Raw genomic sequence first — 57,671 nt, forward strand, 5'->3', positions numbered from 1 at the left:
ATCGACATGCGTCATCGATTGATAAATATGCTTCGAGCAATTGGCTAAAAATTCCGGCTCCCAACTTGGAGGGGCTACTTCATTAAAAGGATCTGCCCCATAAATATGGTCTGTTCCGAACAACTTAGTTTGTTCTTCCAGAAACTCTTTCTGTATGGTTGCAAACAATGGGTCAAGCGGATCCAGAAAGTGGCTTCTGTATTTATCCTCGAAACCTCCCCAAGAGCTCATCCGGCTAATCTTAGCTTCCGGATAGATTCTTTTAAGTTCCGACGGTACATGTCCGGCAAATGCAGGAAGTATGGGGCGCATATTAAATTGACGTTCACGGGCTACGATTTGTTTCTGCAATGCTTCTTGTGTATCCAGCCATTCTTTAGGCAGAGGCCCCTGCCAATAATCCAAGTTAGACATACGATGCCAAGGCAAGTGAGCAGGCCCTGTGAAATAGTTCCGTATTTCCTCATCCGTCAATCCTAATTTCGTCCATACGCGATACCAGACAGATTCTTGTCCGGTGATTGCCAAAGGCATATTGATTCCATTTAAAGCCATCCAGTCTATCAACCGTTCCCAATCCTTCCATGTCCACCATGGCATTGTATAACCGAAGGTACAGTAATTAAGAAAGAATCGGTTCTTGCAACGGGCAGTCGAAATTATTTTTGCCGGTGGCATGGGTAATACTTCCGGCATCTCCACCGTATCGTTCACATACCAGGAAACAGAGGTAAGGCAGTAATGATTCAGATAATAGTTCAGCCCTACAGCCATCGAATTTGCGTTATTTCCCCGTATTCGTACTGTTCCTCCTTGCGCTTCTATTTCATACCAATCTTTATCAATCTTTTCTGATTGTTCAAAACTAAATTGGGAAGCATACTCCGGAAATAAACGTTCCACCATCTGTTGCATCGCTTTTTCATCTTCTGTACTTTCTTTGCAGGAAGAACACAATACGATCAACATCAGTAGAAATAAACATTTAATCTTACACATACTATTTATATTTTCATTTATATATTTCTTTTAAAAAACGAATGTATCCGATGTTACCCACTAGACACATTCGCTTGTCAAAGGGAGTAGTGTGATTACCGACCTAGTTGGTAATCGTCAGATGTGTAAGTCCCGCATCATCAAAATTCTTTTTAGTAAGCGGCACATCCGGTCCTATAATAACTGTGTTAAGTTTCTTCAGTTTCTTCAGAACTGTCAGGTCAACTTTCGGATTAATCGTTTTATCCACTGAGAAACCTTTACCCTTTATGATAGAAAGTGTTTCCAGATTAACAAAAGGTAAAATATCAACCAATGTTTGTATTTCTCCCTGAATCGTCAGTGATTTAAAGTTCTCTATATCCTGGCAAGCAGGCATACGGTCGGCAAATCCTATCAACCATGTATCCCACCAATCGAAATATTCAAAACGTAAATCGGTAGTGGACCAGTCTTCGCCGATTGTAGGACCATATATCAATGCCCATTCACCTGATAATGATTTTTTAAATTCCGAATCATTGTAGAAAGGAACATTTTCCGGACGAGTGTTTGAGGCAGGTACATATTTATCCGTCAAAGATTTAGTCTGTACTTCAATCGTTTGTTCCGGACCGGCAACTCCTTTCGCCAGAAGTTGTACTTTGATTGTACTCTTTTGATTATGAGGTAAATTGGCAACGTATGAATAATCCGTAGGTTTAAATTTATCCATCACCTCTTCACCATCCCGATCCGTATAAGAAACCTTTATCTCGTCAACAACGGGAGGAAATGCCCACTGCAAAACAGCAGAAGTGGCACTACTTACTCCGACAGCGGCTTCAATCGGTAAGGAAGACAAATCAATATCTGTCGTATTAATCACAGTCTGTTCTGAATAATTCCAGTAATCTCCTGCTGATTCCGTACGTCCCAAAGCTCTTAAATAATATGTGCTGTTAGGGTTTAAGAACAGAGTCTCCGTAAATTCTCCCGACAATTCTGTCAAATTCTTCTTTATTCGCTTGTAAGTATGTGAACCGCTTTCGCTTTCATTCATAGCCGTACGTTGTCCGGGATATTGCTCTTTGCCATATACCAATCCTATTTCCTGATTCTTGGAGCGTTCGTCATTTACCTGATAAGTAAAAGTGACGTTCGCTGTAATGCCGTACAACACTTCCACCTTCTTAATTTTCAATGTTACGTTGGGGGTAACAATCAAGTCCATTTTCTTAAAACTACGAATATCACCATAAATGGTATCCAACTCAAAGAACGGTCCGTTCGCCCATACTTTATAGCGGGAAGGATATACTTTGGTATTGCGATATGTTCCTTCAGGAAGTGTGTTATACTCCAAGGGAACCGCTACATTTCCATACTCCAGATCAAGTAACTTTAATTTAGCTCCATAATATTCGGTAGCCACCTTTTCACCGGTCAGCCTGTCAATAAAAGCGCCTTCGTAGCCACCGGTCAAGTCATCCACACGTTCGTCAAGTTCACACCCTGACAGATTCAGTGTTAACACTGCTAAAAGTAACAGTTTGATATTTATATATAATCTAGCTCTATTCATATTCTTTTCTTTTAGGGTTATCAATTCCAACCGTCATTCTGCACGATACCCGGGCTTTTGCTTAAAGGAAGCGGACAATAATAGTCTCTTTCCTCGAACCATTTCACTCTCGTAGCCAAATCCGGTGCTTCTACTTTCTCCAACGTATAATAAACGGAGGCAGGAGAAGTTGTTTCATCGATATGAAGAATGGGATAGAGAGCCTTCAACGTTTTATTGTGCATCTTTTCTTCCCCAATGCGCCAACGCTTCAAGTCCCAATAACGGAATCCTTCATACATCAAGTCTATCCGGCGTTCATGCCGTACAACCTCCAAGTCCATCGTTTTGGCAGGCAATCCTCCATGTATACTACGCAATAGGTCAAAAGCGACTTGGGCAACCGCTAAATAGTCATTCACTCCATAGGTTGAAAGCTCAACGGCAGCTTCAGCCAAATTTAAAATAACCTCGCCATACCGAATAACGACAGCATCCTGATCGTTTTCTTGTATAAGATAATCATCCAACCTCTTCACTCCATACAGTGTTTTTTTCAGAAAAAATCCCCAGTTAGTAGTTCCTGCGGCGGAAAGGTTCAAGAAGATACCATCTGCTCCACTTTTCATGTATTTTTCGTGACCGGGCACTTTCCCCGCTCCCATCCAATCTTCAGATTTTTCATAAGAATATTCTTCAGTAGTTCCATCTGTCCTTTTTACGAGTGTTTTCCGGTAAATAGAGAAACGTTCTCCCAAGAACTCTCCTCCCGGATAAATAACAGTGGCATCCAGACGTTTATCACGATTTGCAAAAAAATCTTCGGGATTATTCTTTGAAGCGGCATAATCCAATGGCTGAATCTTACCGTCTAATGTTTCAAATTGTTCGACAACATCTAAAGGAGGAACCATAAAGGCACAATAACTAGACCGTTTGATACGATAAGATTGGTACCAGTAATCTTCATATACAGCTACTCCTGTCTTGGCAACGTTAGCAAAACGGAAAATTATCTCATTATTATTTTCATCTTTTCCATTAAACAAATCGCCAAATTCAGTAGAGAGCGCATACTTACCATCATCAACGATTTCCTTTGCTGCTTTTGCCGCTTCCAATAAATATGTTTTCGCCATTTCTTTGCGGATTCCCTGGAAACTATTATTTGAAACTTTTCCATACTTAGCAATAGTCCCCGCATACAACATAGCCCTCGACTTCAACGCCAAAGCTGTATACCGATTGGCACGGTCACGATCTTCTGATGCAATACGCTGTACTTTCGGAAGCAATACAAGAGCCGAGTCCAAGTTATCTTTTATATAATCCCAGGATTTTTCCTCTGTAGAACGATTGTTGATGGAGCTTACATCATCCAACGGACTTGAATACAAAGGCACGCCCCCATATCGTTTCACCATCTCAAAATACAGATAAGCACGAATAAAATAAGCCTCACCGACTGTACTCAACACCCCTTCATTATCCGAATTCTTATAAGTGGCGATAAACTTATTAACAATATTGATTGTCTTATAATTCCATACCGCCTCAAATATTTCACCTTTGCTTTGAGAAAAGACTCCTCCAAAAACAGTACCCGGAGTGTTATTTCTCATGACCCCATTCTCGTAGGTAATATTGCTCGCTCCATCATCGGTAAAAGCATCCAGATGATGTTGCCTATACGACATTGCTCCGTCACCGATACAATGAATTGATTTACGTAATTCCGCATAATTGGATAAGAACTGTGCTTCTGCCAGTTCGGGATATTTGGCAATGTCCTCTTCACTAAGAATGGTTTTCGAATCGACAGTAAGCCAATCGCTACATCCACAGCACAAGCTCAATGCCAATACCATATATATGATAGATTTTACTTTCATAACCTGTTAGAATTTAAGATTTATACCTACATTAAATGACATGATTTGCGGATAGCTGGCAAACGAATACTGACTTTCAAGCTGTTCCGGATCAAAGAATTTCTGTGAGGAGAAGGTCAGGCAGTTATAAAGATTCGCATAAATCCTCAACTGTTTGATATTAGCCTTCTGGGTAATTCGTTGTGGCAAAGTATATCCCAATTCCACATTTTTCAGACGGATGTAATTTCCATTCCACATCCAAAAATTAGAACTTAGACGATTGATCGTTACTGATGTAAAATCCCGGACCGCAGGAAAATACCCGGGTATCCATTCAGAATTCGGATCAGTATAATCGGCACGATGCCAACGATCGCCAAAATATTCCCAAGTGTTCAAGTTAGTAGCTCCTTCCTGGAAAGCATCCATATCGAAAGCACCGATCTGGAAGTCCGACAATGCCCCTCCCTGCCAGAACATGGAGAAATCAACTCCCTTCCAGGAAAGTCCCAGATTAATACCATATACCAACTCCGGATAAGCATTTCTTCCGATAGGACGTTGATCATAATTGTCAATATAGCCATCGCCATTCCAGTCTTCATACTTTAAGTCACCCGGCAATATGGCACTGTTATTATTCGAATTATTATGCATGGGTGCATTGGCTATTTCTCCATACGACTGATAACGTCCAATACAGTTATATCCCCAACGTACGTTATTCCAATGTCCTTCAGTGTTCCATTTCCATTCGTCATAACCGCTTGTAAATCTTCCGTGCTCAATGTTCCCTTTCCGGGTTCTGGACCACGACATGTTTCCTCCGACAAAATAGTTGACTTCTCCTATTTTATATTGATGATTCAATGAGAACTCAAAACCGCGGGTGTTGTCATGGTCTAAGTTATACCAAGTAGCCAATGCTCCTGCATTATCATTGGCCTTTTGTGCCGGAAGTCCCTTACGCTGACGATAGAACACATCTGCCGATCCGCTAAGCAAGCCATTCCACAACTTAAAATCAACACCCGCATTTATCATTGACGAGGTAGCCCATGTAAAATCCGGATTAGGATTCAAGGTGGGATTTAATCCATAAATGGTGCGGTCACCAAAATTCATCGGAGTACCCGGATATTGATAGCCGCTTTGAAAATAGTATTGCTCATTATTAGCATAATATTGACTGGCAGCCGACAAGTCACCCAATTCTCCCCAGGAGGCACGAATTTTAAACTCATTCAAGACTTTCTTCAACGGGTTCATAAACTCTTCGTTTGTCAGCATCCATCCTACAGAGGCAGAGGGAAAGAAACCCCACTTATCGGCAAAATACTGGGCACCATCATATCGAAAGTTGAAATCGACAAAATACTTGGAACGGTAATCATAAGAGAAACGACCGATGAAAGAAGCCGTCCTGTATTTACGGAAAACTTCACTATTTGTCACTTGTTTATTGGCAATTCCACCCGCCATCATATCCAACACAGTAGAAGGAAATTCTCCACGAGACGTAACAGTAGAACGGTTTTCCGCATCCGAAAATTCAAAGACCAGTCCGCTGTTTATATTATGATTCCCGAACGAACGGATATAATTGATAAAACCTTGTCCGGTTATATTATAGGAAAAACCATCTTCCAAACTCAAACTTGCTTTATTGGCATTAGAGGCGGAAGCACTCTCATAATATTCCTGCGCATCCTCCCGATAGCCCATATAAACGATATTCATATTCCAGTTCTTATTCCACGAATCAGATTGCGTATATCCCATCGTAGCCTTCAAAGAAAGCCCCTCTACAAAGGGAACCTTATACTCTAAAGAAAAATCCACATTCAGATTCTTGGCTATTTTCTTGGAATATCCGGATGCCTCTTTATCCGCCAATGCCATCGGATTCACCGTACCTTCCCCACCAAAAGCATAATAGTCGTCATGCCCCGGCCACTTTACCGGAATATTCGGAGCCATATCTTTCATTTTGCGGGCTATCTCATACGAAGCGGATCTCGGATAATTCAGACTGTTAATGACAGCTCCCACTCCGACAGATAACTTCAAGTTTTTCAGTATATCCGCATCCAAATTACTACGGAAATTGAAACGATTCTTATCAGTAGAATTTGTTGACCAAATACCTCCCTGATATAAATAGCCGGCTGAAATAAAATAACTGATTTTATCTGTGCCTCCCGAAATATTGATATTGGACTGGGTGATGGGAGCGTTCTTTATCATTTCCTCATACCAATTGGTATTATAAGCATAGTCACGTGTAGCCATATCAGCGGGAGTAATTACCGCGTTCTTATCATTAATCAATTTCATATTAGCATAATATTCACCAACTAATGTCTGCCACAGCGGGGTTGATGCAGGCTGTGGATAGTTATGAGGCATTTGCAATCCGAAGCGCGTATTGATATCCAATGTCGTCGGTTTGTTTTTTCCTCCTCTTTTAGTCGTTACAAGAATAACTCCATTTGCTCCCTGCATCCCATAAACAGCGGCAGCCGATGCATCTTTCAATACGGAAACGGACTCAATTTCGGAAGGATCGATATCACTGTAATTTCTTCCCGGAATACCATCTACTACCACCAAAGCAGAACCAAAACCGCGAATTTTCAAATCGGCACCATCTGAACCCGGTTCAGCACTAGTCTGACGGGAAAAGACTCCGGACACACGCCCTGTCAACGCATTCTCCAGATTGGGGACTGTAGACTTAACTAGTTCCTGATTGTTTATAGTCGAGACGGAACTGATTAATTTCTCACGTGTACGGGTCGTATATCCTACCACAACCACTTCATCAATTGTTTTTGTATCTTCAACCAACACCACTTCTGACAGCTTATTCATTTCTTTTGCCGAATAAGTCACAGGAGCGAAACCTATATAGGAGAAAATAATCTTCGAATCATCCGAAGGCACATGAATGGAATAAGCTCCATTAAGATCACTGACGGTCCCGATATTAGTACCTTGCACTACAATACTAACTCCGGGCAACGGTTCACGAGACTGGTCGAATACCACTCCTTTTACAATAGAGCTTTGACCTTCTTTCTTCGTTTTTTCCTGCAATACTTTCTTTTTAATAGTTATCTGTTTTTTATTAATGCTATAGGCAAGCTCCATGTTAGCAAAAACTTTATCCAGAATTTGCTCTACTGTCATGTTTTTGAAACGTGCAGGAACCTTCACATCCTTATCTATCAATACGTCATAGTAGAAAAAGACATAATCACTCTTTTCTTCTATCTTCTTAAAAAGTTCCATTAGTCCCAACTCTTTATAGTCCAAAGTAATTGTTTTCTTCTGGGCATACAATTCAGTAGGAAAAGCGGATAGCAGAAACACACCCAATGCTAGAAAAAAGCATATAAAGGGCCTTCTCACACTTAGGCAAGTGTGATTCTTTTTTTGATGTTTTTCATTCATCTGTTTAAGAATTAAAATTATACTTCAATATTTTAAGGCTATTCTATTACGAATAAAACTGGCTGGTATCCTTTCTCTCTCAAAAGGATAAATTAGAGTATGGTTTTTCACATATTAATCATAGGCTATTTTTTCTTTATTGTTACTTTATAAACATTGTTTTCCTTACTTATTATCACAGGAGCCGTTTCTGTGATAGTATTCAATATCTGTTCGATCGTATCGTCCAAATTCAGTTTTCCGCTACAAGTGATTTGTTGTTGTTTATCATAATCAATCCTTACGTTATAGTATCTGGACAGTTGTTTGAGTATTCCGCCAAGCTCTGTGTTTTTAAACGATAATCGTCCCTCCTTCCACGACACATAATCCTCCACATTCACTTTATCTACCACATATTTATCAGTGGATTGCCTGAACCGGTCATTGGGTAAAATACGTACAGATTCTCCATTAGATGCTGTTACCTCCACTTTACCTGTAACCAGCACAACACTTTTCTCTACATCTTCCCGATAAGCCGAAACATTGAAAGAAGTTCCCAACACTTTTACTCCCATATCCGACGTCTTAATAATAAAAGGTTTCTCCGGATTAGGAGTCACGTCAATATATATTTCTCCATCTACATATATTTCACGCTTCTTATCCTCAAAATGTGTTGGATATAGAAGCACCGTTCCTGCATTCGCCCATATTTTCGTACCATCGCAAAGAGTGACACGGGCACATTTGCCATACGAAACAACTAATTTATTAAATTCCCCTTCACCAGCATCTGTCGCCATTTGATCGTAAGCCAAATCCGGATTACCTTCAAAAGTTTCTTTCAACTGATCGTCAACAAAAAGCTGCGTTTTACCACTCATAAACACAGAGTCATTCACTTGCAACAAAGCTAGATAATCAATTGCCGGAGCACTTTTCCAAATAACCTCTACCGAAACAAACAGGATAAGAATAGCTGCCGCAACTGAAGCGCTCCACCATCTCATCTTATACAATCGATGTTTACGTTGAGACATTTTCCGATTTTGAATGGCTTGTTCCAGTTTCAAACAAGCATTATCCACTTCTTTTGGGGGTAAAACCGGCTTTTCCCACTTTAACGCCGCCAGTCTCTCCATCGCTTCTTTTAAATACGGCTCACGATCGGGACAATCGGCAATGATTTTTCGATAATAATCTCCTTCTCCGGAATAATACCAGAAAAGAAATAAATCATCGTTCAAAAAATCAGCTGTAGTATATGATGAATATTCTTTCATGATTTATTTCAATTAAAGACCTGTTTACTATATATACGAGATTCGTATGCCTTTCATCTCCTTTTTTCCTCAAAAAAATAAATAAAAAAGCAGAGAGGTATAGGTTTACGCTCCCCGCCTTCCGTATACAATACTCTTTTTCAATTATTTAAAGACAGAAACGCCATGCAGGTATAAGATAAGAAAAAACAGAAAATAATCTTTTGAATCCAGTTTTCTTAATTTCTCCATCGCTTTAAAGACTTGTCCGCGCACCGTTTGAATTTTCATATCCAGCATTACCGCAATCTCTTCATAAGGCATTTCCTCTATAAAATGTAAATAGACTATTTCCCGCTGATGATCTGTCAGCAAATCAAGAATTCTATTCACCCTTTTTTTCAGTAATAAGTCTTCTTCATCAGAAATAAAGCTTTCTTCAACGGATACGGATAATTTAAAACTCCTTTCCTCTTCTTCTATAGAAGATGTATCTTTCTTTGTACGCTCCCAATCAATCAGCTGATTCCTAACCGAACGCAACAAATAAAATTTTATTTTCTTCTCATCAATACACAGGCGCTCATTGAAATACAATTTTAGATATACTTCTTGAATTGCATCTTTCACATCTTCGGTATTGAACCCCAAACTCACTCCATAAGCATACAAATCTTGATAGTAGAATTTGTAAAGTGCAATAAATTGCATATCCCCTTCCTGAACAGATTGATGATTTGATTCCCAGAACTTCATTTTGATATTTTCGATATTTTCAGCAGTTCATTAAACTTTCAATTAACAGATTGGCACAAAGATAATAAGCTTTCGGACTTTATTCGTTCATTATTTAAAAAACTTGCCAGGTTCCCTGCCACTTTAATTGGTATCTTCTTTTTCCATACAAAAATGAATCAAGCATACGGTTGAAAGGTATTGCCAAAAATTCTCCATCAAGATACTATCGTTATTTCTTTCTCTGCCTAATATTATTAATCTCATTGCTTATTATTACTTCGTTCTACTATAGTTACTCTTGCGTTCCACTATAGTTATCCGTAAGGGACACTATAGTTATTCTTGCGGAACACTATAGTGGAACGAAGTAACAGTAACTAACGAAGTAACTCCGAATAGGCAAGCAATTATAAAAAAATAGCTGAATGAATCATTTGCCATAATAGTACATTCTTACGCAGCTACATTCTGTATATAACCATGCAAAAAACAGCTTCTTCCACCCAAACTTTTTATCATACCTATATATTATCGGGAACTTCGACCTTTAACTAAAATTATTACGGAAAAATTTCTTTAATCAGGATTATCGTTGTAATTTTGTCGCGCTAAAAGATAAAACAAATTATCAACTTTTTAAATATATAGTATTATGTCAAAAGTAACCGTAGTAGGCGCAGGTAACGTAGGTGCTACATGTGCAAATGTACTTGCTTTTAATGAAGTAGCAGACGAAGTAGTAATGCTGGACGTTAAAGAAGGCGTTTCAGAAGGTAAAGCAATGGATATGATGCAGACAGCTCAATTGTTGGGTTTCGACACTACATTGGTAGGCTGCACGAACGACTATGCTCAAACTGCTAACTCTGACGTTGTTGTGATTACTTCAGGTATTCCTCGTAAACCGGGTATGACTCGTGAAGAACTGATCGGTGTGAACGCTGGTATCGTTAAATCGGTAGCAGAAAACCTGTTGAAATATTCTCCTAACGCTATCATCGTTGTTATCTCCAACCCAATGGATACAATGACTTATTTGGCATTGAAAGCTCTGGGCTTGCCGAAAAACCGTGTGATCGGTATGGGTGGTGCTCTGGATAGCTCTCGTTTCAAATATTTCTTGTCTCAAGCTATCGGTTGCAACGCTAACGAAGTAGAAGGTATGGTTATCGGTGGTCACGGTGATACTACGATGATTCCTTTGACTCGTTTCGCTACTTACAAAGGTATGCCTGTAGCTAATTTCATCTCTGCAGAGAAATTGGAAGAAGTTGCTGCTGCTACTATGGTAGGTGGTGCTACGCTGACTAAATTGCTAGGTACTTCTGCATGGTATGCACCGGGTGCAGCAGGAGCATTCGTAGTTGAATCTATCCTTCACGACCAAAAGAAGATGGTTCCTTGTTCTGTATTATTGGAAGGTGAATACGGCGAATCAGATCTTTGCATCGGTGTTCCTGTAATCCTTGGCAAGAACGGTATCGAAAAGATCGTTGAACTGAACCTGAACGAAGACGAAAAAGCTAAGTTCGCAGCTAGCGCAAAAGCTGTTCACGGAACTAACGCTGCTTTGAAAGAAGTAGGTGCTCTGTAATTAAAATCCCCTTACTTTATATATCAAGAAAGGCTGTTCCTCGCCATGAGGAATAGCCTTCTTTCTTTTCAACAGAATCCATCCCCACTATATTTCTAAAAAAAGCTAATTCGTTTTGAGTTCTCACAGAAAGCACATACATTTGCATCGTTGTTTATGCAATTATTGTTTAAGTAAACAAGTACAAAAAAACAGACTACTTTAATAAACAAATTGCATAAGAACAGGGTTATTTAAAATAGAAGTACCACCTTATTAATATGCAAGATGCGATGAAAAAAGTTTTTCTTCTGACATTTCTGTTAAGTTTCACTTTTACAGTAAAAGCGCAGAGCTTTCTAAGTCTGGATAGTTGCCGCGCACTAGCTCTTGCCAACAACAAAGATTTGTTGATAAGCAATGAAAAAATAAGTGCGGCTCATTATCAACGGAAAGCTGCATTTACAAATTATTTGCCTAATTTCTCGGCAACGGGAGCTTACATGAAGAACCAGAAAGAGTTTTCATTATTAAACAATGACCAGAAAGCCGCGCTTTCAGGGTTAGGAACGAATCTGGCTGGCCCCATCCAACAAGCTGCAACCGAGATTGCAACAGCACATCCTGACTTGGCACCACTTATTTCTTCCTTAAGTGGAAAATTAGGAGCGGTGCTGCCCGCCCTCGATCAAGCGGGAAACTCTTTAGTGGATGCACTCCGTACAGACACCCGAAATATCTATGCAGGTGCCATTACATTGACACAGCCTTTATACATGGGCGGGAAAATCCGGGCGTACAACAAAATAACAAAGTATGCCGAAGAGTTGGCTCAAGAACAACATCACGGCGGTATGCAGGAAGTAATCATGAGTACGGACCAAGCCTATTGGCAAGTCATTTCACTGGTTAATAAGAAGAAGTTGGCGGAAGGTTATCTAAAGCTTCTGCAACAGCTGGACAGCGATGTAGAGAAAATGATTAATGAAGGAGTAGCCACCAAAGCGGATGGTTTGTCTGTACGCGTCAAGGTAAATGAAGCCGAAATGACACTGACTAAAGTGGAAGACGGATTGAGTCTTGCGCGAATGTTGCTGTGTCAACTATGTGGCATTGATCTTAGTTCTCCCATCACACTGGCAGACGAAAATATGGAAGACATTCCATTACTGACAACGGACCCTCATTTCGATCTATCCACCGCTTATGAGAATCGTCCGGAGATACGTAGCCTCGAATTGGCAACGCAGATTTATAAACAGAAAGTAAATGTAACCCGTGCGGAGCATCTTCCATCCATCGCATTGATGGGGAATTATATGGTAACCAATCCCTCTGTTTTCAACAGCTTTGAAAACAAGTTCAAAGGTATGTGGAATGTGGGAGTTATGGTACAGATACCTATATGGCACTGGGGAGAAGGTATTTATAAAACCAGAGCGGCAAAAGCCGAAGCTCGTATTGCACAGTACCAACTTCAGGATGCTCGTGAAAAAATAGAGTTGCAGGTCAATCAGGCTGCATTCAAGGTAAAAGAAGCTGGTAAGAAACTGGTAATGTCTTCTAAAAACATGGAAAAAGCGGAAGAAAATCTACGCTATGCAACACTTGGTTTTAAAGAAGGAGTGATTGCCACCAGCAATGTTCTTGAAGCACAAACAGCATGGTTGTCTGCTCATTCAGAAAAGATTGACGCGCAAATAGATGTGAAGCTGACGGAAATCTATCTGAAGAAGTCTTTGGGAACGCTGAAATAAATAAGATTCGGAAAAATAAAGTTAAGAACCCAATCAGAAACAACCCAATCTCTAACCAACTCACAATCTATAAATCATAATTCATAAATCATATGGCACCTATAAAATCACAAAACAGCAATATGCTTCTTGCATTCCTTACTCTGTTGGGAGTTATTGCAATCGTTGCAGTCGTCGGTTTCTTCATGCTCCGCAAGGGTCCTGAAATTATACAGGGACAGGCTGAAGTTACCGAATATCGCGTTTCAAGTAAAGTTCCGGGACGTATACTGGAATTTCGCGTGAAAGAAGGCCAAAGTGTCAATGCCGGAGATACGCTGGCCATTTTGGAAGCTCCTGACGTGGTAGCAAAAATGGAACAGGCACGTGCTGCTGAAGCTGCCGCACAGGCACAAAACGCAAAAGCAATCAAAGGCGCGCGTGAGGAACAAATCCAGGCGGCTTATGAAATGTGGCAAAAAGCCCAGGCAGGCGTTACCATTGCCGAGAAATCATATCAACGCATCAAGAATCTCTACGAACAGGGAGTGATGCCTGCACAGAAACTGGATGAAGTGACTGCGCAACGGGACGCAAGTATTGCAACAGAGAAAGCTGCCAAAGCACAATATACCATGGCGAAGAATGGAGCGGAACGTGAAGATAAGATGGCTGCGGAAGCTTTGGTAAACCGGGCGAAAGGAGCTGTTGCCGAAGTTGAATCGTATATTAAGGAGACTTATCTCATTGCTCCGGCTGCCGGGGAAGTTTCTGAAATATTCCCGAAGGTAGGCGAATTGGTTGGTACCGGTGCTCCTATCATGAATATCGCTGAACTCAACGATATGTGGGTAACATTCAATGTACGCGAAGATTTGCTCAAGAACCTGACGATGGGGTCGGAGTTCGAAGCTATCATTCCTGCTCTGGATAATAAAAAGATCCAGCTCAAAGTATATTATCTGAAAGACTTAGGCACTTATGCTGCCTGGAAAGCAACCAAAACGACCGGACAATTTGATCTGAAAACATTCGAGGTGAAAGCTTCTCCGGTAGAGAAAGTGGAAAATCTCCGTCCGGGTATGTCTGTTATCATTGACAAGTAACCATGAAAGAGAGAGAAAAGAAATATATAGCTTTGTGGCAGGTTATGCAAAGAGAGTGCCGGCGATTGGTATCACGCCCGCTCTATCTCTTCTGTATGGTCATTGCCCCGCTGTTTTGTTATATATTCTTCACCACTTTAATGGATTCGGGGCTTCCCAAGGATCTTCCTGCGGGAGTGGTGGACATGGATGATTCGTCTACTTCCCGTAATATTGTCCGCAATCTGGATGCTTTTTCGCAGACAGGGGTTGTAGCTCATTACAGCAATGTAACAGATGCGCGTATTGCCATGCAGGAGGGAAAAATCTACGGGTTCTTCTATCTCCCCAAGGGTTTATCGGCAGAGGCACAAAGCCAACGGCAGCCAACGATCTCTTTCTATACCAATTACTCATACCTGATTGCAGGCTCTCTATTGTTCAGGGATATGAAAATGATGGGAGAACTCACCTCCGGAGCTGCAGCCCGAACGATGCTGTATGCCAAAGGTGCGACAGAGGATCAGGCTATGGCTTATCTGCAACCGATCGTAATTGATACACACCCACTAAATAATCCGTGGCTGAACTATTCGGTATACTTATGTAATACACTGATACCGGGAGTACTCATGCTATTAATATTTATGGTTACCGTTTATTCAATCGGTGTGGAAATCAAGGATCGCACTGCCCGCGAATGGCTACGAATGAGTAACAACTCCATTTACATTGCATTGGCAGGAAAACTGCTTCCCCACACAATAGTCTTTTTCATTATGGGTATATTTTATAATGTATACCTGTATGGATTTCTGCATTTTCCTTGCAATAGCGGCATATTCCCGATGATATTCGCCACACTGTGTCTCGTACTAGCATCTCAATGTTGTGGTATTGTTATGATAGGAACTCTGCCGACTCTACGACTCGGATTAAGTTTTGCTTCCCTGTGGGGAGTCATATCGTTCTCCATTTCCGGTTTTTCATTCCCGGTCATGGCTATGCATCCTGTTCTACAGGCTTTGAGTAATCTATTCCCGTTGCGGCATTATTTCCTGATTTACGTCGATCAAGCACTCAACGGATATAGTATGGCTTACTCATGGACCAACTATATGGCACTATTAATATTTATGATGCTCCCCTTCTTTGTGGTTCATCGCCTGAAGGAAGCATTGGTTTACTATAAATATATACCCTAAATGAAAGATATAAAATTAAAAGACAAGATAGCCCAAGGCATCAATGACCTGTTTTATATCTGGAAGCGGGAGTTTCAGACAACTTTCCGCGACCAGGGGGTGCTGATATTTTTCATACTCGTCCCATTAGGTTATCCGTTGTTGTATAGTTTCATTTATGACAACGAAGTAGTGCGTGAAGTTCCTGCCGTTGTTGTAGACGATTCACATTCATCTCTTAGTCGTGAATATCTCCGTAAGGTAGATGCCACACCCGATATTCAAATCGTCTCTTACTGTGCTGATATGGAAGAAGCCAAACAAATGCTAAAGAAGCGGCGTGCGTATGGTATCATTTATATCCCTTCGGATTTCAGCGACAATATTGCCAAAGGAAAACAGACACAAGTCAGTATCTATTGCGACATGAGCGGATTGTTATACTATAAATCGATGCTTCTTGCCAACACTGCCGCTTCTCTGGATATGAACAGGGATATCAAAATTGCACGTAGCGGAAACACGACCGACCGTCAGGATGAAATCACTGCTTATCCGATAGAATATGAAGAAATCTCCATCTTCAACCCCACTGCCGGGTTCGCCGCTTTCCTGATTCCTGCTGTATTGGTATTGATTATCCAACAGACATTATTGCTCGGCATCGGTCTCGCTGCAGGAACTGCTCGTGAGAACAACAGATTTAAGGATCTTGTACCTATTAATCGTCACTATAACGGGACGTTACGAATTGTATTAGGAAAAGGATTGAGTTATTTCCTAGTTTATATATTGGTAGCTTTCTACGTACTTTATGTCGTTCCAAGATTGTTTAGCCTCAACCAAATTGGGCAACCCAGTTCATTAATATTATTCGTTGTCCCCTATCTTGCGGCTTGTATCTTCTTTGCGATGACAGCTTCTATTGCCATTCGCAATCGGGAAACGTGTATGCTGATTTTTGTATTCACATCAGTCCCCCTGTTATTTATTTCAGGAATTTCCTGGCCGGGAGCAGCTATTCCTCCGTTTTGGAAGTATGTATCCTACATCTTCCCCTCAACGTTTGGAATTAACGGCTTTGTAAAAATCAACAATATGGGAGCCACTCTTAGTGAAGTAGCTTTTGAATATAAGGCTTTGTGGTTGCAAGCCGGCATTTATTTCCTGACCACCTGTTGGGTATACCGCTGGCAAATACTGATGAGTCGCAAACATGCAATAGAGAGATACAAAGAATTAAAAGAGAAAGCAAACTTATCCAAGCAGATAAGTGATTAATGAGTAAGAATTACAAGAGAGAGAATTAACGGTGTATCCTTTCAATGGGATATGCCGTTTTTTTCAAATAAGAACATGAAAATCCCCCGTTCCAAGAGAGTATAGAACGAGGGATTTTAGAGATATTATAAAGAGAGTATAATAAGTTTAGAACTTGTAACCTACACCGATAGAGAAGTTCATGTTCTTCGGTGCACCGTCACCATCAGCCAATTTAGCCAAACCAAATTCTCCTGATAAGTCAATAAAGAATTTATTAATTTCATAAGCAACGCCTACACCGAGACCTGCATCAAATCTTTTTGCTCCAAATTGATCATCACCGTCACCAAAGAAATCAATTTTTTCATCACCAATTTTACACTTACCAGCAATACCAAATGCAAAATAAGGACCAGCTTTCACTACAATATTCTGGTTATCAGCAATTGCAAATCTTGCAGCAGCCAATACCGGAATCTCCAAATACATTGGATTCATTTTCACTTCATCCTGTTTAGCACCTTTTTGAGTGAACATCAACGAAGGTTGAATAGACCACATATCAGAGAACTGATATTCCATGCCAACGCCTACATTGAATCCAATCCTCATGTCAGTATCCATATCCCCAGTAAAGTTACTCATGTTCATACCAACTTTGGCATTCCAAGAAATCTGAGAATAAGAAACGATAGAAACAAGTGCAAATAGCACAAAAATCAAACCTTTTTTCATATCATTCATTTTTTAGTTTGCCTTCCTCTTCCCTTTGGTTGGCATTGTTAGTTAATAGTTCTGTTTGAAGTGTGGGGAATTATTCGCAACCGGTTAAAGTATTGAAACGCACTCTTCCGTATTTAACGTATGTTTTGTAGCCGCAAATATATTTCATTTATTTTATATAAAAAAATCCGACACACTCTATTTTTTGCATAAATGTTATTAAAGTGTGACTATTTAGATAAAAATAATGCTCATCCTGTCTTTTTTTATGCTTAAATATTTTCCACGCAATAAGACTATTAAAATATTCTTGCAAGATTTATACATTTACAATTATTAACCGACTAGCTATTGCTTGCTTACGAAATATTCGTAGATTTGCGAAGTATTCGTAATTAAACAACATCTCCATGGAAAAGTTAACTATACAAGAAGAAGAAGTAATGATCTACATTTGGGAGTTACAATGCTGTTTCGTAAAAGACATTGTTGCAAAGTATACGCAACCGGCACCTCCTTATACCACAGTAGCATCTATCGTAAAAAACCTCGAGCGGAAAGGATATGTCACACCGAAACGTGTGGGTAATACCTACCAATATACTCCTGCCATTCGCGAAAATGAATATAAACGCCATTTTATGAGTGGCGTAGTTCGTAACTACTTTGAGAACTCTTACAAAGAAATGGTTTCTTTCTTTGCCAAAGACCAGAAAATTTCGACCGATGATCTCAAAGATATTATCGAACTCATTGAAAAAGGAAAAGAAAATTAATAGAAAACATTCATCACCATGACTCCGGAACTAGCTTATTTTCTAAAGATAAATGTAGCGATAGCTCTGTTCTATGCATTCTATCGGTTGTTTTTCCATAAAGACACCTTCTTCCATTGGCGTAGGATGGCTTTGCTATGTTTCTTTGCCATCTCCATGCTTTATCCTTTACTGAATATTCAGGGATGGATAAAAGCTCACGAACCAATGGTGGCAATGGCAGATCTTTATGCAACCATCATCCTTCCGGAGCAAGTAGTTACTCCTTTACAAGAGCCTGTAATGAACTGGCAAGAGTTTATCATGCAGCTCGCGAAAGTTATCTATTGGAGCGGAATGTTATTACTAGCCACACGTTTCTTTGTACAACTGGGCAGCATCATCCGGTTACACTTCCAATGCTCAAAAAGCAAGATACAAGGAGTACGCGTACATCTATTAAAGAAAAAAACCGGCCCTTTTTCTTTCTTCCACTGGATATTCATACACCCACAATCACATACGGAATCTGAAATCAGTGAAATTATTACTCATGAAGAGACCCACGCCCGTCAATACCATTCGGTAGACGTACTTATCAGCGAGATAATGTGTATCTTTTGCTGGTTCAATCCATTTATCTGGCTGATGAAACGGGAAGTCAGAGGAAACCTCGAATACATGGCAGATCACCGTGTATTAGAGACGGGGCATGATAGTAAATCATACCAGTACCATTTGTTGGGACTGGCACATCACAAGGCTGCAGCAAATTTATCAAATAGTTTCAATGTTTTACCACTCAAAAATCGTATTAAAATGATGAATAAACGAAGAACGAAAGAAATAGGAAGGACAAAATATCTGATGTTTCTTCCCTTGGCTGCTATCTTAATGATTGTCAGTAACATCGAAATGGTAGCACGTACCACTGAAAAATTTGCCAAAGAAATGATGGGACAAGCAACAGAAGAAGTTGCCATGCAAGCTGAAACTACGGATATTCCGGAACTTCCTACAGAAGATATTCAAGGAACTACACTTCCACGGGATAAGCAAGAAAAGGAAATGGCGGAAACTCAAATCAAAAGTGTACCAGATTCCGTTGTCTTCCAGGTTGTAGAAGAAATGCCGGATTTTCCGGGAGGAGTACAGGCACTGATGGACTACTTATCGAAGAACGTCAGATATCCGGCTGAAGCACATGCAATCGGTGCACAAGGACGTGTGATTGTAAGCTTTACTGTCAAAAAGGACGGAAGCATAGCCGATACGAAAGTGGAGCGAAGTGTCAATCCGTATCTCGACAAGGAAGCCATGCGTGTAATTGCCGCCATGCCCAAATGGAAACCCGGCAAACAAAGGGGGGAAGCAGTGAACGTGAAATTTACAGTTCCTGTTGCTTTCCGGCTATCCGGTCCTGAACTTCCCAAAGCAGAAGAAGTAAAGCAGTCCGACATGGATGAAGTAGTGGTGGTGGGCTATGCTGCAAAAGATGATCCAACTCCAGAGGGAGGCAGTGTAAAAGGAGAAAATGAAGACGAAGTATTCACCATGGTAGAAGTAATGCCTAAATTTCCGGGAGGACAAGCCGGTCTGTTCCAATATCTGGCTAGAAGTATCAAATATCCCGTCATCGCTCAAAAAAGTAAGGAGCAAGGCAGAGTCATCATACAGATGGTTATTAGTAAAGACGGAAGTTTGTCGAATATCAAAGTCTTACGCAGTGTATCTCCGTCACTGGATGCAGAAGCCGTACGCGTAGTGGGTAATATGCCTAAATGGGAACCAGGAATGCAAAAAGGACAACCTGTTTCTGTCAAGTATACCATTCCTATCGTATTCAGGTTACAGTAATTTCTCTCTCCGGTGCCGCCCCCTTTCCTCATCGGTGAGGAACGGGGCGTTCATCGGTGGGAAACACCTTTCTCCCCGGAGCCGGATATATCCTTCTCCAGTACAAAAAAATCATTTCTTTTTTAGTTTTTTACAAGGATAGTTATAAAAAGATCCTTATATTTGTTCGTGTAATAAAACATTATTCACATGAAAAGATTCGTATGGATTATCGGTTTGATATTCTGCATAACCTGCACCATACAAGCCAAAGACAGAGTGATCGAGCGTCCTCCTTTTCTTGCATGGAGTTCCAATAGTATTGAGGTCGATAAAATTGTCATGAGTGATACAGTGACAACAGTGTATATAAAGGCTTTCTATCATCCTAAATATTGGATAAAAATAGCTACGGGCAGTTTCCTGAAAGACAACAATGGAATGCTTTATCCCATTCGAAGAGGAGTTGGAATCACATTAGATAAAGAGTTCTGGATGCCGGAATCAGGAGAAGCGGAATTCCAATTACAATTTCCTCCCATACCCGAAAATGTAACCAGTCTGGACTTCTCGGAAGGAGATTTTGACGGAGCATATAAGATATGGGGCATACAACTGGATAAGGACGCATTCTATAAACAGAAACTTCCCAAAGAAGCAGTCGTGCACAAAATAAATAAGAAAGCGATATTGCCGACTCCTAAGTTAGTCTATGGAACTGCCACCCTTAAAGGAAAAATACTAGACTATCAAAAAGAGATGATAAAGCAAGTGAAGATGCACATAGAAAGTCCTGCACTGAATATCCACAACGAACAGAATATCATAAAAATCAAGGAGGACGGCACTTTCCTGGCGGAAGTAAAGGTTGCATCTGTCACAAGCGTAGCATTGGAATTTCCTTTTGGTTGGATTGAATGTCTGATAGCTCCCAATGAAGAGACATCACTCATTATAAATACAAAGGAACTTTGCCGCAGACAAGCACATCTACAAAGAAAAGATAAAACGTATGGAGAGCCTGTATACTTCAATGGTTATCTGGCTAGCCTACAACAAGAATTAGCTTCAGTAGATATAGATATTGTATTAAAAAGCGTTTATTACATGGATATGTACAATGACATTGTCGGGAAAAGTGCAGATGAATATAAAGCTTATGTACTTGAGCGCCTTCCATCCGTTCGAAAAGAAATTGCGCAATCCCCATACAGCAATGCGTGCAAAGAGCTATTAAATATCCTGGTAGACCTGGATGCGACCGGCAAAATCGCCATGACGGAGAGAGAACTAAAATCAGCACATATTGCTGTTAACAAACTGAATAGAGAGCAGACTGATGATTATTTTTATAATACCCGCATCGATACTCCTAAAGGCTACTATGACATACTGAAGGAATTCAGTTCTATCAACACTCTTAAAGCTTTATACGGCAAATATTACGCGTCAACGATATATTTAATAAACTTTCTGCCGAATTCTTTAGATGTACTTAAAGAGACACTAAGAACGGGACAGGGACCTCTATTCGATAACATTAAATTTAATAAGCTATATCAATCCATTAAGGATTTTACCCCGTTAACAGCAGAACAGAATGTTGAATTAAAGACTTTTTCTTCCCCGGTATATGCAGAGATGCTTACTCAAGTTAACAAAGAGATAATAAAAAAGATAGAATTAAACAAAAGAAAGACAGGCTTCACTGTTAACGAGACTGGACAAGTCTCCAATGAAGATTTATTCCCATCCATTATCTCTAAATTCCGGGGACACACACTGTTAGTTGATTTTTGGGCAACATGGTGTGGCCCTTGTCGCACAGCTAATAAAGCCATCACTCCAATGAAAGAGGAATTAAAAGACAAGGATATTATCTACCTCTACATCACAGGCGAAACTTCCCCCAAAGGTACCTGGGAAAACATGATTACCGATATTCATGGTGAGCATTTCCGTGTGACAAATGAGCAATGGAGCTTTCTAATGTCCAACTTCAATATCCGAGGAGTTCCCACTTATTTTGTTGTTGATCCGGAGGGTAATATCACCTTCAAACAAACTGGATTTCCCGGAGTAGACACCATGAAAAAAGAACTCATGAAAGCTTTGAATAAATAATTCAAACGTAAAAAATAGATCAAGCAGAAATCGTTGTTGATATACGCCATAAATAAATGCAAGACCCCTGATTGATATAGAAAAAATAGTGACGGTATATGCTTAGGATAGTGACGGTATATGCTTAGGATAGTGACGGTATCGTTGTCATATACCGTCACTATTTATATTGGATAGCGTCACTATTTTGTAGAAGAGAATCCGCCAACAACGGATTCTATATGATCCTAATAAATAAACGAGCCTCCATAGTCTTTGAAAAGACTACAGAGGCTCGCTCTATATCCTATGGATAACTTACTGCAAAGCTATCCAACTCCAGATTCCATTTATTTATGCATTTCCACGATTTGAGTCGGAGCCATCTCTACATTCCGGCGATCTACCTGACGAACAACACTGGCAGCCAGGGATAAGAAAGCGCGTCCGGTCACGGAGTCTTCATCCAATGCAACGGGAGTACCATTATCTCCTCCTTCACAGATGCTTTGCACGATAGGAATCTGCCCCAACAAAGGAACATTCATTTCTTCAGCCAGTTTCTTGGCACCTTCTTTACCAAAGATATAGTATTTATTCTCGGGTAGTTCAGCGGGAGTAAACCAAGCCATATTCTCAACCAAACCGAGAATAGGTACATTTACCTTATCGTTGGTGAACATATTGATTCCCTTACGGGCATCTGCCAAAGCAACCGCTTGCGGAGTGCTGACAACAATCGCTCCTGTCATGGCTAATGTTTGAACAACCGTCAAATGAATGTCACTGGTTCCGGGAGGAAGGTCTATCAGGAAATAATCCAAATCTCCCCAGGCTGCATCAGCTATCAACTGTTTCAACGCATTACTTGCCATTCCGCCACGCCACAAAGTTGCCTGATCCGGATCGACAAAGAAACCGATAGACAATAATTTCACGCCATACTTCTCTACCGGAATAATCATGTCACGACCATCTATACGTTCAGCATAGGGGCGTGCATCCTCCACCTGAAACATCTTAGGCATGGAAGGACCGAAAATATCAGCATCGAGCAAGCCAACCTTATAGCCTAATTTAGCCAAAGCAACTGCCAAGTTCGCAGACACCGTAGACTTACCTACTCCACCTTTACCGGAAGATATACCGACTATATTCTTCACTTGTGGAAGGAGCTTGCCAACTTCCGGACGAGCGGCTTGCTTACTCTCTGCTGTGATTGTTACCTGCACATCAGGAGAGACATACGTATGAATAGCTGTTTCCGCAGCTTTCAACATTGATTTCATAAACGGATCAGTCGGTTTCTCAAAGATCAATGAAAAGCTGACAGTCATACCATCAATACGGAGATTATCGGCAACCATCTCCGCTTCCACCAAATTCTTTCCCGTACCGGGATAACGCACCGTTGCCAATGCATCCAATATCAATTTAGGATAGAGAGTCATTTTATTTACTATTTGACGATTTACAAATTACTATTTAAAGTCACTATTCAGATGGCTGCCGGTTCACTTTAGGGTGATTGTCCCGGCAAGCTATTTGCTTGTGCTTAGACCGCTACGCTTGCTGCGGTTGTAGCTACGATAGGGATCAAGCTCTATTTCTACATCCGGCTCTTGCAGTTTACCTTCCTGCGGAAGCCGGAATTTGATATACTTTATATCTAAACCACGATCCAGCCACTGTTGTTCATAATAGGTTTTAATACCGAGAATATTATCTACCAGATCAGAATGATATAAATCTTCAGTCATAAACTCAACCGGAAGTTTGTTCGCCTCAATCATGTATTTTGTATAGGTAAACATAAAGTTGCTGTCCGTTTTCAGGTGGATAATACCATTCGGTTGCAAAAATTTGCGATACCTTTCCATAAAATAGGTAGAAGTCAGTCGCTTGGTTGCTTTCTTCATTTGCGGGTCAGAGAAGGTAAGCCATATTTCACTCACTTCGCCTTCAGCAAAAAAACGCTCGATGATTTCAATATTGGTACGCAGGAAAGCGACATTCTTCATTCCGGCCTGTAATGACTCCGTTGCTCCCGTCCACATACGGGCGCCTTTTATATCCACTGCTATAAAGTTCTTTTCGGGAAACATCTTACCCAGGCCAACAGTATACTCACCACGTCCGCAACCCAACTCGAGCACAATCGGATGATCGTTTTTAAAAAACTCCTTGTGCCATTTCCCTTTCATGTCAAAAGGCATGTTATCTACCGCCGAATAAGGATATTCGAACACGTGCGGATAACTCGCCATATCGGCAAACTTTTCTAATTTATTCTTTCCCATATCAATCCTGATTAGGTTGCAAAGGTACTGATTTTGAAGCAACCGACAAAAAGAAATGGAGCACAGATTTCTCTATGCTCCATTCTTCTATAGTACTGAATGAGTCTTATCAAATCTCAACATTCACTTCAACGTTTACCTCTACACTTCCGCCTTGTTGTGCTTTCAAATCTTCATAGAAAGCAGCACGCGAAATAGCAACATACGGTTGCAGGAAAAGAAGTCCAATACCCAAAGTGAAAATACAAAGGATAGCCCAGCCAATGAAACTTAAATCAAGCATGAACAGCTTCATCTTGTTCCCTTCCATCATAGCCATACTTTTCTCAATAGCTGCATTGTTTTTCATTTCCGGTTCATCTTTCAAGATAAAAGATGTCATTGCATAAGAATAAGACTTAATGATACCCGGTATAACCAGCAACAGTGACCACAAAATTGTATAGACAGCCTGAAGCAACATAGTTACAAAAATACGTCCATAATCCTGAAAGCCTTCGAACAAAACACCAAAATCAATGTCTTTGCCTCTACATACGCCAAGCATTACAATAGTAAAGCCGTATGCAACCGGAAGTCCAACAAACAATGAACATAATCCGCCAATCACAGGAATAGCAGATAATCCACCGGCAATTGCTGAATAAATAAGTGCAGCAACGGCTGCCATAGGCCACTTTCCTCGAAGTGCCTCACGCGCCTGCGCACGTAGTTCTGAGTTTAGTTTTAACATAGTGAATAATATTAATTGATAAATGTGTTATTTCATAATATACAATTACTCTACAATCGTCACCCAACCATGTGTATCCGGTTCGTCGCCATACTGGATTCCACGCAACTTATTGTACAATTTCGTACAGATAGGTCCCGGCTTGCCGTCTTTAGAAATCACATAAGATTTTCCATTTTCCAAATCATCGATACGCTGAATCGGGCTGATTACTGCGGCAGTACCACAAGCACCAGCTTCTTCAAATGTTTCCAGTTCTTCTTCCGGTATCGGACGGCGTTCCACTTTGATACCCATGTCTTCTGCCAACTGCATCAAGCTCTTATTGGTAATAGAAGGTAAGATAGAAGATGATTTCGGAGTGATATAAGTATTATCCTTAATACCGAAGAAGTTGGCAGCACCACATTCATCAATATATTTCTTTTCTTTTGCATCAAGGTAGAACTCGCAGGAATAGCCCAGATCATGTGCCTTCTTGTTAGCACGAAGACTGGCTGCATAGTTGCCACCCACTTTATAAATACCTGTTCCATGAGGAGCGGCACGGTCAAACTCACGAATGATAACGTACGGATTGGTAGAGAAACCACCTTTGAAGTACGGTCCTACCGGAGTTACGAATACTACAAACATATACTCTTCTGCAGGATGCACGCCTACCTGGGCACTTGTTCCGATCAACAGCGGACGAATGTAAAGAGAAGCACCGGTTTCATAAGGAGGGATAAAACGTTCATTCAACTTCACCACTTTCAGGATTGCTTCTTTGAACCGTTCTGTCGGAAGTTCTGCCATCAGAATTCCCTGGCAAGTAGATTGCAAACGGGCAGCATTTTCTTCCAAACGGAAAATACGAACTTTGCCATCTTTTCCACGGAATGCTTTCAGTCCTTCAAAAGCTTCCTGACCATAGTGTAAACAGGTTGCCGCCATGTGCAAATTGAGGTGTTCATCACTACTGACCTCTAATTCTCCCCATGCACCATTATGGAAGTTGATTCTCACATTGTAATCTGTCTTCATGTATCCGAACGACAGATTCGCCCAGTCTATTTCTTTCATATTGTTATGTATTAGTTTATTTTCCATTGCATTGAAACGCAAAAATAACTTTTATTCTTCAGATTGCCTCTTTTCTTGCAATAATTTTTCGACTTCCCGATCGGCTTTTGTTAGTTTATCCTTGCAAAAGGCTATAATTTCATTGGCTTCTTTTATTTTCTCACTCAAAATGTCGATATCCAGTTCGTTATTATCTATCTGGCGAACGATCTTTTCAAGACGTTCCATTGCTTGGGAATATGTTTCTTTTTTTACTGCCACGATGATTGATATTTAATGGTTAATAATGAATGTTTTTACAAATACACGTTTGACGGATAGCTACTTTTCTACTACCGATCGAACTTCTCCTTTCGATAGCCGGGTTATCAAATGCTCTCCCGGTTTCAGTAAAGAAGCATCCGTCACCGCTTTCCCATCCTTTATTGTAATACTATATCCCCGACTCAAAAGTTTATCCGGAGAAGCGTCCGCTATTCGTTGTTGCAAAAGTTCCAACCGGTGAGATTGACGGGCCACCAATGCTTTCGTCACCTGTGACAAATCTTTCTTTGCTGCCAGCAAAGAAAAACGGGCGTCCGCAAGTTTGCGATGAACAAGATTGGGAATACGGGTTTGGAGAGTTTCCAACCTTCGTCGTTCCAGATCAAGAAGCATATAAGCTCCCTGTTGAATCCGCATAGATAATTCTTCCAGATGCTCCGCGACTTCCGCTACCTGGTGAATCAGGAGTTCGGCAGCAGCCGTAGGAGTTTTCACCCGGGTATGAGCCACGGAATCAAGCACTGTATCATCGCGTTCATGCCCAATACCGGTAATAATAGGTAATGGAAATTGCGCACATGCAGCTGCCAATAGATAAGTATCAAAGCCGGACAAATCGGAAGTAGCTCCACCGCCACGAATGATGACTACTACGTCAAATTCATTGATGCGGGCATTAATACGATCCAAAGCAGCCAACACGGATTCCTCCACCTGATTTCCCTGCATTAAAGCCGGAAAAAGCTCCGTATAGAAAAAGAACCCGCCCGAATTGTGCTGCAACTGATGACAGAAATCTCCATATCCGGCCGCAGTAGCCGAAGAAATGACAGCAATACGCTGGGGAAGAATCGGTATCTCAAGCTCTTTATTCAGCGTCAACACTCCCTCCTCTTCCAACTGCAATAATATTTCCCGACGGCGACGAGCCATATCTCCCAATGTATAAGCAGGATCAATATCAAGTACCGTCAGACTATAACCGTATAGCTCATGAAACTGAACTGTTACTTTCACCAACACCTTAATGCCGGAAGTAAATAGCTGCCCTGTGGTTTCCTCAAAATAAGGTTTCAACAAGCGGTAGATATTATTCCAAATCATACCGCGTGCCTTGGCTACGAGATTGTTGCTGCGAGGATCTTTCTGCACGAATTCCAGATAACAATGCCCTGTCGTATTGGAACGGACATCGCTCAACTCTGCCTGTATCCAATATTCATCGGGCAGGCATTGCTCCAGACTACGGCGCACGAGTGCATTCAGTTCTAAAAGAGAAAGCCTCTCCCCACCCTCTTCCAAAGAGGGAGATTCTGATTGCTTGGACTTATACATATTATTGAGCATCATTCGTTTATATAATAAATCAGGAACAGGTCACACACTTTTTTTAAATAAGAGTAACTTGAAAGCAACTACAAATTCCGTGTTTTACAATAGATAATTAGTTAGCAAGGACACTTATTTCCTTTCTGTGGAAGAAGACTGGAGGTAAGCCTTCCACAAATCAGGAATACCATATCCATATATATTATCCGGGAAATCAGCTCTGTCACCTGACTGACGCACCAAATCAATAATCTGCTTTGCTGTCAGCTTCGGACAAGCCTGCCACAAGCAAGCTACCATACCGCACATAATCGGAGAAGCAAAAGAGGTTCCATTGGCGCGACGAAGATTTCCATCCGTTCCCATCACATCTGAATTTAAACCGACAGCCACTACGTCGGGCTTCACACGTCCGTCAGCCGTATTTCCTACAGAAGAAAACGGCGCCAGTTCTCCTCTTTTTGTTACAGCTCCTACAGTTATGATATTCTCCGCATCTCCCGGAGGAGTAATCTTCTTCCACGAACCCGCGCCCGAATTTCCGGCACTGCAAACAACTACCATTCCTTTATCGGCAGCCTTCGCAGCTTCACGGGACATCAGCGCATAATGACCATTCAAGTCACGGTATCTATAATTCTTCGCAGGATCGTCAAATGAGTAGTAACCAAGCGATGTATTCACTAAATCCACTCCTACACTATCGGCAAACTCGATAGCTGCCGCCCAATAATCCTGCTCTACCAAATTTTCCGAATATTCGTCTTCACTACGCAGCAACCAATAAGAAGCTTCAGGAGCAGTGCCAATCATCACATGCGGCTGGTTCATTGCCATACAGGACAATACAGACATTCCATGACTGCTTTCTGCATAAATATCTGCCTCCGGATTCACAAAGTCACGCACACCGAGGATACGGATATTTTTCATGGCATCAATCTTATCCACATTATGGAAGCCGGCATCAATCACGGCAATGGTCATTCCCTCTCCCTTAAAACCTGCATCATGCAGGAGATCGACGCGGCTCATAGCCGCTTGCGTGATTGCAGGACCGTAAAGGCTATCGGTGCGCAACGGTTTATTTATCAATGAGTCTCTTTGAAATGCTCTTTGCGTGATACCTTTCCACACTCTTTCTGTAGAACGTACAAAAGGCAGTTGAGCTATTTCGCTGATTAACATACTGTCATTACAAGAAACAGTGACGAAATTATCCCATTTTCCGGTCACAAGTACATGAACACCTGTTTTCCGTATGGCATCTACATATTTCCTGCAAACCGGTAAATCGGTAGAATCAATAGGCAATCCCTGTTTTTTTCTCCGCTCGATAGATTTCTTAGACAAATACTTTTCCGGTTTTTGCAAGGAATAGTCCGTAGCCGCTTTGTCTTTCAGACTAATTCGATATTTTAAGGTATCTCCCGGAGTAAACTGGGCAAACACACCCAAATACATATTTAAAGCGAGAATCAATACTATAAACTTCTTCATAAGTTATCTTTCTATTTTAATCAATCATAATTCTTCATTTTCCATAATCACCAGCCCGATTCCTCTTTGGGAAGCAATGAAAGCTCCTCCCAGCACCCGTTTTCCATCATAAAACACAGCTGATTGTCCGGGAGCAATGGCCGAAGCTATTTCAAGGAAATGTATCAACAAACGTCCGTCTTCCAATCTTTTCACCCGGCAAGGAATCGGACGACTGCGATAACGAATCCGTACCGTCAGATTCTCACATCCGAACAATTCCCGTTCATCCACCATTTTATCCTGCTCCGCCAACATGTATTCAGTTTCCAGCTGGTCGGCATTTCCAAGCATCACCGTATTTTTCTGCGGATTGATTTTCAACACATAGGCAGGCTTTCCTAAAGCGATCTCCAATCCTTTTCGTTGGCCAATCGTATAATAAGGTGCTCCTTTATGCTTCCCAAGCTTCACTCCTTCAGAGTTAACAAACCATCCCGGTCCAATTTCACTATCCAGTTCGGGGCACTGCTCACGAAGAAAATCACGGTAATCCCCCTTGATAAAGCAGACTTCCATACTTTCTCCTTCTTTCGACTTTGCTTCATATCCTTTCTCTGCAAGATACTCACGAACCTTCACCTTCGTATAATCTCCCAATGGGAAAATACAACGTTTCAGCACATCCTGCCCCAATCTCCAGAGAAAATACGACTGGTCTTTCTTATCATCGTCTCCGGCTACTATATAAATATTTCCGTTTTTCTCTTCCAATCGTGAATAATGTCCGGTAGCCACCCATGCACAATTCAACTTATCCGCCCACTCCGTCAAAACACGGAACTTAAACAACGGATTACACATCACGCACGGATTCGGTGTACGCCCCTGCTTATATTCGTCTATGAAGTTTTTTACGATGGTTTCTTTAAAAGGAATACGTTCATCTGCTACATAATGTTCGATCCCCATCCGTTCAGCCAACTCCCTGGCATCCTGTGGTTCATCTCCCCATACGCGCATGGTAACCCCTACAATCTCGTATCCTTGTTCCTGCAGCATCAAGCAAGTAGCGGTGCTGTCTATGCCACCACTCATACCTACCAATACTCTCTTATTTCGTTCTTCCATTCGAATTTTGAAAATTTACATGGATACAAATGTACGAGATTTCAAAGAGAAAAGTTGCTTTTCTGAAAGAAAATCCTTATATTTGAAATATACCAAAAGCGAGAACAATTATGGCTAACCCCAGATTACCGGGCATTTCCGAAAACGAGCAAGCCTTATTGTATGCCAAATTGAATGAGTACAACCGAGGCAGAGCCTCTTTTAAAGAGGTAGGAGTCTACCTGGTGGTGTTGCCCCGACCGGGGAAACCAAATTATTCCCTTTGGCTGTACTCTCCCCTGCCCGAAAAGCAATCCATTCTTTATATACATGACCTGTCACCAGACATCAACGAATCCCTGCGGATGGCCAGCACGATGTTTTATTATTCGAAGCGTTGCATCATCCTGGTAGATTACAATGAGAAAAGAATGCAGAGTAACGGTGACGATCTTATCTTCTTCGGAAAATACCGGGGACATTTTCTACATGAAATCCTCAAAATAGATCCCGCCTACCTAAGTTGGGTAGCATACAAATTCATTCCCAAAATACCGAAACAGGAACGTTTCGTCAAAATAGCACAAGCTTATCATTCCATACACCTGGATATAATGATAAGAAAATCGAGGGAGAAGCGTTCATCCAGCCGTTATCTGGGAGAATTAGGAGAAAAGCTGACAGACTTAAAATTAAAAGTCACCCGGGTAAGATTGGAAGACGATCCGTACAAAACAAGAGTGAACGGCACTACCCCACAGTTTTTTGTCAAGCAGGTACTGACTTTGACCGATGCCAGTGGAAATTTAGTCACCATGAGTATTCCATCAAAAAATCCCAGTGCGGTTTCATGCACTCTATCCGGGATAGAACATGAATACCGACTGGGAGATATTATCTACGTTGCATCGGCGAAAGTATCGCGCCGATACGAAAGCTATGGTTCAAAATACACGCGCCTTAGCCATGTGAAGTTCGCAAGCCTCAACGTTTAGTCCAATCGTCTTTGACAAAACTTGCCGGATAAGAGATTTTATCCACCACACCGTCTTTCTGACGAATCCAAGATGTGAATGTACGGGCACCCTCATCCAATACGATGATACGCGCACCATTCGGCAAATGGTTATATTCCGTATTTCCACCGGTAAAGCGTCCATAAGCCAGAAGGATATCTTTCCACATCACTGCATAGTCATTATCGTGGTCGTGTCCTACAAACATACCCATCACATCACCAGCTTCTTTCATCGCTGCAAACATTCCTGTATTCAATTTAGGCGCACAGGCTTCCTCCATACGAGTTCCACGAAGAATTGCATTTTCGCTACGGGCAGCTTCATTGTATTCAGGAAGAGGAATATGGAAAAAAGCAAGAGCCGGCAGAGGCTGTCCGCCGTTTTGCACTTTATAAGCCGCACTCTGTTGACGATACCAATTTATCTGGTCGAATGTAAGCCATGCATACCCCTTCACATCTTTCAAAGGAGAATAAGAGTGAGAATCCATGCAATATAGCAAAGCAGCATCCTTCTTTAGATTGGAAGACGATTTCACTGTCAATACATAATCCGGCGATAAAACTGTTCCGCGATCAGGCAATAAATTGCCGGGAACTTGACGGATGATATCATATAACTGTTCCCGTGTCATTCCCTGTTCATTGTCATGGTTACCAAAAGTGACCACAAAAGGTAGTTTACGTTTAACTACCGGTTCCAGTACCTGCAACATTCCGGAATCCGCCGGAGCAGAATAAACAACATCACCGGTAAATATCACCAAATCCGGACGTTCGTCATCAAGCACCTGATTAATACGTTCCAGAGCTATATCTGAAGCCCGATTTCCATATTTAAAATGCACATCGGTAAATTGCACAATCTTGAATTTACCATCTTTGCTAAATTTCAGTTCACTCTTCTGAGCCATACAAAAAGTCGTTACCAATAAGAAGGCAAGTGTTAAGTAAATTTTAAAAAGACGAATCATAATTATTTGTTTTAGGGGGTTAAGAAATCTTCTCTATCAGCACAGTAGCATAAGCTGATATACCTTCTTCACGACCTGTAAAACCGAGTTTCTCGGTAGTAGTCGCCTTAATGGAAATATCATCCATATCAATCCCCATAACAGTTGCCATCGTCTCCTGCATTAAAGGAATGTGCGCTTTTAACTTCGGGCGTTCGGCACAAATAGTTGCATCGATATTGCCCACTTTATATCCTTTGGTAGCAATCAACTCCACTGTTTTTTTCAGCAGTATCTTGCTATCTATATTCTTAAATTCTCCTGCCGTATCGGGGAAATGATAGCCAATATCACGCATATTCGCCGCCCCCAACAGAGCATCGCAAACAGCATGCAATAATACATCAGCATCCGAATGCCCCAGCAATCCTTTTGTGTGTTCCAAAAGAATGCCACCCAGCCATAACTCACGACCTTCGACCAACTGATGTACGTCGAAACCAAAGCCTACTCTTATCTTCATATTTTATATAACAAATGAGTACTAATGAATAAAAAAAGATCAACGAATATAGAAATCCAGCAGTTTTTCTCCCTCCAGATAACCTTGCAAACGCTGTCCGATACTAACAGGACCTACACCCACAGGAGTCCCAGTAAAGAGCAAGTCACCAATTTTCAAAGTTACAAACTGGCTTACATAAGCGATTATATCATCTATCTTGAAAAGCATATCTGCCGTACAACCGCGCTGCACTTCCTTACCGTCGATCAACAAATGAAAGTCAAGATTCTGAATATCCTTATAGTGCTCCACCGGAACAAAAGTTCCAATAGCAGCCGACGAATCAAAACCTTTGCAAAGCTCCCAGGGATTACCCTGCTCACGGAACTTTCGCTGAAGGTCACGAGCCGTAAAGTCGATCCCTACAGTCACTGCATCATAATAACGGTTAGCAAAGCGGGGAGCTATATTTTTCCCCAATCGATTAATACGAACCACCAGCTCCGTTTCATAATGTATCTCTTTAGAAAAGTCGGGAATGAAAAACGGTTTGCCATCCTTCAGAATAGCAGAATCAGGCTTCATAAAAATCACCGGCTCCGTATTTACTTGTGTATGTCCCAGTTCTTTGTTATGCTGGGCGTAGTTCATTCCTACTGCAATAATCTTCATTATTTCTCGTTAAAATTCAATCGGTTAAACATAACAGCCAAATGAGCATATAGAGACGTATTCTGCACCACTATATTCTCGGGTACACGGATTCGGAAAGGAGTAAAGTTCCATACGGCTTTTATACCTCCGTCTACCATCTTATCTGTAATTTCCTGAGCAATATTAATAGGTACGGTCAATACACCGATATTTACATCGTATTCTTTCATCTTTGCTTCAAAGTCATCGGAATGATAAATAGGAATACCATTCAGGTCTTTTCCCACCAGTTCCGGATTCACATCAAAAGCAGCCACAATCTCCAGTCCGAAATGATGCAAACCAGAATCCCGAAGCAAAGCAGCCCCCAGGCTACCTACACCAAACAAGAAGGCTTTGTGCATATTGGTAAATCCAAGAAAACTCTCTAACACCTCAATCAGCGCATCAATATTGTATCCCACTCTCGTACGCCCCGAGATATTGACGTATGACAAATCCTTGGCGATTTGGGAAGCGTCAATATTTATTTCCTTAGAGATTTGTGTAGAAGAGACATACTGCTCCCCTTTATCTTTCATTAGTTTTATATTGGACAGATACCAGGGAAGTCTGCGCAAGGTAGGCTCCGGCACTTTATCCGCCTCTTTTCGTATATAAGTGCTCATACTTCTTACAAAATTTGGTATTTTGCAAAAGTACATTATTTTTTGAGACTGACAACCCTATAACAGAAAACCTTAATAGAGATTAAACAAAACGATGAAAAGAGACTCAAATTTTGCTCTTTTCGATAAGTTTAATACTTTTGAAAAGGATTAAAAATGACAAGTATGAAAAATAATGATTGGAAAGATAGATTGAACGTTGTGTACTCCACGAATCCTGACTTCGGTTATGAAATGGATAACGATGAAGAACAGGTTACCCTCGACAAAGACAAGCAAAACCTGCGAGTTTCCATTGACAAAAAGAACCGGGGTGGTAAAGTGGTAACATTAATTACCGGATTTGTGGGTACGGATAATGATTTGAAAGAGCTAGGCAAGTTACTGAAAAGCAAATGTGGAGTAGGCGGTTCAGCTAAAGACGGAGAGATAATGGTACAAGGAGATTTCAAGACCAAGATCATAGATCTACTCATCAAAGAAGGATATACTAAAACCAAAGGTATAGGAGGTTAAATTAAATAATACAAGAAATGAGAAAAGTAATATTATTCTGTGCGGCAACACTATTCTCACTGTTGTCATTCGCACAAGAAAGTGATGCGGATATTGTAAAGGTAGGTGACAATATACCTGCCTTCACCCTTCATTCAACAGCAAACGGCACCATAAACTCTGCAGATCTAAAAGGGAAAGTTGTATTAATCAATATTTTCGCTACCTGGTGCGGCCCTTGCCAAAGCGAACTGGCTGAAGTTCAGAAAATACTCTGGCCTAAATATAAAAACAACAAGGATTTCTGTATGTTAGTGATCGGTCGCGAGCATACAGACGACCAATTAGCGGAATACAATAAAAGAAAAAGGTTTACATTTCCCCTCTACCCGGATCCCAAACGGGAAGTTACAGGTAAATTTGCCACCAAAATGATTCCCAGAAGTTATTTAATAAACAAAGAAGGAAAAGTAATATCAGCTACTACCGGCTATGAAGATGGAGCCATAGATACGCTGATGAAGCAAATAGATAAAGCATTGAAGTAGTCCCTATCCTAAGATATGCCTTAAAGAAAAAAGAGTCCGGTGCAATACCGAACCCTTTTCCCAAATTTTACATATAATAAATCTGACTTTGTAAGTAGTACTTAACAAGATTTGAATCAGATTATTCAGCTTTCAAAGTGAAACGCTTGAAGTCAACAATCTTCAGTTCAGGATCAGCAGCAGCCAACACTTCTCTTACAGTCTTCTTAGCGTCCATGATATCTTCCTGGTTCAGCAGGCAAACTTCTTTCAAGAACTTAGCCAGACGACCCTTAGCGATGTTCTGAATCATTTGTTCAGGCAAATGTGCAGCCTTTTCAGCAGAAACAGTAGCAATGATTTCTTTTGCTTTCGCTACATCTTCAGCTGTAATCCAACCTTTAGCCATATTGCTTTCCATGTGATCTTCGCTGTCTACATGAGCCGGGTTGATGTTAGCCTTCTTCAGAGCAGCTTCTACAGCCTTCTGCACCTGTTCAGCCTTTGTCTTTTCGATAGCTACTTCGATTTCTTTTTGCTTCACTTCTTCAGAAACACCATCCTCATCAATAGCGATCGGATTCATAGCAGCAATCTGCATAGCTACTTGCTTAGCCAACTGCTCGTCAACGTTCTTGTTAAAAGCAACAATCGTACAAAGACCATTTCTGTTCATGTGGTTGTAAACAGCAGTGCTTGCGCCTTCTACAGTCATGTAACCATCAAGTTCCATTTTCTCACCTGTGATACCGCTACGGTCAGTCACTGCATCCTGTACAGTACCGTTACCCATCGGCAATGCTTTTACTTCGTCCAATGTCTTGCATTTGTTAGCCACAGCAAGATCAAGAATATCCTGAGTCAGTTTCACAAAGTCAGCATTCTGAGCTACGAAGTCAGTTTCGCACTTCAAAGCAATGACAACGGCATAGTCACCAGTAGTCTTAGCCAAAACGCAACCTTCAGAAGCCTCACGTTCAGAACGCTTAGCAGCAACAGCTTGTCCTTTCTTACGGATAATCTCCATTGCCTTGTCGTAATCGCCATCAGCCTCTGTTAATGCATTCTTGCAATCCATCATACCAGCTCCGGTCATTTTGCGCAGCTTGGTAATATCAGCCATAGTTACAGCCATAATAATTTCCTTTATTTAAATGAATAATAATTTTCGAAACAAAAAATGTGCCAATCTGCCAATCAAGATGCAAGTGTATAACAATACCCTTGCACATTAGCAAATTGGCACATTTTATATATTAAGCCTCTTCGTCTTCCTTGATGAAAGCAGCAGCTTTAGCTGCGTTGATAGCTTCTTCGTCAGACTTGTCGAGTCTAGCTTTTACTGATTTCTTCTTGCCTTTGTTAGCAGGAGCTTCACCAGCTGCTTCCATGTCGATCTTTTCAGCTTTTCTTTCTTCCAAACCTTCGATCATTGCAGCGCAACAAGCATCCAGGATAACTTCTATTGATTTAGTAGCGTCATCATTAGCAGGAATTACGAAATCCACGTTTGAAGGATCAGAGTTAGTATCAACGATACCAAATACAGGGATACCCAAACGGTTAGCTTCGCGAACTGCGATATTTTCTTTCATTACGTCGATTACGAACAATGCAGACGGCAGACGAGTCAGATCAGCGATAGATCCCAAAGTCTTGTCCAATTTTGCACGTTGACGAGAAATCTGAAGAACTTCTCTCTTAGAGAGGTTAGAATATGTACCATCGTTAGTCAATTTATCGATAGTAGCCATTTTCTTCACAGCCTTACGGATAGTCGGGAAGTTAGTCAACATACCACCCGGCCAACGCTCGATTACATAAGGCATATTAACAGATTGAGCTTTCTCAGCTACAACTTGTTTAGCTTGTTTTTTAGTAGCAACAAAAAGAACTTTCTTGCCAGATTTGGCAATCTGTTTCAAAGCTTCAGCAGCTTCGTCTACTTTTGCAACTGTTTTGTGGAGGTCAATGATATGAATACCATTGCGTTCCATGAAAATATAAGGAGCCATTGCAGGGTTCCACTTTCTCTTAAGGTGTCCGAAGTGGCAACCAGCCTCCAATAATGTATCAAAATTTGTTCTTGACATCTTGTTTTTTCTTTAAATCGTTTACTTTCTTTTTTGTTTTTTCTAAACCAACCGCTGGGTAGTCTATGAACAGAGTCCCAGTAGTTTAGATACTAAACATATTCCTCTATCAGGCAGCACATTAACGCTTGCTGAACTGGAATCTTCTACGAGCTTTCGGCTGTCCCGGTTTCTTACGTTCAACAGAACGAGGGTCACGAGTCATGAAGCCTTCTGCACGAAGAGCGGCTTTATCTTCAGCGTTCATCTTAACCAGTGCACGAGCAATTGCCAAACGCAATGCCTGAGACTGACCAGTGAAACCACCACCACACAAGTTAACCTTGATGTCATACTTCTCAGCAGCACCCAGTTTGTTCAATGGTTGTTTTACAACATACTGAAGAATAGTTGATGGAAAGTACTCTGCAAGGTCTCTCTTGTTAATAGTAATCTTTCCTGTACCTTCGCTTACGAATATGCGTGCAATAGCACGTTTACGTCTGCCTAATGCATTTACTACTTCCATTATATCTTATTTATATGAATTAATATCAATCATTTTCGGGTTCTGAGCAGCCTGTTTGTGTTCGCTACCAGCGTAAACATACAAGTTATTCAGCAATTTAGCTCCCAGGATATTCTTAGGAAGCATGCCCTTCACTACTTTTTTCAGTAATCTCTCTTCACCGTTCGGTTTTGTAATCAAACGGGCAGGAGTCATTTCTCTCTGACCACCAGGATAACCAGTATATGACAAATAAACTCTGTCATTCCATTTGTTACCAGTCAGTTTTACTTTGTCTGCATTGATGATGATAACGTTATCACCGCAGTCTACGTGAGGAGTAAAGTTTGGTTTGTACTTTCCTCTCAGCAATTTTGCAACTTTTGCTCCCAGACGACCTAAAGTCTGGTCTGTAGCGTCAACGATAACCCATTCTTTGGTTACAGTCGCTTTGTTTGCAGAAATGGTCTTGTAACTTAAAGTATCCACTCTAATTTTGTTTTTTAAATGTTACTACTAAAAATTTTCTTCACCACTCATTAGTCTTCCCCGGACAAAGGAATACTAACTTGCTATGAATTAATCTCTTATCATTTTGTGATAATAATCGGCTTGCAAAAGTACGGCTTTTCTTTGAATTGGCAAACTATTTTTGTATATTTTTCCAGTCGCCTATTCTATTGAGAGTCTTCTTAATACCCGTTATTATTCATTCCATTGAGTTTCGGATTACTTTGTATCTCTTTCAGAGGGATAGGGAAAAGTTCATGTTTACCCTCCGTAAAATTCCGGTAAGCCGGATATGGTTTGTTCTCTTTCTGATTGACGGAACTGATCTCACCAAACAGTTTCAGAGCCTTGCCCAGTACTCCCCAACGTATCAGATCATATTTGCGTTGTCCTTCAAAAGCCAGCTCAAAGCCACGTTCCCAGTAAAGAGCTGTACGGAACTTTCCTTCCGGTGTAGAGTCGTCGATGAAAGTCAGGTTATGTGTCTTTTTCCGTACGCTCATCATTTCATCATAATTCGCTTCTGTAATAGAAGTTGCTTCAGCACGTGTACGTACGCTATTCAGCAAATCCCATGCTTTTTGTCTATCTGTTCCTGTTTCATTATACGCTTCGGCAGCCATCAATACCACATCAGCATAACGCAAAGGGCAATAGTTCACATCCGCATAATTGATATTCTTGTTCCATGACTCTTTCGGCATCCATTCCCGACGCCATTTTCCCACATACCAGCTTCCTGCGCTTCTTTCTTCTTTTACATGCTCTTTTTTAGTACCATTCCAGGTATAACGATAGGTGCAAATAGCAACATCACGGCGTTTATCGCTCGCTTCGAAGAAGTTACGCCATTCGGGAACGACTATAAAGAAACCATTGGCACGTCCCATATACTGACTTGATTCAGATGCAGAAACTCCGGTAGGTTCCGCCACCTGCGGACCGTTATAAATCCCCCATGCTCCACCATTACGACGTCCTTGCGAATGATAGAAAGCAATCTCCCAAAGACTCTCCTTATTATTCAGTACCCCCTGCGAGTAGCTTTTAAAGAGTGCCTCATAACCACCGTCATAAAAATCATGGTACCCTTTCTTTTCAAAAGCCTCCCACTCTTCTATCACTGCATCGAAATATTCCATTCGCTTACTGTCCTCCGGACGTTTCAACTGTCCATTCGACTGAAGGCTATATCCTGCACGCTGCAAATAGACACGCATCAGCAATGCACGGGCAGCTCCTTGCGTCACTCGTTCGGGACTGGAAGAAGCAGTTGCCCAATCCAGATTGTTCTTAGCGAAAGTAAGGTCAGATATAATCTCGTCATAAATCACTTCCCTGTCCACACGTTCACCAAAAGCAGATTCGTAGGATGAAGAATAAGATGTTTTGAAAGGCACATCTCCCCAATATCTCACCAAATCAAATGCGAGGAAAGCACGCAGAAAGCGAGCTTCTGCTTCCAATGCTTTCAGGCGGGTATTTTCTGCGTATCCTGTCATGCCACAGATTCCGTCAATGGTGAGGTTAGCCCGGTCGATTCCCTCATATTTCAGTTTCCAGATACTTTCAATCCATGTGTTCGTGGAGTTTAGCTGATAATGTGCAATATCGTGAACCTGATTGTCAGACTGCGTACGAGCCGTATAATAGGTATCGTCCGATGCGGGAGAAGCCATTTCGTACCAACCGTAATGATTAAAGTCCGACAATGAACTATATATTCCCATCACTGCCATTTCCGCTTTATCTTCCGAATCGAAATAGCGGTCCCGGTCATATTTTGAGTTAGGTTCTTCCGTTAGCAAATCCTCGCAAGAGGAAAATCCTGTTGCCAACAAGGCGAATACGACATATAATAGATGTATCTTTTTCATGATTACTATGTATTTAAAGAATTAAAATGCTACGTTGAGACCAAAAATAAAAGAACGGCTAAGCGGATACGCTCCAAAGTCAACACCCGGTGTCAAACCGCTTTTCATCGTAGAGACTTCCGGATCGAAACCTGAATACTTGGTCCAAGTTAACAGATTATTACCAGTGGCATACAAACGCAAGTTTTTCAATCCCACCCTTGCAATCAGATTTTTAGGGAATGTATATCCCAAAGTCACATTACTTAGTTTCAAATAGGAAGCATCCTCCACTGCCCATGAATGACTATAGTTATCTCCTTGTTGAGCATCATGATAAGCGGCTACGGTTTTACCAACATTCAAAGCAGCCAGTTCTCCGGGATCTGTCACTTTCTGTCCATCCGAATTGATGGTCATCCAGCGATTAGAGCTATTCATCACGTCCAATGCGTTGTAGTTCAGGCTACCCACCTTACTGGTAACCAGTTTGGTCGCATTCAACACTTCGTTACCATAGCTGAAAGTCAGGAATATACTTAAATCAAATCCTTTGTAAGTAAAAGAATTGTTCAAGCCTCCGTAGAATTTCGGTTGAGCGTTACCAATGACCGTTTTATCATTTTCATCAATCACATTATCATCTCCGGTCAAGTTCTTAAACTTCCACATGCCCGGACGAATCTGACCTTTATCACCATGATAAGGTACACCATCTTTCAGGGTATAGGTCTGCGTAGAAGCATCATAATTGAAATCATCTACCTGATACAGCCCCTCGGTGATGTAACCATAGAACTGTCCTAATGGTTCTCCGACAGCAATACGATGGGTATTTTGGTTAAAGCCGAACTTGGCTTCATAGAGTTGTACCGCCTCACCGGTCAATGCTTTCACGGAATTTTTATTGTGCGACAGCGTCAGTGTAGTGTTCCAACTAAACTTCTTTGTAGAGAAATTCACAGTATTCACAGTCAGTTCCACACCTACATTCTTCGTTTCTCCGGCATTAATCAACATACTCTGATAACCGGAAGAATAAGGCAACTGGGCGTTAAGCAGCAAGTTACTACTCCTATTTATATAGAATTCGGGTGAAATGGTAATGCGTTGATTCAGAAATCCTAAATCGACCCCCATATTAAAAGTCTTGTTCGCTTCCCACTTCAGATCGGGATTCGGTATCTGCTTGGAAGCATAACCGGGAGTAAGCTGATCTCCCATAGCTGTGATGATGGAAGACATCAAAGCAAGGCTGTTATAACTACCGATTCTGTTGTTACCCGCCAAACCGTATCCGATACGGAATTTCAAGTCGGAAAAAACATTCAGTTTCTTTATAAAATCCTCTTCACCTACACGCCATGCTGCCGATACAGCAGGAAAGTATCCCCATTTATTATTCTTTCCGAATTTAGAAGACCCATCCGCACGGAAAGTTGCGGAAAACAAGTACTTATCCGTAAAGTCATAATTGAGACGAGCAAAGAAAGAGAGCAGATTATCATCATAGTTTTCATCGGACGAAGCAACGGACGGAGTACCCAGACTCATATCTCCCAAAATGAACTCATCGGTAGGCAACCCACTGACACCGGATTCGAGCACACGAGTCCAGCGTTTTACAAATTCCTGTCCCAATTGCACTACTACTTTATGCTTCTTCTGAAAACGTTTGTCATAAGTCAGGACGTTAGAGGTCTGAAAACTTCCGGTCTCTGTATTTCTGATAGAGCCGTAAATACCGTTGCGTCTTCCCATTATAGATTGGTCGCCATAAAAAAGCTCCCGGCGATAAAGTTGATAACGCATACCTGTATTGTTACGGAAGGTCAATCCTTTGATGATTTTGAAAGTCAGTCCGCCATTGGCTTGCAAAGTGCGTGTTTCCTTATTATCCTTTTCTTCAGCGGCGGCAATCAATGGATTCTGCATCACGTTTCCATCCGCATCGCTTAATACAGGATCTTCTCCTGCCAACAAATCCGAATCACTACCACGTATACCAATAGTAGGACGGTATTGCAAAATCTGAACCATTTTATTAAACTTTGCATCTACATTGCTTCCGCCTTCATTCGTTCCATTTCCGGCAACACCAGCTCCATACACTTTCAGATAATCGAAGTTGATACGTCCTGTAACGGAGAGCCGCTTATTCACTTCGCTTTTCACGCTAAGCGCAATATTATGTTTGTCGCTGCCGCTATATACCATCGCACCTTCATCCTTGAAGTAACCATAAGACATATTGTAGTTCAACTTATCATTACCACCGTTGACGCCTACCCGGTAATTTTGCGTAACGGTAGTGCGTCCCATCGTACGATCCAGCCAATCGATACCTTTACGATTGCCATAGTTCTCATGAAGATCGACAAAACCACCGTAACGATTTTGCCATGACCGCATACTTTCCTCGGGATCAGTAGCATCGCCTAATGTTCTTTCATAATCCGCCAACACAAATTCCTCTACACTTAATACATCCAACCGCTTGGCAAGCGTACGCACACCTACATAAGAATCGAAAGTAAGTGTTGCTTTTCCTTCTCCTTTCGCACCGCTTTTGGTAGTGATTACCACTACGCCATTTGCTCCACGGGCACCGTAAATTGCTGTTGCCGAAGCATCTTTCAACACATCAATACTTTCAATATCGGCAGGATCAAGGCTGGACATACCATCTTCCGTCGGAAATCCGTCGATAATATAAAGCGGTTCGTTGCTTTGCGTAATTGATATACCGCCACGAACACGCACTGACATCGTAGCACCGGGCTGACCGTCTGTCTGTATAATCTGTACCCCTGCCATACGTCCCGCTAAAGCCTGGGTTACATCAGACGAAGGAACTTTGAGCAAATCGTCGCTTCTCACAGAAGCCACGGAACCGGTCAGGTCTTTACGCTTTACTGTTGCATAACCGATAGCTACCACCTCATCCAACAATACCGACGCAGCCTTCATGGTCACATCAATCTGTTTCCTTCCTTTTACGGGTACTTCCATATTTTCCAGTCCGATAAAAGAGAAAACCAAGACATCTTTCTGCGGATCACTAACGGTAATGGTGTATTTACCATTGATATCGGTAATGGTACCCGTGTTTTGTTTTCCTTTCACGGTCACATTTCCTCCAATCACTTCCAAGCCTTCGTTGTCCACCACCTTACCGGTAACGGTCAAACTCTGGGCATAAATGCCGGATACACCGACAAGAAGCAACAAAATGCAAATAATTCTACTTTTCATCATATTCTGTTTGTTATTTATATTCACTATGTTTCATTGTTTATCATTGATTTACTACCCGGGTAGATATAGGACTCCGGTCGGTCATTTCTACCACCTGATAAGCTCCGTCTATCTCGTCGTAAAGCAACGAGGAACCCGTATATTGTCGAGAGTAAAAATTGCCATTCAACGCAGGATTGTCTGTTCCATAACTAAATACTGCTTGTTCGGTGCGATGACTCACTGTCAGCTCCGGAGCCTTAGAAGCATCCAAAACCGCTTTGATCGTCCAGTCGCCTACGTTAAAGGTATCACCATCACGGTTAACAATAGAAACAGCCTCATCTCCTACCTGAATAATAGCCAGGAAACGGGTGGCAGAACAACCGTCAACCCGTGCAGTCAAGTGCCACTGGTTGGGATACTCTGCTCCGGTGATGGCGGGCGGCACTACAAAACGATCCGTTTGGGACAGCGTAAAAACATGTCCTCCAAAAAGTTGTGTCACAGCCACCCATCCTTTGGTCTTATTATCTGTAGACAACGTTTTCTTTACCGCATCAATCTTAAATTCCGTAGGACTATGCAACAGCCACTCCCAGCGGACAGCCTCCGATGCCTCCAATTCATCATACACTATTACTGTATGAGGATGAAGCATCAACACGTGCCGACGATATTTAGTCAACGGAGTGGCACCGAATCCATTTTCAGGCGTCTGCTCAATACCTGCCTGCTTGAAGTAGTCAACCCACATCGGGTCATTGCTGATACTTCTGTAAGCATGTGAAGCATCTCCCAAACAGTAACTAATATGCTGTCCGCCCATAGCACGCATCACACTGCCATAACCTTCGGTAGAATAAGGTTGCCCGATGCCGTTTACCAACAGTGAATTATGCGCTCTCGTATGGCGATAGGACATCAGATTGTGAGCATCGCTAAAATTCTGATAATAGCCTGTACTGCGATACACATCGACACCCTTATACAACAGATTAAAGGCATTCTGGCTGGCAGTAGTGTGACTGCCGGATCCGAATGTACTGGACCGGAACGAGAGTGCAAGATCTTTTTCTACATCTTCCGGTGCACTGTGCATGGCTACTTCACCGGCATCTTTATACCACACCATTTTATCAGCCCCGGCAGGAAAAGCTGTGTTGTAATCCTGCTCGGTACACATCCGGTAAAGACGCAATTCATAATCCCGACGCAACAGCTCCCGACATTCTCCGGCATACCATCCGGCATAGGAATCACCCGTTTCACACGCCAGATAATCAGCAAAGGCGGCAACCAGACGGTTGGGTTCACTACCCTTTTCACTATTGTCACCAAAGCCATTGCTTTTCGATCCCGGCGGACAAGTATAAACCAGCGAGCGTCCGACATTCTGATACCACGGATGCAATAGATAATCGTACTGACTGATGAATGAAAGAAGAGACGGCATATACGCCAAAGTCAATATATTGGCACTGAAATAGCCTGTGCCATTATGCCATATACCGTCACGATTGAAGCCGGAGGCAGGAGCTCGGGCTGTCCACAATTCATAATAATACTCCATCATGGGCAGCACTTCGGAAGAATAGGCCGATTTGTCGTAAAGCGACAAAGCCACTTGAAAGAGGATGCGCATATTCTGCTGCCAAAAATGATTATCAAAGAGATGGTTTTCCTGAAAACCGCAATTTACCTTGTAATAGTAACGTGCCACACGCATCATCAGTTCTTCGGAAGCAGTACGATCGGAAGCAGACAAGTTATTATAAAGCAGATCGTAGGCTGCAACAAGACACCATGCGATGTTGCTGGCAGTAAAGTTGGATGCAAAAAGTTGTCCGTCAGCAGGGGGAGCGACAATCAACGCTTCGAGAAGCTGACGCAACTTTTCGGCATAAATTTCTTTTTGAATTAGATGATAGGCCTGATAAAGATAAGTGGCATGTTGCCGGAGCTCTTCTGCACGACTATATAAATCAGTCATTCCGGTGTATTCGGCTTTCAATGCCTGAGAAGCACGACTTTGTAGTTCTGCATATTCTGGGTGTGAAGTGACACGGTTACGAGCCTCTCCGATACGGTCGTCTAAAAAACAGTAAATACGAGGATGCAGACGGGGAGCATTTGCTAAGAATGTCTGAAAAGGAGGTGTTACAAATTCCGGTGTATCATTCTTTACTTCGAAACGATAAATAGAACTCCATTCACCGGGCGCAGTTCCATTAAGGTTGGTGGAACGAAAGCGCCAATACCATGTGCCGACCTCCAAACGACGATGAAGATTATACATACACCATTCCTGCGGTTCGGAAAGTAGCGTTTCGGAACTGCTGAAATCTTCAGTACGTGAAAGGGAAAATTGCAGTCTTTCGCCCGTCTTCATGGCTTGAGGAACAATAAGAGGAGCAGGATTCAGATACAATTCATTATCTGCTTTGGGATAAGGTTGTGTCCGTATCTTATCCTGATAGGCATCGGGAATTCCGGCAGGCGTCTCTGGCTGCGTACTGTCCGGTTCGGGCAGCGAGTCAGATGTACAGCTACAGAATAACTGTACCATGAACAAAAGAAAAACCGATAGGCGAAATGTGGTGTGCATATTATTTTCTTTTCTAGGTATAAGATTAGAGGGCTATTTTCAAAAGTTTCAATGTAAGAAGAAGGTAAAGCGGGATGGGGGATCCCACTTTCCTTGAATTTCTATTGAGTAAGGTCGAATAGTGACTATTTAAAAATCGTAATCATCGGGCGGCAAAGAGCTTGTTGATTAGCCTTTCCTTTCACATCAATACCTGCCTCTTGTGCATCAATTACACCATTGTTTACATTAATACGTACCCCTGAAACATTACTTTGGTTATTGATAGTACTGGAAGCATAATTCACCGTAGCAATCGTCTCCCTATCAAACATTTTACCATTGGCAAATTCAAATTCCGGAAGGTTTCTGAAATCTTCACTACCAGTAGCAGATACTCCTTTCATAGTAAACAATGTACCCATGAACGCACTCAATTGCGACAATGTAGGAATATACCATGCACTCAAATTCTCACTGCTAAGAGAATGTTCTCCCACCCATTTTTCATAAGTTGTTTTAAACGCCACGTCTCCAATACTTGTTAACAACGCCTCCGTAATCTGTGTTCCATTAGTCATACTTGCTGCTGTCTCAACCAAATTTGTCAACACGCCGTCAGGATTAAGAGATTGACGACCAGCCGCTACATTCTCAATCGCTACCGCATATCCGACAATTGTCTTGCCCTGAAGTGCTACAGGATAATTAGCCGGCACATCACTACCGATAGCCTCCATCTTGAAAACAATACCGACAGCATCCGCTGCATCACGTACCACTTTACCTTCTGCATTGATATAACTACCAACCTTCATTTCCAACGCTTCATAATCTGGATCCACTCCTACTTCAATGTCAAAGTTTCCATCGCCGATTTCAAATTTAGCCATAATCTGCATATTAGCATCCAAAGGTAATGTATTTGCCGGTATTTTAATCTCTTTACTATATCCGCCACTCAATGCCATGGTTATTTCTTCTGTAAATTTACCTACATTTGAAGGAGCAAAAAAGAAATTAGCGAACCAATTGCCATCCGCAGAAGCAAAATTTGCATTTGTATAAGTCACAGGAGTCGTAGCAGAACATTTACCCTCTAAAATATCATATCCGCTCAAAGCGTTGTATGTTATTTCCAGCTTATCAGCTTGCGCAGCTACTTCCGGATTCTTCGGTTTTACGCTCACATTGGCAAACGGCCGCTTCAATGTCACACTGGCATTACCAATCGTTTCCAATTTTCCGCAGAAAGCGTCGCTGGCTGCCATCAACGCATCATTTGTCAGATCAAATGATGCAGTATTATATCCTACTGCTCTCAAATCAGCAGTGTTATATACTTTATTAGCAGCACCACTTTCCGGTACGTATTCAGCCCAGAACAATGCTTTCGACACATCTTTTTGTTCATCTACGGAAATAGTGAAAGATACCTTACCGTCTGTAACCGGTTTAGTTACCTGATCGCCTATCTTATTGCCATCAGCATTCAGTAATTGCATGATACATTGCATCGTATAACCGTCAGGGATGGTAACCGCACGGCTAAAGACGTTATTTACAGGAGCCTGTACAGAGATGGTAACAGGAGCATTGATTTCTGTTCCGTTGGCCGAAACGATTTCTTCTTGTCCACAGGATGCAAAAAGCACTACGAACAAAGCCATTAGCGAATAAAATAAGTTCTTTTTCATGATCTTAATTGTTTTATGGTTAAGCAATTCTTAATTGATTTGTCTATTTTATAATTCTCCAAGGTCTACTTCCAGATCACCGTCATAATCGGGGTCGATCCCTATTCCTCCATTGGCATCGGAAGTCAGGAAGTTACCGCGTACCGTTGTGTTTTTGCCCCGTTCACAAGGAATACGGAAAGCTGTACGTGCCAGCACTTCATTCTTCTCATTCAAGATTTCGAGCTCTACAGGGATGGAAACGGTTTCTCCGGCATCGGTCAACACATAGTCGAATCCCAGTATCAGTTCTTTCGTACCATCGGCAGGGCGTTCAAAGGCCACTTTATATTCCATGTACATGAGCGAGTTCTTGGGTACATCGTCCCACAAATTGTAGCCGGTAGGCAAATAATCACTGTACTTCACACGAGCGGTAAAACTTTCACCTTTCAGTCCGCCTGTGGACAGTTTATTGAGAAACGTTGCCACATCTTTAGCCACCAGTTCATAGCGTGCTACGGGGCGATACAGTTCAACGTCAAGACTTGTTTCAGCTCCCCAATGATTGCGGAAAGAAGTCAGGTCTGCCATAGCAGAAGCAGCAAAAACATCTTTATAACGGCTATTCCCTATATACTTTCCGGCAGGAAGGATAAAAGCCAGATTCTTGGCATCGTAAACAAGTCCCTGTTCCGGTGTCTCCGCATTCACATAATCGGCCCACACCAGGATGCGGTAATTACGGGCGTGCAGCTTCATACTAACAGACAGACTGGCACGGTTAAAATCCTCTTCGTATACCGTTTGCCGTGCCGCCACCTGTCTATCCAGATAGGCTTCTACGATGAAACGACGCAGATAGTTGGTTTCCGACGCACGGGTGATAGTCACCGGTGCTCTTTCTGCCAAACTTAGATTCATTGCCAGATTAAGGTTGAGTGTTACAGCTGTCGGGTCCACTCCCAGTTCTCCTTCGGGAGTCATTTCCGGTTCTTCGTGCAGGCTGCATCCATTCACCAGCAAGGTGATGAACAACAGGAAAGTGCACTGCGCCAGTATATATAAATTTCTTCTCATATTGTTATCTTATTTATATGTATGTTCCTATCTAAGGTTAGAAGCGGTAGACCAACGATGCTCCCACACGGGTTATCCCCCAGTAATGACGGACACGCGTATCCAGCAGTGCGCCGTTGTCTACATTATAATAGGTGTTATACTTCATGTTGGCATATCCCACTCCCAGATTAAATTCCGCTCCCCAGTGTTTGGAAAGAGGGAGTTTGTAACCATAGCTTATTCCGGCTCCCAACAACGGACGATCAGTATCTTGATAACGGTCATCGTTCCACTTTACGTTAAACCATGCCACGTGGGCGTGCAGTCCGACAAAGTGTCCCCGTCCTGTCTCATTTCCTATCCACCAGCGGGCTTCAGGTTGCAATGCTACCGTACACACGCCGTGCTTATCTCCCAAGTCCCACAAACTGCAAGTCAATGGCAACTCTACCGTGATCTTTTTATGCACCTGCATTTCCACGGCAAGGTTCAGCAAAGCACAAGCATCATATATTACATTCGTTTTCAGTGCCAGATAGCGTTGACCATCAAAGGCAGCCGCTTTCTTTCCTGTATTCTCTTTGCCGGATTGGCGTTTATCCTCCTCCTTTTTTGAAGAAGTCGCAACTGCTGTTTCCTGCTTTTTCCCGCCGGGCTTGTAAACCGTAGTTTCCTCCGGAGCTGCCGAAGTCTGTACACGGGGTTTACCGGGAGTCTGTGCCGACAAGACGGTTATGCCCGATAATGCAGCCAACAGACATATAGTTCTCATATTAAAAGTAGAGCGTCTCATATATTCGTATCTTTCATGTTCATTGATTAGATTTCCAGTTCGGGCACTGTATCCCTCATTACCGTTTCGTACCCATCCTCATTGATGACAGTAGCTTCACCTTTATAAGTGATATTCACCTTCTCTTGAGTGCTGCGGATAAAGAATGAAGGAGCACCGTCGGATTTCAGGTTTACACTAATCAGCCATCCGCCTACTTTGATACGTCCGTCGGACAAGATTTCGGGATCTTTGGCAGGATATTTCAGTGCATGTGTATTGATGACAGTGGCAAAACGATATACTTGTGCCTTTTCCGATGTAGCGGTGAAATGCCAGTGATTAGGATACTTCTTGAACACCCCTTTGTCATCAGCACGTAGCCAGTTGACTGCCGGATAGAAAAAACGGCTCGTCGTATCTGTCTGCAATGTTCCGGTGGAGAAAAGATAAGCGTCTGATGCTCCTCCGCGGTTCGTGGCTTGAATATGCACGAAGCGATGATTCGATTTATCCACTGTCATGGGATTTTCTGTGGTATGCAGCAAATAACTCCAGTTTACAGGTTCGTCTGCCACTAGTTCGTCATAGATAAAGATGAGTCCTGTCTTTCCCAAATTGACAATGTGACGGCGGAAAGTTTTCACATGGTTCTCATCCCAGCCATTTTCGGGCGTATAATGCACCTCCGACTGTTCGCCGCGTGTCAGCCAAAGCGGTGAAATCACTTTTCCGTAAGCATTGGAAGCATCGCCTAGCACATAACCGATCTTCTCGCTGGCATAATAACGGGGAATCCATCCATATCCTTCCGTACCGATACGTTGTCCCATACCGTTCACCAGAATCGTATTGTGAGCACGTGTGGCACGATGGCACAACATACTATGTACGTCGGTAAACTCAATGTGGTGTCCGCTACTGTAAAATAATGGTTTTCCACCATAGAACGTATTGAAAGCATTCTGATTGGCAAGTGCATGAGAGGTAGAACCATAAGGGCTTGACCGGAAACTCCACATCGCATTTCCGCCTACTCTATCCCAGTTCGTCTGGAAAGAGGCAAGTCCTGTTGCGGGGAAGACGTATCCTGCAGGGAGTGCAGTCAATCCTTCACCTTCCGGCAGAGGTTTATCACATTGCAGGCGGAACCAGGCAAGATCACCGGGCTTATTCAATAAGGCTTTCTTCATATAATCCGGTTCCACTTTCAATGTGCGGCGTACGAAATCAGCGGCATAAGTGTTTCCGGTAAGGCGTGCCAGCGCATCCAAATATCCTATACGGATACTGTTTGGACGTCCCACATTCTGATGAGAACTTCCGTTTCCTGCGGATTTGGAAAAAGGAGGTTGCTGGAAGATGGTATACATGATATTTCCCTGATACCAAGGATCGGAAAAGAAGTCGTAACCGGTCAGTTTGCTATAATAGTAAGGTACTTCTACTAATGTACGGGTGTTGACCGTAAAGTAAGAATCGCCATTGTGCCAGCCACCGTCTTTGTTCAATCCGGGGAAACGTGCCAACCAGACGTTATAGCAGTAATCCACCCATGTGTTGGCTTCGGGCAGATCGCCATATACACTGAATGATGCCATTGTAAGGATGCGAAGTGTCATCTGCCACACATGATTGTCGGCGATGTGATTTTCCATCCGGTTATTAAAATTCTCATACATTTCACCACCTTTATTTTTGATGGCTTCCAGCAATGCTTTCTTTTGTGATGTATTCAACCGGTCGTAGAAAGAATCATAAGCCATAGAGCAGAGAGACAATAAGCTAGAAGCATTAAAATCTCCTTTCACATTCTTATCTTTATCCCAGTCGGCCATGATAAATACCCGTTTGATGGCTTCGTCAGCATATTTAGTATCCTGCGTCAGCAACCAGGCCCGTATCAATGCTTCGGTGTTGCCCTCTTCCGCATCGATGATGCGACGGCTTTCACGAGTGAGGTATGAATTTATCTGCATCTCGTTCTTCAGATTCTTCACCTGCGAGACATTAATATCTTTCACTGATTTCATTGGAGTCTGAAGTACCTGATCTGCACGCTCAAGATACCATTGTCTTTCTGCCTTTTGTTTGCTGTGATTTATAAAGTTCTTCCATTCGTTCTTCATGATCCACACACGCGGATGATCGGCAGGTAGTTTTGCCAACACTGTTTTCAATGAAGGAGGACAGAATTTGCCCGGACGATCTTCTACGGTGACTTGCTGTGTGCTTCCCCAAGTCACTTGTCCGTCTTCTACATAACCGAACTGCCAGTACCATACACCCGGCGCAAGCGGTTGTTCCGGATTATAGAACGGCCAGCGAGTTTCCACTTGAACAACTCCCGACTTCAATCCGGCATCCTGCGAATAACGTAACCGATAGGTAATCTTTGTTTTATCTACCTTCTTTACTTTGTGTTCGAATCCATCCAACGGACTGTCCTGCGAGTTCATGTCCGAACGGAGCGGCCATTGAAAAGAAACCGCACGGTCATTTACCACCGCTTTATCAAGAGGATAAGGAGTGGCACGCATTTCGTGCATCAATGTCTTCTCCGTCAGCTTAATGACTGCTTGTTTTTGCGCATGTGTCATCTGTGCAGTCACAGACAAGATTACGAATGAAATCAATAATACTTTTTTCATGATATCAAATGATTGGTTTTTCTGTAGGCAAATGTAGATAAACCGTCCGAAACGGAACTTTCAATTCATTTCTTCCTTCTCTGATACTGTCTAACAGGACTTTGTTTTCGTTCATTTCAACTTAAAATTCGTCCAAAACAAGCGTTACAGGAGGCTACAAAGAGGGTAAAAGGGTAAAATAGCCCCCAAAACGGAATGACTGGAATTGATAGAAAGATGAAGGTTATTAGTTCTTGTTTAGGTTTTCACCACAGAGGACGTGGAGGACACAGAGGTGAATTTGGTTTATAACTTACGGTGGTGACCCTAATTTTGATGCGTAATCCTCCTACTATAAAGTTGAAAAAATATAAAAACATCTGCCACCTGCAACCAAACGCGTGTAATGCACTAGTTGATAAATAGTTGGAGCGTGGCAGATACTGTTGCAGATAGGTTGCAGATCAAAGTATCTGCAACACAGTATAAACCTTGCATAAGCCAATTCTCCAGGAGGGCAAAAGTTTATTGTATGCATTAACTTCCCGTTTCCAGGCGGGGAACTGTCGTTTCCGGCATTAGAAATTACAGTTTCCACGGCAGGACACGAGAGTTTCTAAGGCGGGACACGAGAGTTTCTACGTAAGGATACTGTCGTTTCCCCGTAGAGACACCACAAATTCTCCATAGAGTCATCCCAATTATCCCATAGCTTTGCACAAAGGAATCAAGGCTTTTTCTTTGATTATATAACGCGTTGCAGATACTTTATCTGCAACCTATCTGCCACAGTATCTGCAACGCTCCAACTATTTGTCAATTAATGCATTACACGCGTTTCGTTGCAGGTGGCAGATGTTTTTATGTTTTTCAACTTTATAGTAGACAAAAAACTCTCATTCATTTCTGCACCTGCTTGAACAAGATTCACCTCTGTGTCCTCCGCGTCCTCTGTGGTGAACAAATGCATAACCGCAAAGCAATTACTTAGTATGCTGCTTCACATACTCCGATGGCAGACAACCGACATACTTCTTGAAACTGGTAGAGAAGTAAGAAGAAGATCCGAAGCCTACCATTCCGCTAATCTCCGAAATGGAGTAGCGCCCTTCAAGCAACAATTTACACGCTTTATTAAAACGGATGCGCCGGATAAAGTTGGCAGGCGGTTCACCGGATATGGAATTCATCTTGAGATACAGTGACGAACGGCTCATGAAAAGCTGGCTTGCCAACTCATCAGAGGTGAAGTCTTCATTACTGATATTTTCTTCTACCACCTGAATAGCTTTGCTCATGAATTCCTCATCCAGATTATTCGAAGTCATTTTAGCAGTATCTATATCAATCGTATTCGAATAATAGTGTTTCAACCGCTGGCGTGCTTTCAGTTGATTAGCAATTTTTCCTTTCAATAAATGAATCGAGAACGGTTTGGCAATGTAATCATCCGCTCCAGCCTGAATGCCTTCCGTCTGTGCATCGACACTTCCTTTGGCAGACAACAGAAGGACGGGAATGTGGCAGGTTTGCAGATTTCGTTTAATAAGCTGGCAAAGTTTGATACCGTCAATACCCGGCATCATCACGTCGGAAAGGACAATGTCCACACGGTGCTCTTTCATAATAGCCAATGCTTCTTCACCGTTTCCGGCGGTCAGCGTCACATAGTTCTGCCGGAAATTATCTTTCAGGTAATCCACCATCTCTTTATTGTCATCTACCAACAAGATAGTAGGACGCTCTTCCTCACTGCCGGCTTCTATCTGATCACCATCCGATAGTTCTTCTGCAACTATAGCCAACGCATCACCAGAGAAATATTCATCAGCCACCGGAAGCTCCCGGAGAGAAGCAGATGTTTCGACTTCATGTGCCGGCAATTCACGTTCTTTCTCCGTGAAGGCAGCCATATCAGCAGGTAGCGTGACTTTAAATTCGGTATATTGAGCAGGTTCGCTTGCTACGGTGATAGTGCCGTGATGCTTTTCTACAAGCATCTTCACCAATGACAGCCCGATACCCGTCCCTTTTCGCTGACCGTCTACCTGATAGAAACGTTCGAAAATGCGGGTTAGCTGTTCCGGAGACATACCGATTCCGCTATCTCTTACCGTGAAACCATAGGTATCTCCCTCTGCCCATAAAGAAAGCGAAATACTTCCACCGTCCGGTGTAAACTTAAAGGCGTTAGACAGCAGGTTCATCAAGATGGTCTCTACATACGTCCGGTCCGCCGGAAGCAATCGTCCTTCCAGATCGGATTTTATATGAAAGCTGATAGCACGCTTCTGCGCATTTTCTTTAAACAGGGCAAAAGCATCTTGCAACAATCCTTCTACATTCACCTGCGCAACATGGATGGGCATTGCACCCGCTTCGGCTTTACGGAAATCCAGCAACTGGTTGACAATGTGCAACAACTTACGACCGTTCTTATAAACGTAATCCAGTTTCTGTTGTACCGGAGTACCTTTCAGATTGCTCTGCCCCAAGAGTTCCTCCAACGGAGCCAGTATCAGACTCAACGGAGTACGCAACTCATGAGACATATTCATGTAAAAACGTACTTTCTCCTGACTGATTTCTTCTATCTTGTTTCGTTCTATCTGTTCGATCCGGACTTGCATCTTCATTTTGGCACGGGCAATAAAGAAATAGATCACAAAGACGAGAAGCCCTAAAGAAAAGAAGATGAAAAGTGTCTTTGCCCACCAAGTCTGATACCACATCGGAATGATATGCACAAAAAATTCAGTGGTCGCCTCGCTCCACTTTCCATTGTTGTTACATGCCTTCACCTTAAACACATACTCACCGGGCGGAAGATTAGAATAACTCGCCCGTGCAAAGGAAACATGACGGGAGTAGTTCCACTCTGTTTCAAAGCCTTCCAATTTGTAAACGAACTGATTCCGCTTGCCAGCTAAATAGTTGATAACGGCAAACCGGATATTAAAAAGTTTCTGATCGGAAGGGAACGACATACCCAGCATCCGCCCTTGCTCGTCCTGATAATAACGCACCCGTTCACTTTTCATATCCGTAATCACCTGATTTAAGACAACGGCTCCTGTTACCACCGCATCCGGGGAATATGGATTATCACCCAATTCGTATGGCTTGAAATAGGCAACGCCCCCAAGAGACCCCAGGAAGAATGTACCATCGTGCGCTTTGCAAGCTCCGAAATAGTTAAACTGATCGTGAGGCAATCCGTCCTGCTTTGAATAGTTGAGGAAAGTACCCTCCTCCGTATTGAAGCAAGCCAGTCCCTTGTTAGTTGTCAACCATAAACGCCCCCGTTCATCTTCCAGTATATTATAAATAAAGTCGTTTGGCAAACCGTCTTTCATCGTATAGTGTTTCCAGGCAGTCGGTGCTCCTTCCTTATAGCAATATAATCCTGTGGAAGAACCAATCCAGATTTCATGACGGCCATCCTCCTGTACACAGAAAGCCTGTATCAACCCATGCAGATAAGCCGAAGAGGAAAGATGCAGTTCTTCCAGTTTCCCGCCGGCATACAAAAACAGGCTCTCTTCCGTACCGATCCAGATTCTTCCTTTGGAATCACGGAACAACGTATATATCAATACATTCTCCAACTTTTTATGCTTTTTAGCCAACGGATGCTGCGAAAGTTCGCCGGTCTGTTTGTCGAAAAGGTAAAGTCCGCTCATGCCGCCTACCCAAAGCGTTCCATCCGTTCCGTCCAATAAGGAGTAACAACTGTTAGTCAGGGAAGTAGAATGGGGAAAGGAATATGTTTCTATCCTGCCACTCCGGTGATGCAGACGACTCATTCCCCCTCCATGAGTGCCGATATAGACACTTCCATCCTTGTCCGTCCATATACATTTTATATTGTCCGACTTTAAAGCGTTGGCGGAAGTACCCGTCCGGTAATATGAAAAGACTCCGGTTTTCCGGTTATAATAATTTAATCCGCCGTCGTTCGTGCCGATCCAGAGATTGCCATTATCCGGGTCTTCGGCAATACAGCTCACCGTGTTATCACTTAACGAATTCCGCCAGGCGGAATGTTGCAAGCGTCCGAATGCCGGAGCAAGGGGATGATAATAATTAAGCCCGCCATAAAATGTACCGATCCACATTCCCCCTTGATTGTCTTTCAATATAGAGCGGATGGAATTATGCCCCAAGGTAGTCGGATCTTCAGGAGAAAAACGGCAGATACGGAAAGTTCCCGTCTCCGGTTCAAAGATAAGCAAACCTTCCATGGTTCCTATCCAAACCCTTCCTTTATCATCTCCGGACAATGTCCTGACCGAGTTCGTAAGGAAATAAGCAGGAGTATTTTGCTTGTTATAATGATGTTTTATTTGAAAGTTGTTATCTACACAATACACGCCGTTTGTCAATGAAGCCAGCCAACAGTTGCCGGTTTTGTCATCATAGAGCATATCGGAGATGGTTTCTCCTTTCAATTGGAGAAGAAGCCGGGTCACGTTTTCGTTGCGTACATAATAGAAATAGACACCTTCCGAAGTTCCCAACAGGAAACCGTCATTCATCCGGCAAACTGAATAGATCGTTTTTCCGGCAAGTTCCGGCTGCACTTTCATCCGCCCGGTCTTTTTATCAAAAACCACCAGACCGATATTGGTAGCAAGCAAAAGCCGGTCGCCTTCCTCCGGTTCTCCGATAGCCAATACTTGCATCGGCTGATTGTCCGGTGACGAATAATTGGTGAAATTATTCCCTACTATATTATAACGGGATAAACCGACCTGTGTACCTACCCATACCGTACCTTTCGAATCGGTATGAAGTGAATAGACATGATTGTTTGCCAGACTGGTCGTATCATCCGGCGCTTTATAATACGAAACGAAACGGGAACCTTCATACCAGTTCAGTCCGTCTATGGTGCCTACCCAAAGCTTATTATTATGATCTTGTGTCAGAGCGAGCACAGTATTTTGCGACAGCCCGTCATCCACGGATAATCGCTTAAAATGAATGAAGCTGTCGGCGGCCGATACAGCCAAAGGAAAAAATAAGATGCAAACGGTTAATCCGAATAGGTACTTAAATAGCAAATGCCGGTCTTTCATGAGCTAATATTGAAGAATTTATCGTAAAGATAAGTATTTTCAATTCAATCTGATAAATGAATCCCGTTTTTTAACTCATATAAAGGACCGGTATCGGCTCAAAACAGGACAACCGCGCCAAAGTCCGACAGTTATGAATTCATATTTTAGACGCGGTTGCCCTGAACTTTAATTTTTTTACGGTTTCTCTTCAAGTTAGTAAGACGGATTTTCTGATTTTTCTTTCAGATCTTTATAACGTTTCAAGGCTTCCAGATAATAATAATCGGCATAATTGAGCGGAGTATCAATTTCACTGTCGTGCGGGAAACTACCAACCGAATGTAACAGGACGAAACCATAATTTTCTCCTTCTTGGGCCAAATAATCATCAGAGGATAACTGTTTCAGGATATGCTCCGCATAACGGAAATATTCTTCCCCTTGTTTCTTGTCGCCATAACCACTCAACTCCAGTAATGCAGA

Annotated in this window: 43 protein-coding genes (2 of these 43 running past the window's edge); 11 read left to right on the forward strand and 32 right to left on the reverse strand. The window is 42.2% G+C overall.

The annotated features are described in order from the left end of the window. The 6 genes from AB5217_RS05640 to AB5217_RS05665 all read right to left on the reverse strand — a co-directional run. On the reverse strand, positions 1–999 hold the 5' portion of the coding sequence (locus tag AB5217_RS05640; protein ID WP_368112883.1) for an alpha-N-acetylglucosaminidase. Its footprint begins 1,215 nt before the window's first position; the window shows 999 of its 2,214 coding nt (coding positions 1–999); its start codon is at positions 997–999; the stop codon falls past the left edge of the window. 103 nt (positions 1,000–1,102) lie between these two features. After that, positions 1,103–2,563, reverse strand: a complete 1,461-nt coding sequence (locus AB5217_RS05645) for a DUF3823 domain-containing protein (RefSeq protein WP_004323584.1) — start codon at positions 2,561–2,563, stop codon at positions 1,103–1,105. Between the two features lie 20 nt (positions 2,564–2,583). Further along, on the reverse strand, positions 2,584–4,434 hold the full coding sequence (locus AB5217_RS05650) for a RagB/SusD family nutrient uptake outer membrane protein (protein WP_009000275.1): 1,851 nt from the start codon (positions 4,432–4,434) through the stop codon (positions 2,584–2,586). A 6-nt stretch (positions 4,435–4,440) separates the two neighbouring features. Further along, entirely contained in the window at positions 4,441–7,710 is a 3,270-nt protein-coding gene (locus tag AB5217_RS05655; RefSeq protein WP_229115768.1) for a TonB-dependent receptor, read from the reverse strand. A 287-nt stretch (positions 7,711–7,997) separates the two neighbouring features. After that, positions 7,998–9,140, reverse strand: coding sequence for a FecR family protein (locus AB5217_RS05660; RefSeq protein ID WP_032844073.1), 1,143 nt, complete (start codon positions 9,138–9,140; stop codon positions 7,998–8,000). A gap of 144 nt (positions 9,141–9,284) precedes the next feature. Beyond that, entirely contained in the window at positions 9,285–9,875 is a 591-nt protein-coding gene (locus AB5217_RS05665; RefSeq protein ID WP_004297236.1) for an RNA polymerase sigma factor, read from the reverse strand. Between the two features lie 634 nt (positions 9,876–10,509). Between AB5217_RS05665 and mdh the strand changes: the two genes are divergently transcribed. The 5 genes from mdh (at position 10,510) to AB5217_RS05690 (ending at position 16,716) form a co-directional block, all read left to right on the forward strand. Beyond that, positions 10,510–11,451 carry a malate dehydrogenase gene (gene mdh, locus AB5217_RS05670; protein WP_004297234.1) on the forward strand — a complete coding sequence of 314 codons (942 nt, stop codon included), beginning with the start codon at positions 10,510–10,512 and terminating at the stop codon, positions 11,449–11,451. A 272-nt stretch (positions 11,452–11,723) separates the two neighbouring features. Further along, positions 11,724–13,187 (forward strand): TolC family protein, encoded by a 1,464-nt coding sequence (locus tag AB5217_RS05675; protein ID WP_032844077.1) that lies wholly within the window; start codon positions 11,724–11,726, stop codon positions 13,185–13,187. A 92-nt stretch (positions 13,188–13,279) separates the two neighbouring features. Further along, positions 13,280–14,272, forward strand: a complete 993-nt coding sequence (locus AB5217_RS05680; RefSeq protein WP_004297231.1) for an HlyD family secretion protein — start codon at positions 13,280–13,282, stop codon at positions 14,270–14,272. Positions 14,273–14,274: 2 nt separating this feature from the next. Next, the gene (locus AB5217_RS05685) at positions 14,275–15,456 is read left to right on the forward strand and encodes an ABC transporter permease (protein ID WP_004297230.1); all 1,182 of its coding nucleotides are present in this window, start codon (positions 14,275–14,277) and stop codon (positions 15,454–15,456) included. Further along, entirely contained in the window at positions 15,457–16,716 is a 1,260-nt protein-coding gene (locus AB5217_RS05690; protein WP_368117361.1) for an ABC transporter permease, read from the forward strand. Positions 16,717–16,863: 147 nt separating this feature from the next. Here AB5217_RS05690 and AB5217_RS05695 read toward each other — a convergent pair whose 3' ends face one another. Further along, positions 16,864–17,433, reverse strand: a complete 570-nt coding sequence (locus tag AB5217_RS05695; protein ID WP_004314733.1) for a porin family protein — start codon at positions 17,431–17,433, stop codon at positions 16,864–16,866. A gap of 398 nt (positions 17,434–17,831) precedes the next feature. Between AB5217_RS05695 and AB5217_RS05700 the strand changes: the two genes are divergently transcribed. From AB5217_RS05700 to AB5217_RS05710, 3 genes are all read left to right on the forward strand, one after another. After that, a complete protein-coding gene (locus AB5217_RS05700; RefSeq protein ID WP_004305524.1) occupies positions 17,832–18,197 on the forward strand; it encodes a BlaI/MecI/CopY family transcriptional regulator in 366 nt (121 codons plus the stop codon). 18 nt (positions 18,198–18,215) lie between these two features. Next, positions 18,216–20,033 carry a M56 family metallopeptidase gene (locus tag AB5217_RS05705; RefSeq protein ID WP_004297224.1) on the forward strand — a complete coding sequence of 606 codons (1,818 nt, stop codon included), beginning with the start codon at positions 18,216–18,218 and terminating at the stop codon, positions 20,031–20,033. 189 nt (positions 20,034–20,222) lie between these two features. Next, positions 20,223–22,136, forward strand: a complete 1,914-nt coding sequence (locus tag AB5217_RS05710) for a TlpA family protein disulfide reductase (RefSeq protein WP_004324704.1) — start codon at positions 20,223–20,225, stop codon at positions 22,134–22,136. A gap of 329 nt (positions 22,137–22,465) precedes the next feature. On the opposite strand, the gene AB5217_RS05715 is transcribed toward AB5217_RS05710, so the two are convergent. The 8 genes from AB5217_RS05715 to mnmA all read right to left on the reverse strand — a co-directional run bounded on the left by AB5217_RS05715 (position 22,466) and on the right by mnmA (position 30,416). Next, positions 22,466–23,566 (reverse strand): Mrp/NBP35 family ATP-binding protein, encoded by a 1,101-nt coding sequence (locus AB5217_RS05715; RefSeq protein ID WP_004297220.1) that lies wholly within the window; start codon positions 23,564–23,566, stop codon positions 22,466–22,468. A 90-nt stretch (positions 23,567–23,656) separates the two neighbouring features. Beyond that, positions 23,657–24,415: a tRNA (guanosine(46)-N7)-methyltransferase TrmB gene (gene trmB / locus AB5217_RS05720; RefSeq protein ID WP_004324703.1), complete on the reverse strand. Its 759-nt coding sequence runs from the start codon at positions 24,413–24,415 to the stop codon at positions 23,657–23,659. 109 nt (positions 24,416–24,524) lie between these two features. After that, on the reverse strand, positions 24,525–25,148 hold the full coding sequence (locus tag AB5217_RS05725) for a DUF975 family protein (RefSeq protein WP_004297218.1): 624 nt from the start codon (positions 25,146–25,148) through the stop codon (positions 24,525–24,527). Positions 25,149–25,193: 45 nt separating this feature from the next. Further along, positions 25,194–26,240: a branched-chain amino acid aminotransferase gene (locus AB5217_RS05730; RefSeq protein ID WP_080598049.1), complete on the reverse strand. Its 1,047-nt coding sequence runs from the start codon at positions 26,238–26,240 to the stop codon at positions 25,194–25,196. Between the two features lie 24 nt (positions 26,241–26,264). Then, positions 26,265–26,474: an exodeoxyribonuclease VII small subunit gene (xseB, locus tag AB5217_RS05735; RefSeq protein WP_004324701.1), complete on the reverse strand. Its 210-nt coding sequence runs from the start codon at positions 26,472–26,474 to the stop codon at positions 26,265–26,267. Between the two features lie 60 nt (positions 26,475–26,534). After that, on the reverse strand, positions 26,535–27,824 hold the full coding sequence (xseA, locus tag AB5217_RS05740; protein ID WP_004324700.1) for an exodeoxyribonuclease VII large subunit: 1,290 nt from the start codon (positions 27,822–27,824) through the stop codon (positions 26,535–26,537). A gap of 114 nt (positions 27,825–27,938) precedes the next feature. Further along, entirely contained in the window at positions 27,939–29,306 is a 1,368-nt protein-coding gene (locus AB5217_RS05745; protein ID WP_004324699.1) for a S8 family peptidase, read from the reverse strand. 24 nt (positions 29,307–29,330) lie between these two features. Continuing rightward, positions 29,331–30,416: a tRNA 2-thiouridine(34) synthase MnmA gene (gene mnmA / locus AB5217_RS05750; protein WP_004305546.1), complete on the reverse strand. Its 1,086-nt coding sequence runs from the start codon at positions 30,414–30,416 to the stop codon at positions 29,331–29,333. Between the two features lie 110 nt (positions 30,417–30,526). On the opposite strand from mnmA, the gene AB5217_RS05755 reads away from it, so the two are divergent. After that, positions 30,527–31,390, forward strand: coding sequence for a hypothetical protein (locus AB5217_RS05755; protein ID WP_004297212.1), 864 nt, complete (start codon positions 30,527–30,529; stop codon positions 31,388–31,390). Here AB5217_RS05755 and AB5217_RS05760 read toward each other — a convergent pair. The 4 genes from AB5217_RS05760 to AB5217_RS05775 are packed head-to-tail and all read right to left on the reverse strand — an operon-like array spanning position 31,380 to position 34,193. Then, complete coding sequence (locus AB5217_RS05760; protein WP_004297211.1) at positions 31,380–32,387, reverse strand: metallophosphoesterase family protein; 1,008 nt, start codon at positions 32,385–32,387, stop codon at positions 31,380–31,382. The genes AB5217_RS05755 and AB5217_RS05760 overlap by 11 nt on opposite strands. Before the next feature lie 19 nt (positions 32,388–32,406). Next, on the reverse strand, positions 32,407–32,889 hold the full coding sequence (gene ispF, locus AB5217_RS05765) for a 2-C-methyl-D-erythritol 2,4-cyclodiphosphate synthase (RefSeq protein WP_004297210.1): 483 nt from the start codon (positions 32,887–32,889) through the stop codon (positions 32,407–32,409). A gap of 39 nt (positions 32,890–32,928) precedes the next feature. After that, the gene (locus AB5217_RS05770) at positions 32,929–33,543 is read right to left on the reverse strand and encodes a fumarylacetoacetate hydrolase family protein (RefSeq protein WP_004297209.1); all 615 of its coding nucleotides are present in this window, start codon (positions 33,541–33,543) and stop codon (positions 32,929–32,931) included. Further along, positions 33,543–34,193 carry a redox-sensing transcriptional repressor Rex gene (locus AB5217_RS05775; protein ID WP_004324697.1) on the reverse strand — a complete coding sequence of 217 codons (651 nt, stop codon included), beginning with the start codon at positions 34,191–34,193 and terminating at the stop codon, positions 33,543–33,545. Before AB5217_RS05775 ends, AB5217_RS05770 begins: the two co-directional genes overlap by 1 nt. Before the next feature lie 165 nt (positions 34,194–34,358). Here AB5217_RS05775 and AB5217_RS05780 point away from each other — a divergent pair, with 165 nt between their 5' ends. Beyond that, on the forward strand, positions 34,359–34,709 hold the full coding sequence (locus AB5217_RS05780) for a translation initiation factor (protein WP_004305562.1): 351 nt from the start codon (positions 34,359–34,361) through the stop codon (positions 34,707–34,709). Positions 34,710–34,726: 17 nt separating this feature from the next. Then, the gene (locus tag AB5217_RS05785) at positions 34,727–35,236 is read left to right on the forward strand and encodes a TlpA family protein disulfide reductase (RefSeq protein WP_004324696.1); all 510 of its coding nucleotides are present in this window, start codon (positions 34,727–34,729) and stop codon (positions 35,234–35,236) included. A gap of 121 nt (positions 35,237–35,357) precedes the next feature. Here AB5217_RS05785 and tsf read toward each other — a convergent pair whose 3' ends face one another. The 13 genes from tsf to AB5217_RS05850 all read right to left on the reverse strand — a co-directional run. Next, positions 35,358–36,350 (reverse strand): translation elongation factor Ts, encoded by a 993-nt coding sequence (gene tsf / locus AB5217_RS05790; protein ID WP_004305564.1) that lies wholly within the window; start codon positions 36,348–36,350, stop codon positions 35,358–35,360. 121 nt (positions 36,351–36,471) lie between these two features. After that, complete coding sequence (gene rpsB / locus AB5217_RS05795) at positions 36,472–37,308, reverse strand: 30S ribosomal protein S2 (RefSeq protein WP_004305566.1); 837 nt, start codon at positions 37,306–37,308, stop codon at positions 36,472–36,474. Positions 37,309–37,429: 121 nt separating this feature from the next. Continuing rightward, positions 37,430–37,816, reverse strand: a complete 387-nt coding sequence (gene rpsI, locus AB5217_RS05800; RefSeq protein ID WP_004297203.1) for a 30S ribosomal protein S9 — start codon at positions 37,814–37,816, stop codon at positions 37,430–37,432. A gap of 6 nt (positions 37,817–37,822) precedes the next feature. After that, on the reverse strand, positions 37,823–38,284 hold the full coding sequence (rplM, locus tag AB5217_RS05805; RefSeq protein WP_004297202.1) for a 50S ribosomal protein L13: 462 nt from the start codon (positions 38,282–38,284) through the stop codon (positions 37,823–37,825). 203 nt (positions 38,285–38,487) lie between these two features. After that, complete coding sequence (locus AB5217_RS05810) at positions 38,488–40,182, reverse strand: RagB/SusD family nutrient uptake outer membrane protein (RefSeq protein WP_032844079.1); 1,695 nt, start codon at positions 40,180–40,182, stop codon at positions 38,488–38,490. A gap of 21 nt (positions 40,183–40,203) precedes the next feature. Continuing rightward, a complete protein-coding gene (locus AB5217_RS05815; RefSeq protein WP_368112856.1) occupies positions 40,204–43,419 on the reverse strand; it encodes a SusC/RagA family TonB-linked outer membrane protein in 3,216 nt (1,071 codons plus the stop codon). Between the two features lie 40 nt (positions 43,420–43,459). Continuing rightward, positions 43,460–46,006, reverse strand: coding sequence for a DUF4962 domain-containing protein (locus AB5217_RS05820; RefSeq protein WP_032844081.1), 2,547 nt, complete (start codon positions 46,004–46,006; stop codon positions 43,460–43,462). A gap of 125 nt (positions 46,007–46,131) precedes the next feature. Then, positions 46,132–47,682: a hypothetical protein gene (locus AB5217_RS05825; protein ID WP_032844083.1), complete on the reverse strand. Its 1,551-nt coding sequence runs from the start codon at positions 47,680–47,682 to the stop codon at positions 46,132–46,134. Between the two features lie 48 nt (positions 47,683–47,730). Continuing rightward, the gene (locus tag AB5217_RS05830) at positions 47,731–48,741 is read right to left on the reverse strand and encodes a DUF6562 domain-containing protein (protein ID WP_004305572.1); all 1,011 of its coding nucleotides are present in this window, start codon (positions 48,739–48,741) and stop codon (positions 47,731–47,733) included. Positions 48,742–48,778: 37 nt separating this feature from the next. After that, the gene (locus tag AB5217_RS05835) at positions 48,779–49,516 is read right to left on the reverse strand and encodes a DUF3575 domain-containing protein (protein WP_032844084.1); all 738 of its coding nucleotides are present in this window, start codon (positions 49,514–49,516) and stop codon (positions 48,779–48,781) included. A 26-nt stretch (positions 49,517–49,542) separates the two neighbouring features. Further along, positions 49,543–52,146: a DUF4962 domain-containing protein gene (locus AB5217_RS05840; RefSeq protein ID WP_032844086.1), complete on the reverse strand. Its 2,604-nt coding sequence runs from the start codon at positions 52,144–52,146 to the stop codon at positions 49,543–49,545. A 962-nt stretch (positions 52,147–53,108) separates the two neighbouring features. Further along, positions 53,109–57,206 (reverse strand): two-component regulator propeller domain-containing protein, encoded by a 4,098-nt coding sequence (locus tag AB5217_RS05845; RefSeq protein WP_368112857.1) that lies wholly within the window; start codon positions 57,204–57,206, stop codon positions 53,109–53,111. Between the two features lie 195 nt (positions 57,207–57,401). Beyond that, a protein-coding gene (locus AB5217_RS05850; RefSeq protein WP_368112858.1) for a glucuronyl hydrolase crosses the window boundary here: on the reverse strand, positions 57,402–57,671 show its final stretch. Its footprint extends 939 nt past the window's final position; 270 of the gene's 1,209 nt are visible here — the last part of the coding sequence; the start codon falls outside the window, past its right edge — the gene reads right to left on this strand; the stop codon is at positions 57,402–57,404.

The sequence above is a fragment of the Bacteroides sp. MSSM.1001136sp1_RTP21357st2_D2_RTP21359_211015 genome (assembly GCF_040913205.1).
Classification (GTDB): domain Bacteria; phylum Bacteroidota; class Bacteroidia; order Bacteroidales; family Bacteroidaceae; genus Bacteroides; species Bacteroides ovatus.

What these genes read in the sequence shown, in the direction of transcription:
- AB5217_RS05645 (WP_004323584.1), bottom strand. Translation starts at nt 2,563, where the DNA reads ATGAATAGAGCTAGATTATATATAAATATCAAACTGTTACTTTTAGCA.
- AB5217_RS05650 (WP_009000275.1), bottom strand. Translation starts at nt 4,434, where the DNA reads ATGAAAGTAAAATCTATCATATATATGGTATTGGCATTGAGCTTGTGC.
- AB5217_RS05655 (WP_229115768.1), bottom strand. Translation starts at nt 7,710, where the DNA reads ATGGAACTTTTTAAGAAGATAGAAGAAAAGAGTGATTATGTCTTTTTC.
- AB5217_RS05660 (WP_032844073.1), bottom strand. Translation starts at nt 9,140, where the DNA reads ATGAAAGAATATTCATCATATACTACAGCTGATTTTTTGAACGATGAT.
- AB5217_RS05665 (WP_004297236.1), bottom strand. Translation starts at nt 9,875, where the DNA reads ATGAAGTTCTGGGAATCAAATCATCAATCTGTTCAGGAAGGGGATATG.
- mdh (WP_004297234.1), top strand. Translation starts at nt 10,510, where the DNA reads ATGTCAAAAGTAACCGTAGTAGGCGCAGGTAACGTAGGTGCTACATGT.
- AB5217_RS05675 (WP_032844077.1), top strand. Translation starts at nt 11,724, where the DNA reads ATGAAAAAAGTTTTTCTTCTGACATTTCTGTTAAGTTTCACTTTTACA.
- AB5217_RS05680 (WP_004297231.1), top strand. Translation starts at nt 13,280, where the DNA reads ATGGCACCTATAAAATCACAAAACAGCAATATGCTTCTTGCATTCCTT.
- AB5217_RS05685 (WP_004297230.1), top strand. Translation starts at nt 14,275, where the DNA reads ATGAAAGAGAGAGAAAAGAAATATATAGCTTTGTGGCAGGTTATGCAA.
- AB5217_RS05690 (WP_368117361.1), top strand. Translation starts at nt 15,457, where the DNA reads ATGAAAGATATAAAATTAAAAGACAAGATAGCCCAAGGCATCAATGAC.
- AB5217_RS05695 (WP_004314733.1), bottom strand. Translation starts at nt 17,433, where the DNA reads ATGAAAAAAGGTTTGATTTTTGTGCTATTTGCACTTGTTTCTATCGTT.
- AB5217_RS05700 (WP_004305524.1), top strand. Translation starts at nt 17,832, where the DNA reads ATGGAAAAGTTAACTATACAAGAAGAAGAAGTAATGATCTACATTTGG.
- AB5217_RS05705 (WP_004297224.1), top strand. Translation starts at nt 18,216, where the DNA reads ATGACTCCGGAACTAGCTTATTTTCTAAAGATAAATGTAGCGATAGCT.
- AB5217_RS05710 (WP_004324704.1), top strand. Translation starts at nt 20,223, where the DNA reads ATGAAAAGATTCGTATGGATTATCGGTTTGATATTCTGCATAACCTGC.
- AB5217_RS05715 (WP_004297220.1), bottom strand. Translation starts at nt 23,566, where the DNA reads ATGACTCTCTATCCTAAATTGATATTGGATGCATTGGCAACGGTGCGT.
- trmB (WP_004324703.1), bottom strand. Translation starts at nt 24,415, where the DNA reads ATGGGAAAGAATAAATTAGAAAAGTTTGCCGATATGGCGAGTTATCCG.
- AB5217_RS05725 (WP_004297218.1), bottom strand. Translation starts at nt 25,148, where the DNA reads ATGTTAAAACTAAACTCAGAACTACGTGCGCAGGCGCGTGAGGCACTT.
- AB5217_RS05730 (WP_080598049.1), bottom strand. Translation starts at nt 26,240, where the DNA reads ATGGAAAATAAACTAATACATAACAATATGAAAGAAATAGACTGGGCG.
- xseA (WP_004324700.1), bottom strand. Translation starts at nt 27,824, where the DNA reads ATGCTCAATAATATGTATAAGTCCAAGCAATCAGAATCTCCCTCTTTG.
- AB5217_RS05745 (WP_004324699.1), bottom strand. Translation starts at nt 29,306, where the DNA reads ATGAAGAAGTTTATAGTATTGATTCTCGCTTTAAATATGTATTTGGGT.
- mnmA (WP_004305546.1), bottom strand. Translation starts at nt 30,416, where the DNA reads ATGGAAGAACGAAATAAGAGAGTATTGGTAGGTATGAGTGGTGGCATA.
- AB5217_RS05755 (WP_004297212.1), top strand. Translation starts at nt 30,527, where the DNA reads ATGGCTAACCCCAGATTACCGGGCATTTCCGAAAACGAGCAAGCCTTA.
- AB5217_RS05760 (WP_004297211.1), bottom strand. Translation starts at nt 32,387, where the DNA reads ATGATTCGTCTTTTTAAAATTTACTTAACACTTGCCTTCTTATTGGTA.
- ispF (WP_004297210.1), bottom strand. Translation starts at nt 32,889, where the DNA reads ATGAAGATAAGAGTAGGCTTTGGTTTCGACGTACATCAGTTGGTCGAA.
- AB5217_RS05770 (WP_004297209.1), bottom strand. Translation starts at nt 33,543, where the DNA reads ATGAAGATTATTGCAGTAGGAATGAACTACGCCCAGCATAACAAAGAA.
- AB5217_RS05775 (WP_004324697.1), bottom strand. Translation starts at nt 34,193, where the DNA reads ATGAGCACTTATATACGAAAAGAGGCGGATAAAGTGCCGGAGCCTACC.
- AB5217_RS05780 (WP_004305562.1), top strand. Translation starts at nt 34,359, where the DNA reads ATGAAAAATAATGATTGGAAAGATAGATTGAACGTTGTGTACTCCACG.
- AB5217_RS05785 (WP_004324696.1), top strand. Translation starts at nt 34,727, where the DNA reads ATGAGAAAAGTAATATTATTCTGTGCGGCAACACTATTCTCACTGTTG.
- tsf (WP_004305564.1), bottom strand. Translation starts at nt 36,350, where the DNA reads ATGGCTGTAACTATGGCTGATATTACCAAGCTGCGCAAAATGACCGGA.
- rpsB (WP_004305566.1), bottom strand. Translation starts at nt 37,308, where the DNA reads ATGTCAAGAACAAATTTTGATACATTATTGGAGGCTGGTTGCCACTTC.
- rpsI (WP_004297203.1), bottom strand. Translation starts at nt 37,816, where the DNA reads ATGGAAGTAGTAAATGCATTAGGCAGACGTAAACGTGCTATTGCACGC.
- AB5217_RS05810 (WP_032844079.1), bottom strand. Translation starts at nt 40,182, where the DNA reads ATGAAAAAGATACATCTATTATATGTCGTATTCGCCTTGTTGGCAACA.
- AB5217_RS05815 (WP_368112856.1), bottom strand. Translation starts at nt 43,419, where the DNA reads ATGATGAAAAGTAGAATTATTTGCATTTTGTTGCTTCTTGTCGGTGTA.
- AB5217_RS05820 (WP_032844081.1), bottom strand. Translation starts at nt 46,006, where the DNA reads ATGCACACCACATTTCGCCTATCGGTTTTTCTTTTGTTCATGGTACAG.
- AB5217_RS05825 (WP_032844083.1), bottom strand. Translation starts at nt 47,682, where the DNA reads ATGAAAAAGAACTTATTTTATTCGCTAATGGCTTTGTTCGTAGTGCTT.
- AB5217_RS05830 (WP_004305572.1), bottom strand. Translation starts at nt 48,741, where the DNA reads ATGAGAAGAAATTTATATATACTGGCGCAGTGCACTTTCCTGTTGTTC.
- AB5217_RS05835 (WP_032844084.1), bottom strand. Translation starts at nt 49,516, where the DNA reads ATGAGACGCTCTACTTTTAATATGAGAACTATATGTCTGTTGGCTGCA.
- AB5217_RS05840 (WP_032844086.1), bottom strand. Translation starts at nt 52,146, where the DNA reads ATGAAAAAAGTATTATTGATTTCATTCGTAATCTTGTCTGTGACTGCA.
- AB5217_RS05845 (WP_368112857.1), bottom strand. Translation starts at nt 57,206, where the DNA reads ATGAAAGACCGGCATTTGCTATTTAAGTACCTATTCGGATTAACCGTT.